The sequence below is a fragment of the Acidobacteriota bacterium genome, assembly GCA_016195325.1.
Taxonomy (GTDB): domain Bacteria; phylum Acidobacteriota; class Polarisedimenticolia; order JACPZX01; family JACPZX01; genus JACPZX01.
Genome location: JACPZX010000101.1, coordinates 1 through 57,671 on the forward strand (window position 1 = coordinate 1; position 57,671 = coordinate 57,671).

The window sequence follows — 57,671 nt, forward strand, 5'->3', positions numbered from 1 at the left end:
CGAATTTCGCCGCGGCGCCGAGGGGCGTCGCCTTCGATTGCTGGCCGCCGGTGTTCGAGTAGACCTCGGTGTCGAGGACGAGGATGTTCACGTTCCGCCCCGACGCCAGGACATGGTCCAGGCCGCCGAACCCGATGTCGTAGGCCCAGCCGTCCCCCCCGACGATCCACACGGTCTTGCGGACGAGGTAGTCGGCGAGCAGCTCGAGCCGGCGCGCGGCCGGAAGGGAGATCGCGGCCAGGCGCCGCCGCAGCTCCACGACGCGCGCGCGCTGCTCCGCAATCTGAGCCTCCCCGTCCATCTCCGCCGTGTCGAGCGCGGCGGCGAGATCCTCGCCGATCCTCGAGGCGAGGGAGCGCAGGAGAGCCTTCGCGTGCGACGCGTGCCCGTCGAGCGCGAGGCGGAATCCCAGGCCGAACTCGGCGTTGTCCTCGAAGAGGGAGTTCGCCCACGCCGGCCCGCGCCCGTCTCGGTTCGTGGTGTACGGCGTCGTGGGGAGGTTGCCGCCGTAGATCGACGAGCAGCCGGTGGCGTTCGCGATGAGAGCGCGATCCCCGAAGAGCTGCGTGAGGAGCTTGATGTAGGGGGTCTCGCCGCAACCCGCGCACGCGCCGGAGTACTCGAAGAGGGGCTCGAGGAACTGCGATCCCTTCACGTCGAGCTTGAGCGAGGCCCGGTCGGCCTCGGGGAGCGCGAGGAAGAATGTGTCGTTCGCGCGCTCCGTCTCCCGCAGCGGCGCGTGGGCCGCCATGTCGATCGCCTTGTGCTTCGGGTTCGACTTGTCCTTCGCGGGGCAGACCATCACGCAGAGCGTGCACCCCGTGCAGTCGTCGGGGGCGACCTGGATCGAGTAGCGGAGCCCGTGGGCCTCGGGGGCGCGGTAGTCGGTGCTCTTGAACGCGGCCGGCGCCTTCGCGAGATGCTCGGAAGGATAGATCTTCGCCCGGATGGCCGCGTGGGGGCAGATGAGAGCGCACTTGTTGCACTGGATGCAGACGGCCTCGTCCCAGACGGGAATCTGTGGCGCGATGGCGCGCTTCTCCCACTTCGACGTCCCCATGGGCCACGTGCCGTCCACCGGGAAGGCGCTCACCGGCAGGAGGTCGCCCTGGTTCGCCATCATCAGCGCCGTGACGCGCTTCACGAAGTCGGGGGCGACCGCAGAGACGATCGGGGGAAGAGGGGCTGCGCCCGCGCGCCGGCCCGAGAGATCCACGGCGTGCAGGCGGGCGAGCGTGGCGTCGACCGCCTCGAAGTTCTTGCGGACGACCTCCTCCCCCTTCTTCGCGTAGCTCTTCCGGATCGCGTCCTTGATCTTCGCGATCGCCTCGTCGCGCGGAAGCACACCCGACACGGCGAAGAAGCAGGTCTGCATGATGGTGTTGATGCGGCCGCCCATCCCCGCCTCGCGGGCGACGACCGAGGCGTCGATGACGTGGAGCTTCAGGTTCCGCTCGAGAATCTTCTCCTGCGCCTCGCGGGGAAGTGTGTCCCAGATCGCGTCCGGACCCCGCGTGGAGTTGATCAGCACGACCGCACCGTCCGCGGCGACGTCGAGGAGATCTATTCGCGAGAGGAAGTCCTCCTGGTGGCACGCGACGAAGCTGGCGCGGCGAATCAGGTAGGACGATCGGATCGGGCGCGGGCCGAACCTCAGGTGCGAGATCGTCACCGCCCCGGACTTCTTGGAGTCGTAGACGAAGTAACCCTGCGCGTGGTTCGGCGTCTCCTCCCCGATGATCTTGATCGAGTTCTTGTTGGCCCCCACGGTGCCGTCGGCGCCGAGGCCGTAGAAGACGGCTCGCACGACGTCGGCCGGCTCGATGTCGAACTCCGGGTCGTACGGGAGCGACGTGTTCGAGACGTCGTCCTGAATGCCGATCGTGAACCGCCGTTTCGGCGTGGCCGACGCGAGATCGTCGCAGATCGCCTTGGCCATCGCCGGCGTGAACTCCTTCGATGAGAGGCCGTATCGGCCCCCCGTCACGGCCGGCTCGGAGGTGAAGCGCGTCGCCCCGTCGGCGAACGCCTCGTGGAGGGCCGCGACGACGTCGAGGAACAGGGGATCGCCGACGGCGCCGGGCTCTTTCGTGCGATCGAGCACGGCGATCCGGCGCGTGGTCACGGGGAGCGCCGCGACGAGGGCCGCCGTCGAAAAGGGACGGAAGAGGCGCACCTTGACCAGCCCCACCTTCTCGCCGCGCGCGGCGAGCCACTCGATCGTCTCGTGGGCCGTCTCGGCCCCCGATCCCATCATCACGAGCACACGCTCCGCCTCGGGGTGCCCGACGTAATCGAAGAGGCGGTAGCACCGGCCCGTCAGGGCGCCGAACCGATCCATCGTTCGCTGAACCACGTCGCCGCACGCGGCGTAATAGGGCGTGCACGCCTCGCGCGCCTGGAAGAAGGTGTCCGGGTTCTGGGCGGCGCCGCGGAGGACGGGATGATCCGGCGTGAGGGCCCTGCGGCGGTGATCGGCGACGCGCTCCTCGTCGATCATGAAGCGCAGGTCGTCGTCGGTGAGCGTCTCGATCTTCGCGACCTCGTGGGAGGTCCGGAAACCGTCGAAGAAGTGGAGGAACGGGATGCGCGCGGCGAGGGTCGCGGCGTGCGCGACGCAGGCGAAGTCGTGCGCCTCCTGCACGGAGCCCGCGGCGAGGAAGGCGAAGCCAGTCTGCCGGCAGGCCATCACGTCGGAGTGGTCGCCGAAGATCGACAGGGCATGGGTCGCGAGGGTGCGGGCCGACACGTGCATGCAGAACGAGGTCAGCTCCCCCGCGATCTTGTACATGTTGGGGATCATCAGGAGGAGACCCTGCGACGCCGTGAAGGTCGTCGTCAGGGCGCCGGCCTGGAGCGCGCCGTGAACCGCGCCGGCCGCGCCTCCCTCCGACTGCATCTCGATAACCTCGGGGACCGCCCCCCAGACGTTCGCGCGGCCGTGCGCCGACCACTCGTCGGCGAGCTCCCCCATGGTCGAGGACGGGGTGATCGGGTAGATCGCGATCACCTCGCTGACGCGGTGGGCGACGGAGGCGGCGGCCTCGTTTCCGTCGAGAGTGGACATCGATCGAGCGGCCATGCCGACCCCCCTGACTGCGGTTCTCCCGTGAGAATGAAATCCAGACATACGGAACAGCAAGGGGGGTGCCATGCGACGCAGGGGTGCGGGAAGGGCCACCCCTTGCCCCATCGCACGTTGGCCGGGCGTCGGGGCGGCGCGGGTGCGTCACTTCGCGCTCTGCGCGCAGTTCCTCACCTCCGGCCAGGCGGTCGATCTAGAATCAGCGCCCCGACTTCGAGGAGGAGAGAGTGACGGACCGCGCGCAGCTTCCCGGCGGGATAGGATTCCGCGCCAGGCTTCGACGCCTCATGCCGAGGGTGGCCCTCGTCTTCTGCCTGCTCGTCGCGGCGAAGGGGGCCCTCGCCCTGCTCGGGGTCGCTCCGGCCTCGAGACTCCGCGGGTTCGTCGACGGCCTGACAATCCTGAGCGGCCTTCTCGCCGCGGGCTACTACGTCCCCAAGGGCGTGCGCTGGCTCTGGCGGAAAACGCTGTGGCGGGTGCGGCGCCGGCTGGTCATCACGTATCTGTTCGTCGGTCTCACGCCGATCGTCCTGATGGCTTCGCTCGGGATCCTCGCGGGGTTCGTCGCCTCCGCGGAGGGGATGGCCGCCGCCGTGCGGCAGCAGCTCCGGTCCCTCGAGACGCAGGCGGCCGCCTCCGCGCGGCGCATCGCCGCCCGGCTCGCGTCCATCGATCCCGCGGACGCCGGCGTGGACGGCGTCGTGGCGCGCGAAGGCGAGGCGCTTCGCGATCTCCTTCCCGGCGCGCGCCTCGAGGCCTGGATCGCCGGCGCCGGCGCCGCGGGGTCGCGCGCGCGCGCGGTCTCCCGACCCGACGAGGCGGACGCACGGCCCCTCGGCGGCGACGACGGCGACGGGGCGCCCCTCCCCGCCTGGATCCCGAATGGAACGTTCGAGGGGCTGGTCTTCGTCCCGCCGGTGGACGAGTCGACCCGGTTCGGCTCGGGGACGATCCGGGCGATCGCGACGCAGGGAGGCGCGCACGGGGCCGTGACCGTGCTCGTGTCGGTGCCGATGAGCCGGTCGCTCGTCACGCGCCTGAGAGATGCCTCGCGCGTCGAGGTGCACCCGTACTTCGACCGGTCCCGCGTCAAGGTCGAGGAGTCGAGCATCGAGATCCCCGAGCCGGAGCGCCCGCCCGCCGCCGCGAGGAAGTCCGCCGCCCGCATCAGCATCGACGGCCAGGACATTCCGGCGAACGCGATCGATCAGCTCGGCGAGCCGCTCCCCGATGTCCCCTACCCTGTCATCGTTCCCGCCACCGACTGGGGCACCGGCAAGAGAGAGGACCGCGTCGCCTTCCTCTTCCCCTGGTCGTGGTCGCAGGCGGCCTCCCAGGTGCTCGGCGGGACGGAGATCGGCCGCATCTGGAAGATCGCGCTCGTCGCCGTCGCGCTGGTCTTCCTCCTCTTCGAGCTGATGGCGCTCCTCGCGGCGGTGCTCATCACGCGGGAGGTGACGGGCACGGTGCACGAGCTCCACCTCGCCACCGTCGCGGTGCGCCGCGGAGACTTCACCCACCGCGCGCGCAAGACGTCCCACGATCAGCTCGGCGAGCTGGCCGACGCATTCAACGACATGGCGGGGCACATCGGCGAGCTGCTCGACGAGCGCGTGGTGCGCGAGAGGCTCGAGCGCGAGGTGGAGATCGCGGCGGAGGTCCAGTCGAAGCTCTTCCCCCGAGCGCTCCCCGCGCTGTCGTCGGCGGAGATCACCGGAGAGTGCCGGGCCGCCCGCGGCGTCGCGGGCGACTACTTCGACTACATCACGGTGGCCCCGGGGCTGATCGCCATCGCCCTCGCCGACGTCTCGGGCAAGGGGATCTCCGCCTCCCTCCTGATGTCCAACCTCCAGGCGTCCCTGAGGGCGCAGGCCGGAATGCTCTCCGAGATCCCGGCGCGGCCCGTCGTCGCCGCCGGCGCCCCGCCCGGATCGCAGAGCGCGGGGGCGGTGGCGCTCCTCGCGTCGCGCCTGAACGCGCAGCTGTGCCGGGCCACCGACATCAACCGCTACGCCACTCTCTTCCTGGCCCTCTACGACGAGGGGTCGCGGGCCCTGCGGTACACGAACGCCGGACACAACGCGGCGATTCTCGTGCAGGAGGACGGATCGGTGACGCGGCTATCGCGGGGGGGGACGATCGTCGGCGCGTTCGAGGGAGCCTCCTACGAGGAGGCGGGCGCGGTGCTCAGCCGCGGCGCGATCGTCGTCGTCTTCTCGGACGGCATCAGCGAGGCAACGAACGCGGCGGGGGACGAGTTCGGAGAGGATCGCATCGCCACCCTCGCCGTCGCCAACCGGCATCGCAGCGCCGAGCAGATTCGGGACGGCCTCTTCTCGGCGGTGGACGCGTGGTCCGAGGGACTGGAGCGCAACGACGACCAGACTCTCGTGGTGCTGAGGGCGACGGCCGCGGCCGGCGGGCGTTGACCTGCGGGTGGGTCGGGGCTCTCCGCCGGGGGGAGGAGGGGGGAAAGCGGAGAGCCCCTCGAAGAATTTTCCCTAGCGAGACGGCTCGACGACGAGATCGCCGCTGCCGGTCTCCACGCTGATGCGGATGCGGCCGTCCCCGCGCCGGTAGCCCACGACCGTCCGATCCTTGAGGATGGGCTCCGCGTCGCGGAAGCGGCTCTGGATGTCGCCGCTCCCCTGGTCGGCGCGGACCTCGAAGCCCGAGTCGGGATCGAGCTCGAGCCTCACGTCGCCGCTGCCGGTGTCGGCCTTCACGCGCGCGAGGCGCGCGCCGCGCGCCTGGAGGTGGATGTTTCCGGAGCCGCTGTCGGCGACCACCTCGGAGACGTCGGCGTCCTCCACCTGAACGTCGCCGGAGCCGGAATCGGTGGCGATGCGGTCGGCCTTCGCGCCGCGGATCGTGATGTCGCCGGAGCCGACGTCGCACGAGAGAGAGCCGCCGTCGAAGGCGGAGATCGTGCAGTCGCCGCTGCCGGTGTCGCATTTCAGATCACCGCCCACGTCCGACACCTTCACGTCCCCCGAGCCCGTGTCCGCCCGGATCGAGCCGCGCACCCTCTCGAGCACGATGTCGCCGCTCGAGGTGTCGAACAGGATCTTCCCCTCCGCCCCGGTCCCCTCGAGCTTGCCGACCAGGTTTCGAAAGGTCGCCTCGACCGCGCGCTTCGGGATCTGGATCTCCACGTCGGCGTACAGGAGCGTCCCGGAGCTGGAGCTCACCTTCGCCTTGTGACCGTCGTACTTCGTCGTGGTGTTCGACCCGCCGAAGAGGCCGGCGAGGAACGACATGCCGTCGTCCGAGCGATGGCCGGGGTAGCGGATCGTGTCGTAGTCCGAGAGGGGGTAGCGCACGCGAAGGGTCGGCGTCCCGTCGTCCCCCGTCACCTGCAGGAACTGGACGCCTGCGGCCGCGGCGGCGTCCTCGGCGTGCACCGTGGCCGTGGCCACGACCCGATCCGACGATCCGACGGTGACCCTCATCACCCCCGCGAGGTTCTCGACGGCGAAGGCGCCGTGGACGTCGGCGGGGAGCTCGATCTTCAGCGTTCGCGTGGTCTCGGCGCCGGCCAGGGTGAGCGATGCGGCGGCGACGACCGCCGCGGTTGCGAGTCTGAAGCCCATGGACACCTCCCTCCGATGAAAAACAGGGGCTCCTACGGGCACCGGGAGCCCCGGGTTGCCCCGCGCCCGAAATAAGTCGCGGATCAGGGGGCCGACACGTTCGAAGTCCCAACGGCGAACCGGAGCGCGACCAGCGCGCGCACGCGCGCCACCCTCGCCGCCTCCTCACGTCCCGCGGCGGCCGCGAGGTCCGCGCGCCGCTCGGCGAGCTCCGTCTCGGTCGCCGACCCGGCGCCGTACAGGGCCTCCGCCTGGTCGAGGGCGGCCTGGGCCTGCTCGCGGACCGTTGCGGTGCGCGACTCGTCGAGGGCGGCGATGCGCAGGCCGGTCACGGCCTGGCGCACCTCGGTCTCGACCCTCCGGCCGAGCGCGGCGAGGGTCAGATCCGCCGCGCGCTGCTCCTCGGTCCGGCGCTCGATGACCGCGGTCCGTTCACCGGAATCGAAGAAGGTCCAGCGGAGCCCCGCCTGCAGGCGCGTATCGACCTTCTTGCCGTCGAACCCCTCGACGGTCGATGCGATGACCGCCCCCGAGACGCCCGCGTCGGGGCGGCGGGAGGCCGCGGACGCGACGACCCGCTCCCGCGACGCGGCGGCCCGGCCGCGCGCGGCGCCGACCTCGGTGCGCGCGCCGAGGGCCGTGGCGACGAGCGCGTCGGGATCCAGTTCTCCGGGCGGACCCGGAAGGCCCGCATCGGGGGCCGGCGGAAGGACGGGCACCCGGGCGAGCTGGAGGAGATGGCGAAGCCGCTCCCGTGCGAGGTCCTCGCTCGCGACAGCCGCGTCCCGGGAGCGCGTCGCCGCCTGGACGGCGAGATCGAGCTGCCGGACTCCGAGCGCGCTTCCCTCCCCCGCCGCGAGCCGCTCGCGGCCGAGGCGCGCCTGGGCCGCCGCCCGGTCCAGATCGGCGGCGGCGACCGAGAGGGCCGCCGTCGCCTGGAGCGCGTCGAGGTAGGCGGTCGCCGTCTCGTAGCGCACCTCCGCCTCGACCGTCGCCCGATCCGATCGGGAGGCGTCGATGTCGCGGGAGAGCGCCTCCTGCTCCCGCGCGTGCGAGGGCTGGTAGAAGTCCCAGCGCGCCTCGAGGCGGGCGTCCCCCTGGATCGTGTCCTGGAGCGTGCGCGGGCGCCCCGTGGGGCCTCCGATCTGGACGTCGAGAGCCGTGTTGTTCGTCAGGACCTCCGTCGCCAGATCGAGGGCCGGCCGCGTCCGCGCCCCCTCGGCGCGCCGACGGGCTTCCAGGCCCGCGCGCCCGGCGTCGCTGAGGCCCAGCCGCTCGTCGACGCGCACGGCGCGATCGAGCGCCTCGGCGTACGTGAGCGCGTCGTCCGCGCGCGGCGCCGGCGCGAAGCCTGCGGCGAGAAGAACCGTGACGGCGAGGATCGTGAGCCCTCTCATGCCAGCCTCTTTCTGAATCTCGCGACCGCGAGAGCGAGGACGACGACGAGGAACGCGAGCTGCGGCCACAGCCGCGGCACCACCGCCTCGGCGGGCAGCCCCTTCAGGAGCATGGCCCGGACCATCCTCAGGTAGTGGGTCGCCGGGATGACGCGGGAGACGAGCTGGATCGGCCGCGGCATGGCCGACAGCGGGAACATGAACCCCGACAGGAGGACCGTCGGCAGGAAGAAGAAGAACGCCATCTGCATCGCCTGGAGCTGGTTCTTCGCGAGCGTCGAGAGGAGGAGCCCCGTGGCCAGGTTGGCCACGATGAACACCGACGAGAACAGATACAGGGCGGCGACGCTGCCGTGGATGGGGACGGCGAAGACGAACCTGGCGATCGCCAGGACGATGGTCAGCTCGAAGTAGGCGATCCCGAGATATGGGAGAAGCTTTCCGAAAAGGAACTCGACCTTGCCGACGGGGGTCGTGATGATCATCTCCATCGTGCCGCGCTCCTGCTCGCGCGTCACGGAGAGCACCGTCATCAGCACGAGCGTCAGCGTGAGGATCACCGCGAGGAGACCGGGCACGATGTACCGCGACGACTCGAGGTCGGGGTTGTACCAGGCGCGGCGCGCGAGGGTCACCCGGGGCGCCTCCCCGGAGAGGCGGAGCGACTGGTCGAGCGCCACGGCGGAGGCGGCGTCCATGGCCGCCGAGACCGACATGGGATCGGACGCGTCGAGGAGGACCTGGACCTCCGCCGGCTCCTCGCGGTGGACCCGCCGCGCGTAGTCGTGCGGGATGACGATCGCCACGCCCACCTCCTCGCGCAGCAGCATCGAGCGCGCGACCGACTCGTCGGGGGCGGTGGCGATCGGATCGAAGTAGGTGGTGTTGCGGAAGCGCGCGACGAGGTCCCTCGACTCGCGCGTGCCGGAGGCGTCCGCGATGGCGGTCGGGAGGTGCCGCACGTCGGTGTCGATCGCGTATCCGAAGAGGAGGATCTGGACGATCGGGATCCCGATGATGAGCGCGAGCGTGACCCGATCGCGACGGAGCTGAATGAACTCCTTCCGGCTGACGTGGAGGAGGCGCGTGAGGCTCATCCCGTCATCTCCCTGCGAAGCTCGTCGGCGCTGTGGTGGATGAAGACGTCCTCCAGCGACGGGGCGTCGGCGTCGAGGCGCGTCACGGGGATCCCCGCCGCTTGAAGCGCCGACGCGATGCGCTCGCGGGCCGGCCCCTCGCGCGCGGCCACGACCCGCAGGACCGGGCCGAACGGAGCCACCTGATGCACCCCCGGAAGCCCGCGCAGCAGGATCATCGCCTCGCGCGGAGCGCGCGTCTCGAGGTTGTAGACCGCGATGTCCTTGACGCCGACGAGCTCCGCCGGCGATCCGCGCGCGATGATCCGCCCGTAGACCATGATCGCGATCTCGTGGCAGCGCTCGGCCTCGTCCATGTAATGCGTCGACACGAGAAAGGTCGTCCCGCCGAGGGCGAGGTCCGCGACGAGATCCCAGAACTGGCGGCGCGAGAGCGGATCGACTCCCGCCGTCGGCTCGTCGAGGATCATCAGCGGCGGAGCGTGCAGGAGCGCCGCCGCGAGCGCGAGGCGCTGTTTCCATCCGCCGGAAAGCGAGCCGGCCAGCTCTCGCCGCTTCCACGCGAGCGAGGTCGCGGCGACGATCTCCTCGATCCGTCCCTTCGACCGGCCCCCGGGGACGCCGTACACGCCGGCGAAGAACGCCAGGTTTTCCTCGACGGTGAGGTCCTCGTAGAGGGAGAACCGCTGCGTCATGTAGCCGATCCGCGCCTTCACCTTCTCGGGCTCGCGCGTCACGTCAACCCCGAGCACGGTCGCCGAGCCCGCGGTGGGAGAGAGGATGCCGCAGAGCATGCGGATCGTCGTCGACTTCCCCGAGCCGTTGGGCCCGAGGAATCCGAAGATCTGCCCGCGCCGCACCGTCAGATCGATCCCGCGCACCGCCTGCACGTGGCCGAAGCTGCGCGCGAGACCGCGCGCCTCGATGACGACGTCGTGATCGCCGGACCCGTCGATCATGGGCCGGCCACCTCGGCCGTGACGCCCGGGTGCAGCTCGGTCCCCGCCGGATCGATCGTGACGCGAACGCGGAAGACGAGCCGCGCCCGCTCCCGCGGGGTGAGGATGGCCCTCGGCGTGAACTCCGCCTCGGCCCCCATCTCGGTGACCGTTCCCTGGAACGCGCGATCGCCGAAGCCGTCGACCTTCGCCGGCAGCTTCGACCCGATGCGCAGGGCGGAGAGATCCTCCGGGGCGACGTAGATGTCGACGTATGGCGACGACGCGTCGCCGAGCTTGACGATCGGGCGCCCCGCGGGCACGACCTCGCCCACCTCGTAGTAGGTGTCGAGGACCACCGCGTCGGCCGGAGCCCGGAGCGTCATGCGATCGATGCGCTGGCGCACGATCTCGAGAGCGCGCGTCGCCGCGTCGAGCTCGCCGCGGGCGGCGTCGCGCTGCTCGCGGCGCTCACCGGCCTCGAGAAGCGAAAGGGCCGCCGACGCGCGCTCCGCGTCGTGGACCGACGTCTCCTCCGAGGCGCGCGCCCGATCCACAGCGGCCTGGCTCCCCGCGCCCGCCGCGAGGAGCTTTTCCGCTCGCGCCCTCTCCATTCTCGCGAGAGCGAGGGCCGTGTCGGCGGACTCTTTCCGTGCCCGCGCCTCTCGGACGTCCTCCGTTCTGGACCCGGCGGCCATCTCCCGCACCTTCGCGCCGCGCGAGCCCACCTCCGCCTCGAGCCGTCTCGCCTCGGCCTCGAGGAGCGAGGTGTCGAGCCGCGCGACGTCGTCGCCGGCGTGGACGCGCATCCCCTCGGCCGCCCGGCGCGCCACGAGCCTCTCGGTCTCCATGGGCGCGAGCCGCGTCTCCTTCATCTCGACGGTCCCCGCGTAGGGCCCCTCCTTGAGGGCGGACACCTCCGCGCCCGGAGACGGGCCGGCGGCCCACGACAGGATGAACAGGAAGAGGAGCGTTCGCTTCATCGATCCCCCTTGCGCTTCGAGGCGCGGCGCGGCGCGCGGTAGAGCCCGTCGCGCAGAAGCCGCCGGGTCTCGCCGACGACGGCGCGCCGCGTCGCCGGATTGAGCACGTCGACCCCGTAGGCCCGCAGGACGGGTCGGAACAGATGCCAGTAGAGGAAGAGCGAGGAGCAGAGAGCCGCCTGGATCCGGGGCGGGCCGCGCCGGACGGTCCCGGAGCGCTGGCCGCGCCTCAGCAGAGCCTCGAGCCTCCGAAGGCGCGGAAGGAGGAGACGCCCCGAGATGTCCCGAAGCCGCGGGCCGTCGCGCGACAGCTCGCGGAGCATCAGTCGCGGCATCACGTCGAACGCGGCGAGCCTCGCGTGCGCCGCGTCGATCAGCGCCTCGAGCGCGACGGGCTCCGCGCCGGCCGCGACGCCTTCGGCCCGCGCCGCAATCGTCGGATCGAACTCCGAGATGACGTCGAACAGGACGGCCGCCTTGAGCGCCTCCTTCGACCCGAAGTAGTAGTAGATCTGGCTGAGGTTCACGCCGGCGCGCGCCGCGATGTCGCGGATCGACACGTTGTCGGAGCCCCTCTCGAGCATCAGGTCCCGCGTCGAGCGCAGGAGGACCTTCCGGGGCGCCGTCGTCGCGGCGGTCCGCACCGTCCTGGTCGCAAGAGCCCGGGCCGCCATGCAGCCTCCTCAATCGAACGATTGATTGATTCTACCGGCGCGCCGAGGCGGGGTCAAGCGGAATCGGGGGCCTGCCGGACTACTCGGCGAGGAGGGACGCCAGGGCCTTTTCGAACGCGAGCGCCTCGTCGCTCCCCTCCCGGGTCTCGCCCGCGTGCCGGAGGCGCAGCCGCCCCAGCCGGTCCACGAGATAGATGGACGGCCAGACCTCGTTGCGGAGCGCGTCCCACATCCTGAAGTCGTTGTCGAGAACGACCGGGTAGGAGACGCCGAGCCGCTTCACCTCGGCGCGGACGTTGGCCGGGACCCTTTCCCGAGCGAACTCGGGCGCGTGCACGCCGACGATCGTCAGCCCGCGATCTCGGAACCGCCGGTCAAGCGACGCCACCCACGGCAGCGATCTCACGCAGTTGATTCACCCGAAGGTCCAGACGTCGAGAAGGACGACCTTTCCCCTGAGGTCCGACATCCGCAGGGGCGACGCGTTGATCCACGCCTCCGGGCTGGATGTCGGGAACTCCGGAGCCGGACGGAACGAGGAGGGATCGGCCGTCGCCGCGGCGAGCGCGAGGGCGGCGACGGACAGGGCCAGCCGATGGGATCCCGATATCAAGTCGCACCTCCGCGGGTTCGCGGCTATTCTACGGTGTCGGGCGCCCGCCCGGCCAGGGAGCCATCACTGGAACAGTTCCTCACCAACTGGGGTCTCATCGCCGTCTTCGCCGCGGCGATCGTCGAGGGGGACGTGTCGCTCGTCCTCGCGGGGTTCGTGGCCCGCATGGGATTCACGACGCTTCCGGCGACGGTCCTCATCGCCGCACTGGGCCTGCTGATCACGGACACCTTCTGGTTCGGCCTGGGTCGGTGGCGGTCCGGGTGGGTCCGCGGGACGAGGCTCTACGCCCGGGCGGAGCCGACGGTCCGCGCGGTCGCCGAGAGGCTCGGGCCGAGACAGATCATCCTCTCCCGCTTCGTGTACGGGACGAGGCTGCCGACGATGTTCTTCTGGGGTGTGCTCGGGCTATCCTTCACGCGGTTCTTCCTGCTGGACGTGTTCGGATGCCTCCTCTGGTCAACCCTCCTCGCCGGGGCCGGATTCGCCCTGAGCGAGAGCGCCTCCGCCCTGGTCGGCGAGGTGAAGAGAGTGGAGATATGGCTGCTGACCGCCTTGATTGCCGGAGTCCTCGTCCTCCTCGTCATGCGCCTCATCGCGCGACGGCGGCGCGTTTCGTCTCCGCAGCCCTCACCCTGACGCTCGGCCTCCCCCTCGCCGGCGCCGCCGGCCGAACCCCCGCGAACGCCGTCGTCAGGACGAGCCGCGGAGAGTTCAATCTCCTCGTCTACGCCCCGCGCGTCGAGACGGCGGCCACGACCGCTCCCGTCCCGGCGGACGACAAACCGCTCGTCCTCCTCGTCTCGGGCGAGGGGGGGTGGCGCAAGTTCGACGTGCTCGTGGCCGGATTCCTGAGCGACGCCGGCTACTGGGTCGGCGGCATCGACGCGATGAAGTACTTCTGGGAGGCGCAGGACGATCGCCAGGCGCTCGCGGCGGACGTCCGCGCGTACGTGGACACCCTCGCCGCCGCGGCGGGGCGAAGGCCCGGAGCCCCGGTCGTCCTCGCCGGCTTTTCGTTTGGCGCCGATCTCGCCCCCTGGGTCGCCGGGGCCGGGGGATGGAACGACCGGGTCCTCGGCATGATTCTCATGGGTCCGGACGCGACCGGGAGCCTCCAGTTCCGCATCCTCGAGATCATGGGGTTCGAGCCGAAGGAGCACATCTTTTCGGTGGCCGACGCGCTCGCGACCGCCCGCGGCGTCCCCGTCCTCTTCCTGCACGGCGAGAAGGACACCGATTCCGCCGCGCCGAGCCTCGTCGCCGGCGCCGGCGAGCCCAAGAGAATCGTCATCGTTCCGGGCGCGGACCACCACTTCTCCGGGAAGGAGGACGCGCTTCACGCCGAGATTCTCGGCGCCCTCGACTGGATTCGCGCGCAGAGGGGCGCGGCGGCGGGAGCGGCGAAGGAGAGATGAGCGGTCCCGCCATCGAGGAGCGCCCGGAGATCCGGGACGCGGCAGATCCCGGGGAGCCCGCGTCCGACGGGACGGGGTCGCAGCGTTTCTTTCTCGCGGCCTTCCTCACCCGCCTGGCCCCGTTCTGGCCGTGGGTCATCCTCGGCGGCCTCTCGTGGCTCGGCTGGCAGGAGCTGCGGGACATCGATCTCGCGACCGTCCGTTCCCTCGTCCGCGACACCGACCCGAACCTGCTCGTCGTCATCCTCGGGGTGACCGCGATCAACCTCGCCCTGTGCGGTCTCTACGACGTCGTCGCCCTGGGCCCGCGGCGCTTCGCGCCGAAGCTCGCGGCCCGATGGAGCGTCGGGGTCGTGAGCTTCGCCTGGAGCAATTTCCTGACGGTCGGCCCCCTCGCCGGCCCCGCCCTGCGTCTCTGGCTCTACCGGCCGATGAACGTCGACGGCGCCCGCGCGCGGTCGGCGCTGGCGATCATCCTCCTGAGCTTTTCCCTGGTGCTCCTGGCCCTCTCCGCCGCGGTCAGCGTCCCCCTCCCCTCCGCATACGACACGCCCATCGCCCGCGCGGCCCTCGCGGTCCCCGCGCTCGGGCTCGCCGCTGGGGCGCTCGCCGGGGCGAGGAAGATCAAGATCGTCCCCGAGGCCATCCGCCGATGGGACGGAAGCCCCCTCGCGATGACGATCGTCGCCGCCGTCGACTGGCTCCTCGCGTGGCTCGTCTTTCACCTGACGATGACGGGGATGCTCCGCGACGTGGACGTGAAGGAATCGCTCTCGGCCTTCTTCCTCGGGCAGCTCATCGGCCTTGTGACGTTCATCCCCGGCGGCCTCGGCTCGGCCGACTTGTACTGGACCGTCTCCCTGACCGCGGCGAGCGGGTCGCGGGATCACGTCGTCGCGGCGCTGATCCTCTACCGCGTCCTCTTCTACGTCATCCCGTGGGCCATCGCGACGCTCGTCCTCGTCGGGCGCCTCGTGCGGACCGGCAAGCGCACCGGGGCCTTCATCCGGACCGCCATGGCCTCGTACACGTTTCTCTGCGGGGCGGTGCTCCTGGCCAGCGCGGCCACCCCGGCGCTGGCCGCCCGCGCGCACCTCCTCACCAAGAGCGTCCCGCTCGCACTCATCGACATCTCGTACGGCCTGTCGATCGTCCTCGGATTCCTGCTCCTCGTGATCTCGCGCGGCCTGGCCCGCGGCTACCGATCCAGCCACAAGCTCGCGCTGGCGCTCTTCCTCGCCGGAAGCTTCACGACGTTCCTGAAAGGGCTGGACTTCGAGGAGGCGCTCTTCTCGCTCTCCGCCGCCGCCTTCCTGCTCATCTTCCAGCAGTCGTTCGTGAAGACGGGACGGCTGCGCCCGCCGGTGGAGTTCATCGTCTCGGTGGGCCTCTTCGCCGTCGTCTTCTTCGGCGCGATCGGGTACGGCTCGCTCTCCGACCTGCCGAACTCGGCGCCGCCGCTCCGGCGCCTCGAGTACCTCCCCTACGAGCACCGGTTCCTCAAGGGGCTCTTCGTCCTCTCCTCGATCGCGGCGATCGTCACGCTTCACTTCACGCTGAGGGCGCGCCCGCACGATCGGATGCCGGCCGATCCGGAGATCGACGAGGCGCTGCGCCGCGCGAGGAGCTACGGGCGCGGCACCAACCCCCTGATGGTCGCCGGGGGGGACAAGGCGATCTTCTCCGCGCCGGCGGCGGGAGGCGACGGCGGCGAGGGGGAGGGATTCATCGCCTACCGCACCTCGGGGAAGTTCGTCGTCGGCTACTCCGACCCCGTCTGCCCGCCGGGGAAGGAGCGCGAGATCCTCTCCGCGTTCCTGGATCACGCGTCGGCCTCCGATCGCGACGCGATCCTCTATCAGATATCCGCCGCGTTCCTTCCCGTGGCCCACGACTTCGGCTTCAGCTTCTTCAAGCTCGGCGAGGAGGCGATCGTCGACCTTCACCGGTTCGATCTGAAAGGAAACAAGGCGAAGACGTGGCGCAGCGCCGTCAACGGCGCCGAGAGGGCGGGGGCGCGGTTCGAGATCCTCGAGGGAGAGGCGCTGCTGAAGGTGATGCCCGAGCTGCGCGAGGTCTCCGACGACTGGCTCGCGCACAAGCACATCGTCGAGAAGCGGTTCTCGGTCGGGCGGTTCGACGCGCAGTACCTCCGCCGGTTCCCGTGCGCGGTCGTCCGGAACGCCGCGGGCCGGATCGAGGCGTTCGCGAACATCCTCGAGGGTCCCGCAGGGGGAGAGATCTCCGTGGACCTGATGCGCTACCGCGCCCAGGAGGAGGCGGGCGCCGACGCGCTGCCCAACGTGATGGACTACCTTTTCATCCGGCTCATCCTCCTCGGCAAGGAGCGCGGCTACTCCCGCTTCAACCTCGGGATGGCGCCTCTCGCCGCCGTGGGCGAGGAGCGGTGGGCCCGGCCGTTCGAGAGGCTGGCCCATTTCTTCTTCCGCCACGGAGAGCACTGGTACAACTACCAGGGGCTGAGGCGCTACAAGGAAAAATTCGATCCGGTGTGGGAGCCCCGCTACATGGCCTACCCCCGCCCGTGGGACTGGCCGCTCGCCACGACCAGCACCGCGGTCCTCATCGCAGGGGGCTGGCGAGCGCTTCTCTTTCCCCGAGGTGACAGCGAATGAAGACGACCTGGGCCGCCCTGGCGGTGCTCGTGGCAACGAGCGCCCAGCCGGCGGCGGCGACGAAATCAACGAAGGCCGTCCCGGCCTCCCACTCGACCACGGAAGAGGCGGCGAAGGCCGGCTCCAAGCAGGCTCAGGCCAACGCGGCCGCGGGGTTCGTCGAGGAGTCCATGACGCTTCCGATCTTCGGAAAGACGACCATCTACCGGCCCGAGCCGCTGACGAGAACGCGCGGCGTCATCCTCTTCATCTCCGGCGACGGCGGGTGGAATCTCGGCGTCGTCGACATGGCGCGCCGCTCCGCGTCCCGGGCGCTCGTGGTCGGGCTTTCGATGCCCGTCTGGCAGAAGGCCATCGAAAAGGATCCGGATCACTGCTGGTTTCCGGCCGGCGAGCTCGAGTCGATCGCCCAGACGGTGGAGAAGACGTACCGGCTGCCCCGCTACCTGAAGCCGCTCCTCGTCGGCTACTCGTCCGGGGCGACCGTCGCGTACGCCGCCCTCGCGCAGGCGCCGGCCGAGACCTTCTCCGGCGCGATCAGCCTCGGCTTCTGCGACGACGTCGACGTCGCCCGCCCGGTCTGCGGCCACACGGGTTGGAAACCCGAGTTCGTCCCCAGGAAGCACCTGAGCGTTCTACCGCCGGATCCCGAGATCGCGGCGCGGCTCAACGGCGCGCCGCGGTGGATCGCGCTGCAGGGGCTGGTGGATCAGGTCTGCGACCCGAACGCGGTCGGCGCGTTCGCGGCCAGGATCCCCGCCGCGAAGCGCGTCGATCTCCCGAAGGTGGGGCACGGCTTCTCGGTGCCGCGGAACTGGGGGTCGTCGTTCGACGCCTCGGTCGACGAGATGCTCGACCCCTCGTCCCCCTGGGATCCCCTGCCGGAGTCGGCGCGCCACGTCGTCGTCAATCACTCCCCCGCCGACATCCAGAGCCGCCTGGACGCGCTCGATCTGCCGCTCGAGGTGCAGTGGCCGACGGGCGGCGCGGAGCCGGCCGAGGCTCTCATCTTCGTCTCGGGCGACGGTGGCTGGGCGGACATCGATCAGCGCGTCGCGACGAGCCTCGCCTCGCGCGGGATCGGCGTCGTGGGATGGAACACGCTTCGGTATTTCTGGTCGGAGCGGACCCCGGAAGCGTTCCAGGCGGATCTGGCCCGCGTCATCGACGCGCTCCCCCCGGAGATCCGCGTCTTCGCGGGCGGGTATTCGTTCGGCGCCGAGATCATGCCGGTGGCCGTCTCACGCCGCCCCAGGGGAGAGACCGGGTCGCTGTCGAGGATCTCGGGTCTCGTGCTCCTCGCACCGGGGCCGTTCGCGAGCTTCGAGGTGAGCCCGCTCGACTGGATCCGAACCTCGGAGGCTCCCACGCGCCACCCCGTGGCCGAGGCGATCGGCGCCACGGACGGGATCCCCGTCCTGTGCCTCACGGGGGCTGAGCAGAGCGAGTCGGGGTGTCCCGAGCACCCGACGGCGCGGGTGCGGAACGTGACCCTCGCCGGAGGGCACCACTTCGGCGGCGACTACGAGGCGCTATCGCTGAAGATCGCCGAGTTCATGCGCACGGGCGGGGCGGCCGCCGCGGAGTTTCCGCCCGCCTCCGGCGGTTGAGCCTGAGGGCTCAGGGCTTGATGGAGACGTAGGTCGTCGCGTCGCCGCGCCGGATCAGCAGGAGAACGGGGTGGCCGCGCTTCGCCCCCGCGAGAGCGCTCCGGTAGTCGTTCAACCCCGAGATGGCGCGCCGGTTGATCTCCTTGATGAGATCCCCTTCCTGGAGCCCCGCCTCTTCGGCCGGGCCTCCGCTCTCGACCTCCGACACGATCACGCCGCTCTCCCCCTCCAGGCCGAGCTGCTCCGCGATCTCCCGGCTGAGGGAGCGCACCGTGAAGCCGAGCGCCGGCTCGTCGGGGGGGTGTCCGCCGGCGGGCGCCTTCCCTCCCGGCGCCGGAAGCTCACCGAGGGTGACGGTGAAGGTGCGCGCCTCCCCGTCGCGATAGGCGCCGAGCCGAACCTTCGTCCCCGGCGCCGTCGCCGCGACCCGGTTCCGGAGATCCGAGTTGTTCTTGACCCCCTGGGCGTCCACGGCCGTGATCGCGTCGCCCCGCTTCAGCCCGGCCTCCGCCGCCGGCGCGCCCGGCTGCACCGCGGAGACGAGCGCACCCTCTTTCCCCGGGAGCCCCAGCCCTTCGGCGAGCTCCGGGGTGAGATCCTGGATCGTCATGCCGACCCAGCCGCGCACGACCTTCCCGTTCTTGATGAGCTGATCCATGACGTTGCGGGCCATGTTGATCGGGATGGCGAAGCCGATCCCCTGGCTCCCGCCGGAGCCCGTCACGATCGCCGAGTTGATCCCGACGAGCTGGCCGCGCGTGTTGACGAGCGCGCCGCCGCTGTTGCCGGGATTGATCGCGGCGTCGGTCTGGATGAAGTCCTCGTAATCGGCGAGGCGGAGGTTCGATCTCCCCTTCGCGCTGACGATCCCCGCGGTCACGGTGTGGCCGAGCCTCTCGCTGAAGGGGTTCCCGACCGCGAGCACCCATTCGCCGACCTCGAGGCGATCCGAGTCGCCGAAGGGCACCGTGAGGAGCGACGACCCATCGATCTTGATCACCGCGATGTCGGTGGGAGGATCGGTCCCGAGGACCCTCGCCCCCACGGTCCGGCCGTCCGCGAGGACCACCTCGACCTTGTCGACGCCCTCGACGACGTGGTTGTTCGTGATGATGTAACCGTCCCCGCTCACGACGACCCCCGAGCCGAGGCCGCGCTGGACGTAACGCTCCTCACGGGGGGCGCGCTGCCTTCCGCCGAAGAACTGCTCGAAGAACTCGTCGCCGCCCGGAGAGGATCGCGGGTCGACGCGCACCGTCTTCTGGCTCCGCACCGTCACGACCGCCGGGACGACTTTCTTCGCGACGCCGCGAAAATCCGGAAGGCTCAGGGCGGGCTCCGGCTCCGACGGCGGGAGATCCGGCCCGGGGGAAGCGGGGGCGGCCGCCGCGGGGTGGTCCGGAGCCGGGGACGGGCCCGGGCGCGCGGCGGCGGCGCGGCCCGCGACGAACGCTCCCGTCGTCGCGACGAGAAGGACGGCGCCGAATGCAGCGCCCCTCGCAAGCGTCTTCATGCGCGGTCCTCCGTTTCCTGCGGCGGCAAGGTCCTCGAGGCGGGATGGCTCCGGAGCCTAACGCGGTGGCGCGCGGCCCGTCAACCGGGCCCGGAGCCTCTGGAGTCCCCCGGGCGTCGGGGCTATAGTGGCGCGCCTTGTGGCGCCATCCATCCCTCCATTCCCGGCTCGCTCCCCGATCCGCCAGGATCCCGCGATGAAGGTTCTCCAGGTCGGCAAGTACTACTTCCCCGTGATGGGGGGGATGGAAAATCACCTGGGCCTCCTGTGCGGGCAGCTCCGGGGGAGCTGCGACCTCGAGATCGTGGTCAGCCACACGAAGCCCCGGACGACCCGGGAGGCGGTCGACGGCCTCCCCGTCACGCGCTGCCTCGAGGTCGGCCACGTCGCCTCGACCTCCCTCTGCCCGACGATGCCGTGGGTCCTGTCGCACCGGCGGTACGACCTGATCCACATCCATTTCCCGCACCCCATGGCGGTCGTGAGCTATCTGCTGAGCCGGAAACCCGTGCGTCACAAAGTGGTCGTCACGTACCACAGTGACATCGTCAAGCAGGTCCGCCTGCTGAAGCTCTACGCGCCGTTCATGGAGTCCGTCCTCGGCCGGGCCTCCGCCATCATCTGCTCGTCGCCCGACTACATCGAGAGCTCGGAGACGTTGCGGAAGTTCCGGTCGAAGTGCCGGGTGATCCCCCTCGGCATCGACCTCGCCCGCTTCGACGTGACCCCCGCGATTGCGGAGGCGGCCGCGAAGATCCGCGCCCGCTTCGGCGGACCCGTCGCGCTCGGCGTGGGCCGCCTCATCTACTACAAGGGGTTCGAGCACGCCGTCGAGGCGATGCGCGCGGTGGACGGGCAGCTCCTGATCATCGGCGTCGGGCCGCTGCGCGAGGCCCTGGAGAGCCGCGCGCTCGCGTGCGGCGTCGCCTCCCGGGTTCACTTCCTCGGGCGCATCTCGGACGAGGAGATCGCGTCGTACTACGCCGCGTGCGACGTCTTCATCCTCCCCTCGGTCGCGCGGAGCGAGGCGTTCGGCCTCGTGCAGCTCGAGGCGATGGCGTCCAGGCGCCCCGTCATCAACACGTCGCTCGATTCGGGAGTCCCGTTCGTCAGCCGGCACGGCGAGACGGGGCTCACGGTCGAGCCGGCGAGCTCCGCCGCGCTCGCCTCGGCGATGCGAACCCTCTTCGCCGACCCCGGGCGGGCGCGCTCGCTCGGCGAGGCCGGGCGCGCCCGCGCGGAAGCCGAGTTCTCCAAGGAGGTGATGGGCCAGAGGACCCGCGCCCTGTACGACGAGATCCTGTTTGACCGACCGCGGGGGCCGTCCTAACCTCGAACCATGCTCCGCCGTCTTCCCGCCGCACTCCTTCTTCTCGTGACCGCGCAGCTCACCGCAGCCGAGAACCCGGCCCCGCCCGCCGCGACGCGCGGCTCTCTCGCCGCCCGCGTCTCGGGCGACGGGCGCGTCTCCATCCTCGACGTCGCCTCCGGCGAGAGTTTCGTTTGGTCGCCGCCGGCTCCGGGCCTGCGGGCCCTCGCGTTTCGCCCCGAGTCGCGACCCGGGGAGGCTCCGGAGATCGTCGTCGCGGCGCCCGCGGCCTCCGGGAGCTCCACGACCATCTTCGCGCTTCGCGCGAGGAGCGGCGAGATCATCGCGCAGGCCACCGTCCCGGTGGACGTCGCCCTCCTCTGCCCAGCGCCGGGAAGCTCCTGGGTGCACGTCGTCGGCCGCCGCGGCGACCGGTGGGCGATCGCCTCTCTCGACCTCGCCGCCCGGACGATCGAAGGACCTCTGATCGTCCCGGGGCCCATCCGCGGGGTGGCCCTCTCGTCCGACGGCTCCCGGGTGTTTCTCGCCGCCGACGACACCGTCCGGGCCTTCGCGACGAGCCCGCTCCGAACGTCGTGGCTCCTGAGGTCGCCGGGGCGGAATCGCGCCGTCGCCGCCATCCCGGCGAGCGCCGGCATGCTGGTGGCCCGGGACCGCCAGCTCGCGATCTTCGACCCCTCGCAGCCCCCCGTGAGAGACCCGCGAACCGGAGCCTTCCCCACCGACGACGCGGCCATGACCCTGACGCTTCCGTTCGAGCCGGGGTCGCTCTCCGTGCAGGATGGCGGCCGTCTCGTCGCCGCGCTCGCCGAGGACGGGCGCGCGCTCGCGGTCGCCGCGATCCCCGCGCTGCGCCTCGTCGAGATCCGCGCGATCGAGCCGGCCGCGATCGCGGCGTTCGGCGACGGGCCGCCGCGCCTTCTTCTCGTGAGCCCGGACGCGTCGAGCGTCGTCTCGCTCCCGATCGATCTCCCCGAGCCGAACGTCACCGGACAGCCCGTGGAGAGCCCGCCGGCGCCCGCGGCCCCGGCCGATCCGTCGCATGAGTCTCCGCCCGCCGCGACACCCTCGCGCGCGTCGGGGCCGGCGGCCCCCGAGGCTCCCTCACCCTCGGCCGCCGATCCGCGGCGGGGCGCCGCTTCCCCCCCCGACGCGCCGCCCCGGGTGGCTGCGCCGGACGCCGGCGCCGCGATGGCGGGACGCCTCTCCGGACGCGTCACCGGCGACGTCGCGCTCGTCGCCGCCGTCGTCCTGTACGGCCCCAACTCGATCTTGCGGGAATTCTCCCGAATCTCTCCGGACCCCGGCGGCTCGTTCGACGCGGAGCTCCCGCCTCCCGGGCGCTACCGCATCGTGATCCAGGGGAAGGCCGGCGCGCAGCTCTCGTACTCGCCGCCCTACTACCAGGTCGTCATCGCGGACGCAGGGATCTCGCACCTCGATTTCAACGTGACGGGAAAGATCCCGGGCTCCATCAAGAACTGAGCGGCCGCGGCATGCGTGGTTCGCATCGCGGCGGAAGCCGATGGCCGCGATCGAGAGCATCGCGCTAGACTGTCCCGCCCCGACCACCGATCCCACGAACCCGCGTCAGGAGACTCCGAGATGAGCCCGACCCCTCTCGATCCGGCCCGACTCAACAAGTACGTCGACGACAACCGATCCTATTTCGAGAACACCCTCGCCTCGATGGTCGAGGTGCCGACCGTCAGCGCCGACCCGGCGCACCGGGGGGACATCGAGCGGGGGGCGGATCTCGCCTGCCAGATCCTCACGGACGCCGGCGCCCGCGCCGAGAAGGTCGCGACGAAGGGGAATCCCGTCGTCATCGGCGAGTTCCCCGCGGACCGCTCCCGTCCGACGGTGACGATCTACAACCACATGGACGTGCAGCCGGCGGATCCCGCGGAGTGGAGGACGCGCGAGCCGTTCAAGTTCCATCGTGAGGACGGCCGCTACGGCGGGCGCGGCACGACCGACGACAAGGGTCCGGGGCTCACCGCGATGATGGCCGCCCGCTACGCGGCGCAGAACGGGATCCCGTTGAACATCCGCTTCGTCTGGGAGTTCGAGGAGGAGATCGGCTCCCCGTCCTTCGAGGGGTTCCTCGCCGGGCGGGGGGCTGCGCTCGAGACCGACTCGGTCCTCGTGAGCGACACCATCTGGATCGCGCGAGGCAAGCCCGCGGTCCCGTACGGCCTCCGCGGGCTGCAGGGGGCGCTCCTCACGCTCGAGACGGGAACGAAAGATGTCCACTCCGGCACGACCGGCGGCGTCGCGCGGAACCCCATCGGCGAGATGGCGGAGGTCCTCAGCCGTTGTTACGACGCGAAGACCGGCAGGGCGAAGATCCCCGGCTTCTACGACGACGTGAAAAGGCCCAGCGCGAAGGAGCTCCGGTCGTTCTGGCGCTCGGGTTTCAAGCTCAAGACATTCAAGGCGGCGCACGAGCTGAAGAGCCTGAGGAAGCTCACCGAGAAGGAGGCGGTCCAGAGGATCTGGTCGATGCCGACCTTCGAGGTGCATGGCATCAAGGGCGGCTACCAGGGGCCCGGGATCAAGACGATCGTCCCGGCCCGCGCCGAGGCGAAGATCAGCATGCGCCTCGTCCCCGGGATGAAGCCGGCGAAGATGGTGGCTCTCCTCCGGAAGTTCGTGAGGAAGATCAACCCCGACGTCGTCGTCACCGGCGAGCATCCGCTCGAGGCGTACCTGGGAGAGTTCACGGGCCCGTTCGCCGACGCGGCCCGCGACGCGCTCAGGTTCGGCTTCGGCGCCACCCCGGCGTTCATCCGCGAGGGAGGATCGATCGGCGCCGTCCTCAGCATGAGGCGACACTGGAACTGCCCGCTGGTGATGATGGGGCTCAGCCTTCCCGAGCACGGCTACCACTGCCCCGACGAGAACTACGACTGGGGACAGGCGTCGGGCGGGATCAAGTCGTTCGTGAAGTACTTCGAGAGGATCGCGGAGATCCGGTGATCGAGGCCGAGTCGTCGATCGAGATCGAGCGACCCGCCGCGGAGGTCTTCTCGTTCATCGACGACTTCACGAGGGCTGCGGAGTGGCTCGAGTCGTGCGTCGAGCTGCGGCAGACGTCCGCGCCGCCCCGAGCCGAGGGGGCGACGCTCCAGTACACCCACAGGCAGGCGGGCGGCGGCCGGATGGAAGGGGTGGTGACCGGCTACGAACCGGAGCGCCGCCTGTCGATGAAGTTCACGGATTCGCAGTTCGACGTCGCCATCGACTTCCGGATCGAGGCGGCGACCGCGGGAACCACCGTCACGCACGCATGCGCGGTCGAGCCGAAGGGAACGCTGGCGAGGATGATGGCCCCGATGATCCGCTCCATGAACGAGCGGCAGGTGGGAAACAACCTGTCGCGGCTCAAGGCTCTCGTCGAAAACAAGGGATGAACGCCAGGCCTTCCCGCGCCGCCCGAGAAACATCGTCGCGCCCGCGGCGTAGGGTAGCGGAGACATGACGACCCGCCGGAAGCTCTTCGCTCTCGCCGCGGCCCTCCTCCCGCTCGCCACGACCGTCCCAGCCGCCCCCGCCGCGGGCGCCAGCGCGGCGGACCCGCTCGCCGCCGAGATCGCGCGGTGGGACGCCTTCGTCGCGTCGAACGCATCGACGGACGAGACGTGGGCCCAGATCAAGGGAGCGGTGGGACCCGTCCTCGCCAAGGCGGACGAGGCGCTTCTCGACGGCCGTCGCCTGCTCGCGCTGAACCGTCTCGCCGCCGCCCACGGGTACCTGCGCGCCTGGCAGTACGAAAACGATCCGGCGGCCCCCTTGAAGCGCGACGCGGAGGCGCTGGAGGCCGAGTGGAACCGCCTCGGCCGGGAGCTCGCCGCGGACATCGCCCCCCCGCCCCCCGCGGCTCTCGTCGGGGTGGCCCCCGCGGCGGTTCGGGCTATCGCCGAGGCGGCGATCCCCCAGGTCCGCTCCTACTACACGGCGAGCCTCGATTACGGCCGCGCCACCAGTCCCGACTACGGCTACCTGTACCTGGGCTCCGCGCTCGCCGAGCGGGACCTCGTCGCCTTCTGCCGGACGCTTCGCGAGCCCGCGCCGGCGAAGCTCCCGGCGATTCGATCGATCCGCCCCGAGATCGACGCGCTCCAGGGAGAGATCCTCGCGCTGTACAAGCCCCCGGCCTCCCTCGATCGCCACCCCGAGTTCATCGCCGCGAGCGCCGCGCTGAAGGAGGCGCGCGAGCTCGATTCCGCGGGCCTGCGATACGGCGCCCTGCTCCGCTACCTCGACGCGTCGCTCCGATCCGCCGCGCTGCGCGACGCCGGCGCCGGCCTCGGGAAGGACGCGATCGAGCCCGGGCTCCGCGAGTTCGAGTCGCGCGCGGCGGCGGGCGGCGTGGACCACACGATCGCCCGGATCTACCTCGAGAGCGCCCGGGGGGACGTCGCTCACGCCACGCCCGAAGTCGGGCCGAAGACCGCGGCCGCGATCATCGCCGATGTCCTCCCCCGTTACTTCGCGGCGCTCGATCCCCCGCGCGTCGAATCGCCGAGGCCACCGCCTGAAGTGACGGTCACCCTCGTCCGCTGGCCTTACACTTGAAACATCTCCGATCCGGCAGGTCTGCTGGCTCAGAACGTCGTTCAGGGATTCGGGGGGCGGGCGCGATTCGTCGAGGAGAACTACGGCGACTCCGATCTCGCGAAGCGGTTCGGCGTGAGGCGCTACCCGGCGATCTTCGTCGACGACGTGCTCGTCGCGACCCCCAAGGACTTCGGCTTCTACGGCAAGGGTGAAGGGGCGGGCGACGGCCGCTACACACCCTTCCAGAGCGCCGAGAGCCACGAGCGATTCCGCAACGACCTCTCGAAGATGATCGATCTGATCCTGAGCGGACGGAAGGCCGAGGCGCGCGCCCGGGCACCGCAGACCACGGAGGCGGCCCTCCCGGCGCTTCCCGAATTCTCGGTCACGGATCTCGACGGCCACGCGCTCGCCCGCGCGGACCTCGCAGGGCGTGCGGTCCTGGTCGAGTTCTGGGCGACCTGGTGCCCGCCGTGCCGCGGCACCCTCGCGTGGCTCGGCGATCTGAAGAAAAAGTACGGCGACCGGCTCGCGATCGTCGCGCTCGCGGTGCAGTCCGACGAGGCCGACGTCCGCAAGCTCGCCGGCGATCTGAAGCTCCCCCTCTCGTGGTCGATGGCCACGCCGGACCTCGCCCGGAGCTTCGGCGACATCACGTCGGTGCCGACGATGTTCCTCTTCGATCGATCGGGCAAGGCCGCCGGCGCCTTCTACGGCGCGCCGCCGACCCTTCACCACGACGCGGAAAGCCGGATCGCTTCGATCGCCGGCTAGTGTTGAAGCATCGGCCTGAAGTCGAGCTGCCGAACCTTCAGCTCCCACGTGACGGGCGTGACCTCGGGCAGGAAGCACCGCACGTCGTCGCAGGCCTGATACGAAAGCTCCCCCTTGACGACCAGCGGGGTCAGCTTCGACCTGTCGTGCCCCAGTGACTTCAGGAGTGCGATGTTCTCGGACACCAGCCGCACGTCGACGTCGATCGTGAACTCCCCTTCGAAGACGGGAACCGTCTCGCGGATCGCCTCGAGCCTGAGGATCTTCGGCGCGGGATACACCGGCGCCGCGGACGAGAAGGCGGCGTCGGACGTGAGGCTCAGCGCGATCGGCCTGTAATGCTCGACGCCGGGCGCGTAGACGTGCATCCGAGGAGGAAGCGTGAGGCGCACGCCGAGCGTGAACCGGCTCCCCGGCGAGACAGCCGGATCGGACTGAAACGTCTCGATGCCGAGGTGCGGCGCGGCGATGGCGCCCCCCTGCTCGACGAGCTCCGGGAAGAGGCCCGCCAGAAAAGCTCCCGCGGTCCGCCGATCGTTGTACCCGGCGTCGAGCGATCGCTCCCGGACGACGCCGCCCCTGTCGATCAGGAAGTACCCGGGGAAGGCCATGCGCCGCTTTCCGTAGTCGGGGCGGTTCGCCGGCGTGTTGTCCGGGTCGACCATGCGAATCTTTCGGAGGAACTCGGAGTTCGGATCCGAAAGGAGCGGGTAGTCGATCCCGTCCCGGGCGGCGAACTGCGCGAGAATCGAGGCGTCGTCGTACGTCAACGCCGCGAGGCCGAGGCCGCGGCTCCTGAACCGGGGCACTGCACGTTGCAGCTGCACGAGCTGCTCTTTGCACCACGGTCACCAGTCGGCGGAGCGCACGAGGAGGAGGACGAGCCCCTTCTCGCCCGTGAGCGATTCCAGGTCGCGCACCCTGCCGCTCTGGTCCTGGAGCTGGAACGCCGGGAAGGGGGCGCCCATCGCGACGCCGCGCTGCTCCATCGGGACGGTGGGCGGGGAGGGCTCCTCGGGCTGATCTTCCGGACGCGCCGCGGCCGCCTTCGCCCCCTTGCGAACGCCGCTCGAGACGATGAACATGCGCCCCGAGTGGTAGCCGTGGACGCCGCTCCACGCGGAGGTGACCAGCAGATCGATCGTCCCGTCGCCGTCCACGTCGCCCACGCCGACGGCGTCGAATCCGAAGGTGTCCCCCGGCGTCCGACCCGTGTACGTCGCCAGGACGCTCCCGTCCTTTCCGGAGTAGAGGCGCGCGCGCCCGGCGGAAGCGGCCACCTCGGCGTACTGCCACGCCCCGACGATCAGATCGGCGTGTCCGTCGCCGTCGACGTCCCCCGCGGTCGCCGAGCCAATTCCGAACCCTTCGCCCGCCGTCTCACCGGACAGCGTCATCAACCGGTGCCCGTCCTTCCCGGAGTGGACGTAGATGCGCCCCGAGGACGGACCCTTCGCGTTGTTCTGCCAGTCCGACGCGTAGATGTCGGCGATGCCGTCGGCGTCGACGTCCCCCGCGACGGAGACGAACATCGCGCCGAGCGCCCCGCCCGTCTCGTCCGAATCGATGACGAAACTCGGCTTCGACGCGAGCGCCTCGTAGACGTACGTCCGGCCCGTCTTCCTCGGCCCCGCGGCGGCCGCGCCGACGAGGATGAACGTGCCGCGGGCGTCAGTCGCGCCGCCGACCGTGCTGCCGAACGAGTCTCCCGGCCCCTCGCCCGTCAGCGTCAGAAGCGTGTGGCCGTCCTTCCCGGAGTAGACGTAGGCGCGCCCGGCGCCGGCCCCCGCGGCGGCGTTGCCCGGCGCCCCGACGATGACGTCGGCGCATCCGTCGTGATCGACATCGCCGACACCCGCGACGTGGCGGCCGAAGATGTCCCCCTTCGCCTCGCCGGTGAGCGTCTGCAGCACGCGGCCGTCGGCCCCGGAGTAGATGTAGGCCTTCCCCGCGCCGGGAGCGCTCGCGATGATGTCGGGGACTCCGTCGTGATTCGTGTCGCCGGCCCCCTCGACGCCCATCCCGAGCTGATCTCCGGGGGCTCCGTCGACCTTCCAGAGGAGCCTGCCGCTCCGCGACGAGTACAGATAGACGCGGCCGGCGGAGGCGCCGCCGATCGCCTTCGTCGGCGCCGACGTGACGACGTCGTGCGCCCCGTCGCGATCCACGTCTCCCGCGTCCCTCGCGATCCAGCCGAACTGATCGTCGGCCGCCTCGCCGTCCCACTCCTTCAGGATCCGGACCGGCTCCACGAACGGATCCGCGAAATACGCGGCGTCGGTGAGCGCGGGCGCGAAGCGGGGATCGTCCTTCAACCCCGCCAGATCCGGATCGCGATCGAGGCCCGTGAGGTCGGCGCGGTGGCCTGCCCGCGCTTTCGCGAGCCACTCGAAGGCGTGGTCCGCGTCCTTCTTCTTCGCGTACGCGACGGCGGTGTTGTAGAGAGCCGCCGGCAGACCGGGGGACAGCTCGAGGGCTTTGCCGTAGGCGGCGATCGCGCCGTCGGAGTCGTTCCCCTTGAGCCGGGCGAAGCCGAGGAGGCGCCACGCCATCAGGTTCCCCGGCTCGCGCCCCGCGAGCCCCTCGAGGATCTTCGAGGCGCCGGCGAAGTCCCCCTGCCGGAGCTTCGCCTGTCCTTCCTGGATCCCGGGGATGGGGGCGGGCGACTCGCCCGGCGCGGCCCATGCCAGGGCCAGAGACGCGAGAATGAGAGTTCCGAGTGCTGCCGCGCGGATCTTCATGGCGTCGGTGTCCCCTTCTTCCGTTTCAGAGTGAACCTCTCCGTCGCGACGAGCTTTCCGCGCCGGTAGATCTCCCATTCCCGTTCCAGACTGTCGGGCCCCGCGAGGACGATGCGCCCGTTGTGCACATGGATGTCCTGCTCGGGGTCCAGATTCTCGGCTCCGGTGAACGTGAACCGCAGTTCCGTCGGGGATGACGCGCCCGCGTCGAGCCGCATGTGCGGCTGATTCCCCTGCGGTCCCATCGGACAGTAGTGCACCAGCACCAGCTCGCCGCCCGTCACGCTGTAGACGGTCATCATCTCGTCGGGGGCCGCCGGGCTCTGCGTCTCGACGAGCGCGCTGCCGTTCACGCCCGCCTTGAACTCGATCGTCATCGGGCGCCCGTCGGACGTCGTTCCCACCCAGGTTCCGGTGAGCGCCTTCAGGCTCGCGAACGCCGACACGGGGGAGACGGCGGCGCCTGTTCCCGAGGTGACGCAAATGAAGATGATGGGGAGAATTGGGACGAGTGCGCGGCGCATGGCGTGACCCTCCAGTCACGCGCATCATGCCCTGCGGCGCGTTAGCTCGCTGTCAGAATCCTCGCATGCCGCGGGTCACGCGCGAGGCGGCGTGTTCCCGAGGGGGTGACGCCGAACTCCCGCCGGTAGGCCGCCGTGAAGTGGCTGTGGCTCGAGAAGCCCGCGTCGAAGGCGATTGAGGTCAGGTCGCTTCGGGGATCGAGAAGTCGCGGCAGGGCGGCGCGCAGCCTCAGGCGGTTGAGATACCGGTGGACCGCGAGGCCGGTCTGCGCCTTGAACACGCGACAGAGGTGCTGCGGCGAGAGAGCGACGCGCGTCGCGAGATCGTCCAGACGGAGGGGGCGCGCGTACTCGGTGGCCATGATCTCCTGGACCGACTCGACGCGCTCGCGGGCCGCGAGAAAGCCCGCCCGGGCTCCGCGAGCGGATTTCGGATGTCGACCCTCCCAGACGACGCGCACCATGTGAAAGAGTGTCTCCTCGATGACAATCTCCTCGGGCGTCCCGCCGCTACAGGCCAGCCGATTCCGGAGGAGAGAGATGAAAAGGTGGGCGCGAGGCAGAACCGGAAGGCAGAGATCGCGGAACCCCACGCGGTCGCCGTCGCCGAAGAGCTCCCTGAGCGCGGGAGGCTCGAGGACGAGAGCCAGGCCGGCGTCGCCCCGGGCGTCACGGTGCCGCGTCTCGTACGACTCCTCCGCGTCGAAGCAGATGGCCGTGTTGGCATCGCCGACGGCGCTCCCGCGGGGGCCGCGGTAGTGAAAACCCCCTTCCAGGACGACCGCGATCTCGAAGTGGCGCTGGCGCTTCTCCTCGCCGGCGGTGCCGTGGGGGCCGCGACAGGACCACGAGTGAAGGCTCACGCTCCGGCCGCGGAAGAGCCACTCCGCGTGAATCCGGGGGCAGAATTCAGACATGACTCACCTTACGCCGGATGTCCGGTCGGGTTCAGAATTGCCGCAACATCTTAGTCCGGCCCCAGGGGCGTGGGACGAACGGGACAGCTCGCCGAGGGCGATCCCCCGCCGTAGAATCACGGAATTCGAGGGAGGGCCAGTCCGTGCCGCGCATCCGCATCCGGGCCGAAGCGATTCTAGACGTGCCGCCCGAGGCGGCGTACCGGGTCATCGCCGACTACCGCGGGGGGCACCCGCGCATCATCCCGCCCCGCGCCTTCCGCGACCTGACCATCGAGCGCGGAGGGATCGGCGCCGGAACGATGATCCGGTTCAAGATGCGGGTCGGCGGTGGCGAGCGGGAGTATCGGGGCGAGGTCTCGGAGCCCGAGGCCGGCCGCGTCCTCGTCGAGACGTACGATTCGGGGGAGGTCACGACCTTCACGGTGGATCCGGCCGCGAACGGGAAGTGTCGCGTGACGATCGTCACGGAGTGGGAGGCGAAGGGGTTCTTCGGGTGGGGGCAGCGCCTCCTCGCGCCGGGCCTCCTGCGACCAATCTACGACGAGGAGCTGCGAAACCTCGAGCGCGTCGCGGCCGAGGTCAGCGCGACGGGCGTGTAGACAGCTCGACGCCGTCGCCGATCACTTTCAGCACTCCTTCGTCCCGGATCAGCTTCCCCTCCACGCGCGCGACGAGCCCGCCGGCGTCCTTCGGGATCGTGAAACGACGCCCCATCTGAAGGTCGATCATCAGCCGCTTGCCTCCCTCCTCGACCTCGAACCAGCACCCCATCTCCTGGCAGACCTGCGCCACGGACCCCTGGACCGCGACCTGCTGGCCCAGGTGGAGCTCCGGAGAGGCGATGAGATCCGGGATCGGAGTCGGCGCCGGGGCGCCGGTGAAAGTCCCGTAGTGATGGGGGCCGCCGCGCGAGCAGGCGGGGGTGGCGACGAGGAAGGTGATCACGCCGAGGGTCAGGAGGACATGATGCTGGCGGAGGGAGAGGGATTCGAACCCCCGAGGCTTGCGCCTAACGGTTTTCAAGACCGCCGCCTTAAACCACTCGGCCATCCCTCCGCGCATCGGCACCATGATATGGACGCGGCGCGCCGCGGGCAACGCCCATCGCCCCGCGCGCGCATCGCTAGCCGTCGAGAGCCAGCGGCTCGGTCATCTGGCCCGCGCCGGCCGGAGGGGGTACGGGGCGGTGCGAGACGAGCGAAAGCGTCGCGACCGCGCCTACCACCATCGAGCCGCCGAGAACCATCCAGAGATCGGGCCACTGCCCGAAGAGGGCGACGCCGAGCGGAACCGACACGACGACCGCGAGGTACGTCGCGACGGTCGCGCGCCCCGCGGGCTCGTGCTGCAGGCCGTACGTGAGAAAGACTTGCCCGGCCGCGGTCATGAGCGCGATCCCCGACAGCAACAGCCACCCTCGGCCGTCCGGCCAGATCCACCCCGCGGCGAACCCGAAGGGCGGTGCGACGAGCATCACCAGGAGCCCGCACGCCGCCGCCACCGACGGGAAGGCGAGCATGACGATCACCGGGTGATCGGAGTGCCGCAGCGCCCGGATCGTCACGTACGCCCCGGCCGAGCAGACGGCGCCCGCGAGGCCGATGAGCGCGCCCGAGGCGGTCAGCCCGAGCCCCGGCCGCACGACCAGCGCGACGCCGGCGAGGGCGATGGCGAGCGCCCAGCGGTCGCGCGCCATCGAGCGCTCCTGGAGCACGAACGGGGCGAGGAGGGAAACGAAGACCGGGCTCGTGTACTGGATCATCACCGAGTCCGGGAGGCTCAGGTGGTTCAGGCTCACGAACCAGCAAGAGATCGCGAGATAGCCCAGGAACCCCCGCACGAAGAGCCAGCCGGGGCTGTGGATCCTGAACGGGACCCGCCGCCATCGGGCGATCGCGAGAATGGGGAGGATCGAGGCGAGGCTCCGGAGGGCGACCAGCTCCTGGTTGGGAAAGGTCGGGCCGGCGAGCTTCACGAGTGCCGCCATCACGCTGAACGCGACGGCCGAGAGGGCCATCGACGCCATCCCCCGGGAGTAGGCAGGCATCCCGTCAGTCGCGTTCGATTCTCTCGACGCCGTCCATGTACGGGCGGAGCGCCTCGGGGACGACCACGCTCCCGTCGCGCTGCTGGTAGTTCTCGAGGACGGCGACGAGCGTGCGGCCGACGGCGAGGCCGGAGCCGTTGAGGGTATGCACCAGCTCGGTCTTCCCCTTCCCTTCGCGCCTCAGGCGGATCTGGGCGCGCCGCGCCTGGAACGACTCGCAGTTGCTGCACGAGGAGATCTCGCGGAAGGAGTTCTCGGACGGGAGCCAGACCTCGATGTCGTACGTCTTCGCGGCGGAGAAGCCCATGTCGCCCGTGCAGAGGGTGACGACACGGTGGTGGAGGCCGAGGCGCTTCAGGATCCCCTCGGCGTTTCCGGTGAGGCGCTCCAGCTCGTCGTACGAGCTCTCGGGGGTCGCAAACGCGACCAGCTCCACCTTGTTGAACTGGTGCTGGCGGATGAGACCGCGGACGTCCTTCCCGTACGAGCCCGCCTCGCTGCGGAAGCACGGCGTCCACGCGGTGTAGCGGATCGGCAGGGCCTTCTCGTCGAGGAACTCCCCCGAGTGGAGGTTCGTCACCGGCACCTCGGCGGTCGGGATGAGACCGAAATCGGTCCCCTCGATCCAGAAGAGCTCGCTCTTGAACTTGGGGAGCTGCCCCGTCCCGGTGAGGGTCTTCGAGTTGACGAGGAAGGGGGGGAGCACCTCGCGGTAGCCGTTCTCGCGCGTGTGGACGTCGAGCATGAAGTTGATGAGGGCTCGCTCGAGGCGGGCGCCTTTCCCCGTCAGGACGGCGAATCGGGATCCCGAGATCTTCGCCGCGCGCTCGAAGTCGAGGATGCCGAGAGCCGTTCCGATCTCCCAGTGGGCCCTCGGCGCGTAGTCGAAGCGCGGCGGCTCACCCCACGTCCGGGCGACGGGGTTGTCTCCGGCGTCCACCCCCACCGGGACGGAATCGTGCGGGAGGTTCGGCAGCGTCAGGATCTGGCTGCCGAACTGCTCGTCGATAATCTTGAGGCGGTCGTCGAACTCCTTGATCTGATCGCCCACCTCGCGCATCTCGGCGATGATGGCGGCGGCGTCCCCTCCCTCGCGCTTCAGCTTCGCGACCTGTTCGCTCGCCTGGTTCTTTCGCTGCTTGAGCGATTCCGATTCCTTCAGGAGACGGCGCCTCTCGCCGTCGAGATCGAGAAACGGGGCGAGGTCGTACGAGCCCGAGCGCGTGCCGAGCTTCCTTCGGACGAGGTCGATGTTCTCGCGGACGAGGGCGGGATCGAGCAAGCGGGCTCTCCGGTGAGAGGAAAGGGGAAGTTTAGTATAATGCGGTGCTTTCCAGCGCCGATCCGCAACCGCACGCACGCCGGAGACCCCGATGTCGAAGAGCGCCAGCACGTCCCCGATCCGAAAGGCGGTCTTTCCGGCCGCCGGCCTCGGAACCCGGTTCCTCCCGGCGACGAAGGCGCAGCCGAAGGAGATGCTGCCGATCGTCGACAAGCCGGTCATCCAGTACGTCATTGAGGAGGCCGTCGACTCCGGAATCACCGACATCATCATCGTGACGGGCCGCGGCAAGAACGCGATCGAGGACCATTTCGACGTCTCGTTCGAGCTCGAGCGCGTTCTCGCCGAGCGCGGCCAGAGCGAGCAGCTGCGGCTCGTCCGCGAGATCTCGGACATGATCCGCGTGTCGTACGTGAGGCAGAAGGAGGCCCTGGGGCTCGGGCACGCGGTGCTCGTGGCCCGCGCCCTGATAGGAGACGAGCCCTTCGCCGTCTTCCTCGGCGACGACGTCATCGACGCGAAGGTCCCATGCATGCGGCAGATGATCGAGGCGTACAAGAAGAAGAACGCGTCGATCATCGCCCTCGAGGCGGTCGATCCCGCACGCACGAAGGACTACGGAGTGATCGCGGGGAAGCCCGCCGGCGGGAGCCTGTACCGGCTGACCGACCTCGTCGAGAAGCCGCCCCCCGAGGAGGCCCCGAGCAACCTCGCCATCATCGGGCGGTACATCCTCACGCCGGAGGTCTTCGATCACCTCGAGAGGGTGCAGCCCGATCGCAAGGGAGAGCGCCAGCTCACGGACGGACTCCGCTCCCTCCTCCGCGAGCAGGCGATCTACGGGTACCGGTTCTCCGGGAAGCGATACGACACGGGGAACAAGCTCGGGTTCCTGAAGGCGACGGTCGAGTTCGCGCTCAAGCGGGAGGATCTCGGGGGGGAATTCCGCGAGTACCTCCGCGGGGTCGATCTCGACGCGGGAAGTTCGACCCGCGTCAGGACCTCTCGATCCGGCCGGCGGAAATCACCCTCTCATAGATAGTCCTGACCTCCGGCCCGAGTCGCGCGCGGGAGTATCGCGTCACCGCGGTCACGCGGCCCCTCTCGCCGAGCCCGCGCCGCAGATCGGGGCGCGCCACGAGACGCAGGATCACGGAGGCCAGGTCCCCGGCGTCTCCGGACATGAAGCCGACGGCGTCCTCCCCTTCCGTGAATATCTCCGGAGCCCCACCTCCCCTCGACACCACAACGGGCCTGCCGCAGGCCATCGCCTCCACGATCGTCCGGCCGAACGGCTCCGGCTGCGTGCTCGCATGGACAACGACGTCGAGATCCCGGTAGACCGAGGCGACGTCGTCCTGAAATCCCACGAACGCCACCCGCCTCGAGAGCCCGAGGGACGAGGCCTGCGCGCGGAGGTCTCCCTCCGCCGCCTGGGATCCTCTCGTCCCGTATATCGGGCCGCCGATCACGTAGAACCGGCAACGCCCGGCGGCATCCGAGCCTGCGACGCGCGCCGCGGCGTCGAGGAAGAGGGAGTGCCCCTTCCAGTGCGCGTACGTCGCGACGAGTCCGATGCGGAGCACATCCCCAGGGGGCGCGGCCGCACCCGCAAGACGGTCGAGCCGCCGACCGTCCGCCGGCCCGGGAGAGAAGGCGTCGACGTCGACGGCGTTGTGGACGACGTCCACGCTCAGCCCCGGCACCGCCGCTTCGAGATCACGGCGGACGGCATCGGAGATCGCGATCGCCCCTGACGAGCGCAGCCGGGCGAGTGCGAGCGCCCGGCGCATCACTCGGCGCGAGCCGATGAAATCGCGGACGTGCCAGAGCAGCGCGGGCCCGCCCCGGGCGCCCAGCGAAGCGATGAGGTGCGCCTTGTTCCCGTTGGTGTGGACGATGTCGGGGCGCGCGTCGCGGACCAGCGCGCGGAAGCGACTGATGAAGCCGGGCAACTCCGTCCCGGCGCGCCCAAGCCCCCCGAGAAAGGCAAGCGGAGTCGCGGAGCCGGATTCAGGAGATGGATTGTCCCCGATGGTCGCGAAGGAGGCCGGCATCTCGAGCGTGTGCGCATCGACGCCGCACTCCCCCAGGGCTTCCGCCAGCGGGCCGGGGGCGAGGAGCGCCGCGGCCATTTCGAGTCGGGGATCGCACGCGCGGAGCGACGCGACGAGATCGAGAAGGCTCCTCTCGGCCCCACCCATCGCGCCCGCAGGGCTCACGAAGAGGACCTTCACGCGCCACCCATCAACGGCGCGAGAACCGCCGCGTACTCCCTCGCGACGACGTCCCAGCTCCGGGCCTCCGCCACGCGGCGGGCCGCCCTCCCGATCGAGACTCGCGCCGCGTCATCGGCGATCAGAGCCGACAGAGCGCGCGCGATCTCCGCGGGGTCCGCCGGATCGTCGAGGAGGAGGCCGGAGACGCCGTTCTCGATCAGCTCCGCGCCCCCCGCGCAGCGCGACACGATGGCCGGGAGCCCCGTGGCCATCGCCTCGAGGATGACCATGCCGAACGGCTCGTACAGGGTCGGGAAGAGGAAGATGTCGGCGGCCCGGTAGCAGGCGGCGACCTCCTTCTGGTACCCCGCGAAGACCAGGCGATCCCCGACGCCGAGGCGCGCGGCGCGCGCGAGATACGGCTCGCGGGCCCCCGATCCGACGGCGATGAGACGCAGGCGCGAGCGCGCGGCGCCGTCGAGTCGGGCGACTGCGTCGATGGCGGTCGCGAGCCCCTTCCGATCGAACGCCCCGACGAAGAGCACGGCGATCTCGCCGCGTCGACGCCGTGCCTCACGACGTGGACGTTCTCGGTCAGCCCGAGGCACTCGTGGAGTTCCGACGCGATCCGGCCGGAGATCGCGACGTAGGTCTTGCCCCGAGCGAAGGTCACTCGCTCCGCGAGCACGTTCGCCTCGAGGAGGAAGTCGTAGTACCCGCGGATCGCGCGCGCGCGCATTCCGCCCGCGGCCGCCGCCCAGTGGGGACGGCGGAGATCCTCGGAGAGCGTGGCGCGGCGACGCTTCCACGCCGCCTGGACGAAGTGAACCTGGACGACGTCGCTCACCAGGGAGCAGGCTCCTGCGGCATGGACGATCGTCTCGCGGCTCCGGGCCGTCGACCGGCGCAGCCAGAGCGGCGGCAGCGTGGCGGCGTGAAAATACCAGTTCTTGATCAGCTCGGGGCGCGGCACGTTGGGCAGCACGCGGTGAATCGTGACGTCTCCCCACGCTCCCTCGAGCCCCGCGTCGTCCACGGTGAAGGCGTACAGCTCGACCGGCCAGATGTGGCTCAGCCGCCGGGCGACCTCGAGGGTGCAGCGCTCCTGACCCGCCCAGGTGTTGAGATCCTGGATGACGAAGGAAAGGCTCCGGCGCGACCGGTCGGTCGTCAGGACTTGCTCTTCCCCTTCTTCCTGTCGCCGGCGTCGTTTCCCTTCGAGCCGCCGCCCGCGCCCTTGGTCGAATCCGACTTCGACTCCGTCTTCACCTCCGACGTCGTCTCCGTCTTGGAGTCGGACTTGGACTCGGATTTGGAGTCGCCCTTCGGCTCGCTCTTCGTCGGCTCGCCTCCCCCCTTCTTCCCGCCGTAGTCGGTGACGTACCAGCCCGAGCCCTTGAACGCGATCGCCGGGGCCGACATCAGTTTCTCGACCTTCCCTCCGCACTTGATGCATTTCGTCAGAGGGGGATCGGAGAACTTCCGGATCAGCTCGAAGCGATGGTGGCACTTGAGGCACTCGTATTCGTAGAGGGGCAAGCGCGGGCTCCTTGGATTCAGGTTGCAGCGTCAGGCAGGCGAAACCCTACGGACCCGGGGTCCCCCTGTCAAGGCGCGCGCCCCCGCCGGAGGCCGGACCGGAAAGGATCCGCGTCGCGGCTTCGCGCCCCGAGGCCACACCATCGGGGATCCCGACGCCGCGGAGACCGCTTCCGGTCACGATCAGCCCCGGCAGCTTGCGAAGCTCCGAGTCGATGGCCGCCACGATCCCCTGGTGCCCGACGTCGTACTGGGGGTTGGCCTTCGACCATCTCGCGACGCGCACCATCGTCGGCTCCGCCCCGAGCCCGATGAGCGCGGCGATCTCCTCGCGCACCATCGCCACCATGTCGGCGTCCGCGATCTCCGCGCGCGATTCGTCCACCGCGCCGCCGACGAACGCGCGGACGAGGACGCTCCCGTCCGGGGCGCGGCCGAGGAACTTGTTCGACACGAAGGTGCAGCCGAAGATGCGTCGCCTCTCGGTGAACGGGATGAGGAAGCCGGTGCTCCCGGGGAGAGGCCCCGCCTCCGAGGCGCGGTACCCGAGGAAGACGGTCGCCGACGAGGCGTACCGAATCATCCGGAGCCCCCCGGCGACGGCGGGCGCCAGCGGCTCGAGGAGCGCCGCCGCCTGGGGCGCCGGGACCGCGACGACGCACGCGTCGACGTCGATCGGCTCGCGGCCCCTGAAGTGAACGCGGTATCCGCCCGCCGCGAGATCCACCCGCGTGGCTGTCGCCCCGCGCTCGATGCGCGTCGTGCGGAGCGAGGCCTCCAGAGCCTCCACGATCCTGCGGATGCCTCCTCGAAACGAAACGAACGGCGGACCCGGCCGCCCCGGCCGCGGCGGTGACGGCACGCCCTGCGCCTTCGGCGCCCTCCGCAGCGCGGCGGCGAGGCTGCCGTGCCGGCGCTCCATCTCGACGAGTCGGGGAAAGGTGCTCAGGATGCTGAGTCGCTCCGGGTCCCCCGCGTGAATCCCGGCGAAGAGCGGGCCGGCGATCTTCTCGGACGCCTCGGCCCCGAAGCGGCGCCTGATGAAGGCCGCGACCGACTCGTCGGGATCGCCGGCGCCCGGGGCGATGAACGGCTCGGCGAACATCCGGAGCTTGCCGCGAAAGGAGATGAGCCCGCTCATCAGGAAGGGGACGACCTGCGTCGGCGAGAGCATCTCGAGGCCTGCGGGGAGAGGCCGGAGCTTCCCCCGCGAGTAGATCAGAGTCGGCAGATCCTGCCGGCTCGCCTCGAGGATCTCGTCCCCGAGGCCCAGCTCTCGCGCGAGCTCGACGGCGGCGGGCTTCCCCTTGAAGAGAGAGTCGGGGCCCGTGTCGAGGAGGAATCCGTCCACGCGCTCGCTGCGGATGACGCCGCCGACCTCCGGCGCCGCCTCGAAGAGCCGGCAGTCTACCCCTACGCCGCGCTCCCGCGAGATCTTCTCGAGGTGATAGGCGGTCGAGAGGCCGGCGATGCCGGCCCCAAGGACGGCGATTCTCGGCGGCCCGGTCACGCGCGCGAGGCCCGCCCCGCGGGCGTGGCGGCCAGCCGCTCGCGCACGACGGACGCCAGCGCGGCGATGAACGCCGGGCGGGCGTTCAGGGATTCGGCCCGCCGGAATCGCACGCCGAGCCGCTCCGCCTCGCCGCGGCAGAGGATATCGAGGTCGTAGAGGATCTCGAGATGGTCGGAGACGAATCCGACCGGCTGGACGACGACGTCGAGCCGCCCCTCCGCGGCGAGCCGCCTCATTGTCACCAGGATGTCCGGGCCAAGCCACGGCTCGCCGGTCGGGCTCGCGCTCTGGAAGGCGAACTCCCAGTCCGGCACGCCGACCTTCGCGGCCACGAGGCGCGCCGTCTCGAGGAGCTGATCGCGGTACGGCTCCCCCGCCAGGACGATGCGCTCCGGGAGCGAGTGGGCGGTGAAGAGGACGCGGATCGGCCCCCGGCCTGCCCCGCGCGCGGCATCCATGGCCGCCGAGAGCGTTTCGGCGAGGGCTGCGACGAAGAGTGGGTGCGCGTGGTACTCGTCCACGAGCCGGAGCTCCGGGGGCGAGGCGAGCGTCGCGACGGCCTCCGTCAGCTTGAGATGGTACGCGCCGACGCTCAGGCTGGAGAAGTGAGGCGCGAGCGCGAGGCCGACCAGGCGCTTCACCCCCGACGCGGCGACCTCCGCGACGCGCTCGCGGATGAACGGGGGCGCGTGGCGCATGCCGACGAAGACGGGAATGCGCTCGCCGCCGGCGCCGAGCGCCGCCTCGAGGGCACGGGCCTGGGCGTTCGTGATCTCGAGGAGCGAGGCGCCGCCCCCGATCATCCGGTAGCGGCCCTTCAGCTCCTCGATCCTGTCGTCGGGCGGCCTCCGCCCTCCCCGGATGTCGGTGAAAAATCCGGCGACGTCGTCGAGGGACACGGGAGCGCCGTAGGCCATGAGCATGACGCCGGCGGCCCCCGTCCGGGCGGAATCGACTCGACGTTCCATCTCAGCCGCGCGCATTGAGCGCCGCGGAGCGCTCGTGCACGAAATCGGTGAGGCGGCGCACCGTATCGACCGGAGTCCCCGGGAGGATTCCGTGCCCGAGGTTGAAGATGTGGCCGGGCCGGCCCCCCGCCGCATCGAGAATCGAGGCGGCGCGCCGCGAGACGACGTCGAAGTCGGCGAAGAGAGCGACCGGATCGAGATTTCCCTGGATGGCGCGCCCCGGCCCGATGAGGCGCCAGGCCTCCGCGAGATCGATACGCCAGTCGGCTCCGACGACGTCGCCGCCCGCCGCCGCCATCATCTCGAGGAGCGTGGCCGTATCGGTGCCGAAGTGAATCGTCGGGACGCCGATTCCGGAGAGCCCCGAGAAGAGGGAGCGGACGTGAGGCAGGACCTGCTCCCGGTAGTCCGCGGGGGAAAGGCACCCGACCCACGAGTCGAAGATCTGCACCACCTGCGCTCCCGCTTCGACCTGGGCCCTCAGGTAGGTGACGAGGGTCCTCGTCACGTGATCCATGAGCCGTCGCCAGAGATCGGGCCGGGAGAACATGAACGTCTTGGTCTGCCGGTAGTCGCGGCTCCCCTTCCCCTCGATCATGTACGCGGCGAGCGTGAAGGGGGCGCCGGCGAAGCCGATGAGAGGGACTTTTCCGTCGAGCTCGCGGCGGACGAGGGCCAGCGCTTCGAGAAGGTAGGGAACGTCGCGCCGTGGCTCGAACTCCCGGAGCGCCCGCACCTGCTCCTCGCTCCGGATGGGCGAGGCGATGACCGGGCCGACGTTCTCGCGGAGGTCGTAGTCGACGCCGATCCCCTCGAGGGGCAGCATGAGATCGCCGAAGATGATCGCGGCGTCCACGTCCATCTGCGTCACCGGGAGCATCGTGACCTCCGCGGCCAGATGAGGCGTCTTGCAGATCTCGAGGATGGAGTGCTTCTCCCGGAGCGCGCGGTACTCGGGCTGGTACCTCCCGGCCTGGCGCATGAACCAGACGGGCGTGCAGTCGACGGGCTCTCGCCGGCAGGCTCTCAGGAAACGGTGGGTCTGATCCCCGCTCATCGGTGGGCTCGCTCCTCGTGCGTGGGATGGCGATTCTAGCATCGGCCGGCGACGGCGGAGCGCGCCCCCGATCCGCAGTGCGGTACTCTGGCTCCATGCGCCCCTTCCTCCCTCCCGACACCGGAGGGATTCTCGAACGCATCGCGGCGCGCAACGCGAAACGCCTCCGCCGCCTCTCGGCCGCCCTTCGAGACGTCGCGGGCGCGGCGCCTCGCCGCCAGGCGCTGGACGCGCTCGACGCCGTCCTCGCCTCGACGCGCGGAGATGGGCGGCGCGAATTCCTCCTCGACCCCGAGCTGCGCGCGTGGCTCGCGGCGACGGAGGAGGCGATAGCCCTGGCCCGGCCGGAGACGGGCACGGGCGATCTCGCCCTCTTCGAGCGGGTCTCGCGCGGCCCGCATCTCCGTGATCTGGTGCCGCGCGGAGGGCTCGACCGGGGGTTCCGGGGACGCGTCCGGCGGCTCGGGGAGCTGGGCCTCGCCCGCGCCTTCGCGGAGATCCCGGTCCTCCTCGCCTTCCGCACTCCGGAGGGGTCGACCTTCGGCCCCTTCCTGCTCGACGCGTCAGCGAGCGGTGAGGCGGCCCGCGCCGAGGGTGAGGTTCACTTCAGCCACCCGGCGCCGCTGACGATCTCGCGCCACGGGGCGCTGGAGATCGCCCTCGTCCCCGGCGGCGTCCGCCTCGGGCCCGGCCGGGGAAGGCCTCGGGTGTTCCCGCGGGCGTCGATCGGCGACTCCGGCATCCTCCTCGCGCGGCGCGTCGCCTCCACGCGCCGGGGACTCCGGGCCGGGTCTCATGCGCCCGGGATCGCGCGGGATCTGCGGGCCGCGCTCTCGCTCCTCCGATCCGCATGGCCGGGGGCGCACGCGGAGGTCCTCGCCCACACGAAGATCGTCGTGCCGCTGCGAGAGAGAAACACGGTCAGCTTCTCCCTCCCCGATCGTCCGGGAGTGTCGTACATCAACGTCGAGGGGAAGTCGCTCGTCGATCTCGCGGACGATCTTCTGCACGAGACGGCGCACCACCGGCTCCATGCCCTCGAGGAGATCGAAGGGCCGCTCGATTGCGACGACGGCGAGCCGCGCTACGTCTCCCCGTGGCGCCGCGGTGTCCGTCCGCTTCACGGAATCCTCCACGCGACCTACACCTTCGCGTGGCGGGCGGAGCTCCTCCGGAGGCTTCTCCGGCTCGCAGCGGCGCGCGCCGGCCGGACCGGAGCGGCGATCCCGCTGGATCGGCGCTGGCTCCGCCGTGAGCTGATATGGGAGATCACGTCGCTGCGCCAGTCCCTCGCCGACCTCGAGGACGCCGGCACGCGCGGGCTCCTCACCGCGGCCGGTCTCCGCGTGCGCGACGCGGTGGCGCGCCGGGTCGCGGGCATGGAGCGCGACTCATCCGCGCGCCCCCTCACGGCGCCACATCGCCGCATGGGCTCGACCCCTGGCGGGAGTCGGTAAGAAGACGAAGTTGTACTTAGGCCCGTCGTACCTCTCGATCCCGTCGGGCAGCGGAACCAGGCGGTTCCGGGCAACGACGGACACCGAATCCCCCGTGGCTTCGAACCTGCGGGCGATGGCCATGCGATTCGATGGAGTCACCTCCACGATCACCCTGGGCCGATCCGACTCGATGACGCCCCGGCCCGGCTCGAGAACCGCCGCCTCGTATCCCTCGACGTCGATCTTGACGAGAGAGACGCGACCGAGATCGAATTCGTCCACGCGACGGACGTTGACGTCCGTGACCGCCATCGGAATCTATCCCGGCACACGGTTCATCTCGAGGCTCGCCCAGCCCGACAGATCGACCCCGTGTTGGAGCGGCGTGTGGAGCCGAGCTCTACGGGCCCGCGACGAGAGCGCGCAGCAGTGGATCGCGACGTTTCCGAGGGCGCTCCCTGCGAGATCGCGGACGAGCGCCGCGTTCGGCTCGAAGTCGACGACCCGCCCGAACGATTTCGACGTCACGTAACTGTAGTGTCCCCGGTGCGCTCCGACATCGACACCAGTCCCCTCCGAGTCGGCCAGCGCGCCGAGAATCCGCAACTCGTCCTCGGTGCGCCCGAAGACCTGATCCAGCCAGATCTCGCGCCCCAGCCGGTACCGATCCGGCCCGCTGCCCAGGATGAGCTTCCGCCCCAGCCGGCGAATCCGTCGGGTGAACTGGTTTCGCGCTCTGGCCACGCGGTGAACTCCGTCGCGGGACGGGGTCGCGAAGGATGGGTGACGCTCTGAACGCGTCCGGATCCGGCGATGCCAGGTGGGGGGCCGCGCCGCTCGCCCATACATAGGCGAGGGTGAGGGGTCGGCGCCACCCGGGCGTTCCACGCGAAGGACAGCCGGGCGCCGGATCGGCTATCGCCAGACTCCAATCAGCCGAGGGCCGAATCCTCCCCCGCAGCGGCGAGCTCGAGCGTGACGAGCGAGCGCGCCAGGGAGAACCTCTCCTCGTAGAAGGCCTTCCCCCGCCGTCCGCGATCTTCCCATGTCTCCGGCCGGGAGAGGAGGCGCTCGGCGGCCGCGACGATTGACGCCGGGCGGGGATCGGCGGCGACGGAGAGGACATCCGACCCGACCCAGATCGGCTCGCTGAGCGGGCCGAGGTTCGTCACGATCGGGACGCCGAGGGCGAGACTCGCCATCAGCGTCCCGCGACGCGTCGTGACGCCGTCGGCGTAGGGCTGGATCATCACGTCGCACGCCCGGACGTGGGACGCGACCTCGTCCACGGGAAGGCTTCCCGTGATCGCGATTCGATCCGCGAGATCGGGCGCCCGCCCCGCGAGCTCCGAGGCGAAACGCTCGCCCCCGCGACCGATCAGGAGGCAGCGCCTTGCCGCGTCGCGCCTGAGGACGAGCGGGAGGATCTCGAAGAGCGGAGGGGTGACGAGCGGGTGAAACGTGCCGAAGTGCCCGACGAGCAGGCCCGGCCGTCCGCCGGTCGCGCGCTCCCGGGCCAACATCACCCACACACGGTTTTCGCGGCGCCTGGAGAGCCAGAGGCAGAACCGGAGGTTCATCGCGCGCGACCCGAACGCGTTCGCGACGTACTGCACGAAGAGGCGCCGGGGCGGAGGCAGGGCGTCGAGCCCTTCGCCGAGGTACACGAGTCCGGCCGGGCCGAACCGGTCCGGGAGGCGGTGAACCGTGACGCCCGCAGGGTCGGGGCCGCCCGACTTCGCCGGCGGGGCCCAGACGTGGACCTCGTGCCCGCGGCCGGCGAGCGCCTCCGCGTGGCGCGCGCAGTAGTCGCTGACGCCCCCAACCTGCGGGGGGTACTCGCCGGTAATGAAGTGCCACGATGCCCTGCGGCGCGTCGAGCCCGAACCTTCCTTCGCGGCGGCCATGGCGGGGCAAGCTAACACAGCTTCCGAGGACGATCGGGCACCGGATTCCTTTATATTGGTCGGCGGCGCGCACGGGACTCGCGCCGTCGGGCGATGGGGTGGGAGAGGGATGGACAAGCTTCGAATAAGCGGCGGCAGGATTCTTCGCGGCGCCGTCCGCGTCTCGGGCGCCAAGAACGCCGCGCTGCCGGCGCTCGCCGCCTGCCTCCTCACGGAAGACGCCGTCAGCCTGAGCAATGTCCCGAAGGTGCAGGACGTCGCGACGATGACGCGGCTCCTCGAGCATCTCGGTGCGGAGGTGCTGAGGGCGCCCGGGTCCGCCTGCCGCGTGCGGGTCGGCTCGCTGAATCGGGCGGAGGCCCCCTACGACTTGGTCCGGAAGATGCGGGCGTCCGTTCTCGTCCTCGGTCCCCTCGTCGCCCGCTTCGGCGCCGCCCGCGTCTCCCTCCCCGGCGGGTGCGCGATCGGCGAGAGACCAATCGAGATGCACATCGAGGCGCTCCGGAAGCTCGGCGCGACCGTGACGCTCGATCACGGCTATGTGAACGCCCGCGCCGGGCGATTGAAGGGCGCCGAGATCACCTTCGCCCAGAAGACGGTGACCGGGACCGAGAACGCGATGATGGCGTGTGTCCTCGCCGACGGCCGGAGCGTCCTGAGACACTGCGCCGAGGAGCCGGAGGTCGTCGACCTCGCGAACCTGCTTCGCGCGATGGGAGCTCTCATCGAGGGGGCGGGGACCGACGTCGTCACCGTCGAGGGGGTCGCCGGGCTCCACGGCGCGTCGCACGCGATCATCCCCGATCGGATCGAGGCGGGGACGTTCGCGATCGCAGGCGCCCTCTCGGGGGACGAGATACGGGTCGAAGGGTGCCGCCCGGAGCAGCTCACCGCGCTATTGAACCGGCTCGAGGAGTCGGGAGCCAGAGTCGCGACGTCCGAGGGCACGATCCGGATCGCGGGGGGAGGCGTCCTGTCCGGTCGGGACGTCGTGACGAGCCCCTACCCCGGTTTCGCGACGGACCTTCAGGCCCAGTACATGGCGCTTATGACGCAGGCTTCGGGCGCCTCGGTGATCACCGAGGCGATCTTCGAGAACCGCTTTATGCACGTGAGCGAGCTGCGCCGGATGGGCGCCGACGTCACGCACGACGGGAGGACCGCCATCGTGCGCGGGCCGAGGCGCCTGACCGGCGCCCAGGTCATGGCCACCGACCTGCGCGCCTCGGCATGCCTCGTCCTGGCCGCGCTGGTCGCCGACGGCGTCACCGAGGTGAACCGCATCTATCACCTCGACCGCGGATACGAGAGAATCGAGGACAAGCTCCGATCCCTCGGAGCCGACATCGAGAGGGTGCCGTCATGACCGATTGCCTCTTCTGCCGAGTCGCCGCGAAGCAGATCCCGGCGAAAATCGTCTTCGAGGACGCGCTCTGTCTTGTCTTCGAGGACATCCATCCCCAGGCGCCGCACCATCTTCTCGTCATCCCGCGCGCGCACTTCGCGACGCTCGACGACGTCCCGGAGTCCGAGACGCGCCTGCTGGGGCACCTGGTGACCGTCGCCGCCCGGGTGGCGCGCGAGTGCGGCATCGCCGAGTCGGGATACCGCCTCGTAGTCAACTGCCGGGAGTCGGCCGGCCAGTCGGTCTTCCACCTCCACGCGCACCTTCTCGGCGGCAGAAATTTCGGCTGGCCGCCGGGTTGAGCGGGCTCGGTGCGCCGCTCTGCGCCTCCGGTCGCCCGCGTCCTTCCCCATGAACCTGGCGGACTCCGGCTCTCGGCTGGCGCCGCCGCGGAGGGAATAATTGACGGCCGGAGGTACAATTCTTGAACCGTCGGCGATGCGGCACCCGGGTCCGGTGGAGTTCCAACACGGGAACTGTCCGGGGAGACGGCGCCGCGAGGACTCCCGAAGCCGAGTGGCACCTCGGTTGCTTGAGAAATCTTCGAACTCCCCGGCGGGGCATGGGTGAGCGCCCCTGACGAGGACCGCGGATCCGACAGCCCCGCGCGCCGGTCAGCCCCGCCGGTGGAGGTAATCATCCCCCCGCGAGGGGGATCAACTGGATGCGAGCACCCGCTCGTACATCTCGAGGTACTGCGGCACGAGCGAGGCCCAGTCGAAAATCTCGCGCGCCCGGGTGCGATTTCGCTCGCCGCGAGCCCTCCGAAGCTCGGGCGAGCGCGCGGCCGCGAGGTGCGGCAGCAGCGCGCCAGGCTCGCGCAGAGGGCTGATCTGCTCGTCGTCGCCAATGATGTACCGGAAAGAAGGGATGTCTCGAACGAGCACCGCGAGTCCAGCGGCCATCGCCTCGATGACGGCGATCCCGAACGCCTCGTGTTGTGACGCGAACAGGGCGAGGTCGGAGGCCGCGAGATAATCGGTCACCCTCTCCGGTTCGACCGTTCGGAGAAATACGCGGCCCGGCGCGATGCGGGCGGCCATCGCCTCGAGCTCGGGCGTCTCGTCGGTGCGGTGTCCCAGCCAGACGAGCGACCAGTCCGCAACGTCGGGATGGCCGAGCTCCTCGATCAGATAATCGCCGCCCTTGAATGACCGGATGTGCGCCGCGAGCGTGATGGCCAGCGGCCCCTTCGGCAATCCGAGCATCGCGCGCGCCTGCTCGCTGGACAGCCGAGGCTCGAAGCGCGAGGTGAAGACGCCGAGTGGAACGATGAACATGCGGGATGGATCCATGAGACCCGACTTCGGAGACGGTAGCTGCCACGGACCCAGGAGGTGCACGAAATCCTGGAGCGCATAGTGCTCGGCGGGCTGATTGGACCCGTTGCTGAAAAGAAGGCGGCCCCCGCCGAGGAGATTCCCGTTGAGGCGCCTGAGCACGTTGATGGTCACGCCATCGCTGACGTGAATGACGTGGGGACGGAATCTCCAGAGAGCCGGGAGCACGGCCCCGGCGAAGACGACCTGCTCGACGTAGTACGCGCGGTCTTCCGACAGGCCGATCCGGGCCAGAGACTCCCGGGACGGGCATGGAATCGTGGCGCCGGGAATCCCCGGCGGACATCTCCCGGCGAAGACTCTGACGTCGGCATGATTCGCGAGCGCTTCCGCCAGATCCGTCGAGAATCGCTCGTACCCTCTTCGCACGCGTCCGACCCCGGGGCACGGCACGGCGATGCGGAGCCCGGAGCCTGACCTCACGGGCGCTCCACGCCCGAACGCCCGGGGACTCTCGAACCCGCGGCGGGAACGAAGACCTCGTCGTACTGGACCGGGGCAGCCTTCTCCATCTCGGCGCCCACGAGGGGAGTGAACCCGTGCCTGCCGAAGAACGCGTAGAGCTCCTCGGGGCTCCGGCCGGCCTGTTCCAGGTATCGACGCGTGATCTCCACGATGAACGTGGCCCGCTTCATGAGGCCCATGACGGGCTCGAATGCGTCGAGCACAGACATCTCGTCCCCTTCCACGTCGATCTTGACGCAGGCGACTCGGGCCAGGTCGTCGGCCGTCATGGCCTCGGCGACGGGGACGAAGCTGACCGTCATCGGAGAGGCGTACGTCCGAATCCTGAGCCGGGAGTTCATCCCGGGATTGTCCTTGTAGGCGACGTAAAGCGTCGATTCGCTCCGGGCGGGGCCGATCCCCTTCTCGATGGGAGTCACGTTCGAGACGTGGTTCATCTCGATGTTCTCGAGGAGCGTCTTGAACTCCCGCGGCGACGGCTCGAACGCGAAGACCCGGCCGCGTCCACCCAGCGCCCTGGCCGCGACCAGGGTCATGTATCCGATGTTCGCGCCGACGTCGATGAAATGGCCGCCCCCGCCGAGCGAGCGGAGGATGTTTTCCACAACCAGAGGATCGTGTCCCTCCCTCGTGATGAGCTTCCGATCCAGGACGGCCAGCGGAGAGAGTCTGAGCGCGACGCCGTCCACTTCGTAAACGGCCTTGCCCACGAGCTTCTCGAGGAGAATCCCGAGTCGATACTTTCCCCGATGGAACGGAAAGTGCGCGTCGTAGAACAGGTACGCTCGATGAACGAGCTTCCTGACCTCGTTCAGGGGGGAGTGGGAGGCCATGTCCTAGTCGCTCCGCGTCGGCAATGCGAATGGCGGTGGGGGCGTCACGACGATGGCAACACCCGGGCCGCTGCGCATGTGGGGTTGGATGTCCTCGGAAGTTCCGACCCGACCCGGCTTCACGGTCGCGCTCTCAGACCTCGAACCGTCTCTGCCATGGTCGGCAGCAGCTGGGAGGAAAACCAGGAATCCGTCAGCGCGAGGAGTCCCGCGTAGATACCGACTCCGATTGCGATTTCCACGCCGAGGAGCCAGATAGACGAGGGCCCGGCAAGAAGCCTCCGGCTGAAGTAAACCGTGGTCGCCATGCCGACGGAAGCCAGAATCGGGGGCGCCAAACCTCTCAGAACGTTGCCCCCGGAACAAGCGACGAGCCGCATACCGCGCGCCAGAAGGAACGTCGCGGCGGCCATGCCGGCGAGACAGACCGACAGCGAGGCTCCGACGACGCCCAGAAGCACGGTGGCCGGGTAGATGGCCAGAAGGATCGCGCCGAGAAAGACGTACGTCGCCTGAGCCACGATGTCGGGTCGGCCGATTCCCCCGACGATCATGCCCAGCAGCGAGTAGACCGCAATCCACGGCCCGGCGAGGCAGAAGACTCGGAGCGGTGCCAGCATGCCGCTCCACTTCGCGTCGAACGCGACCTGGACGAGATCGGACGAGACCGCGAGGATTCCGGCAGAGATGGGAGCGGCAATCACCATCATGTAGGAGAGCGCCCGGAGAAACCCCTTGCGCAGTCTCGCGGAATCCTCCTGCACGCTCGAGAAGACAGGGAAGGCCACCCGAAACACGGGCGTGAAGAAACTTGTCGCCGGGATGCTCGCGACCCGCCACGCGAACGAGTAGAGACCAAGCGGTTCGGCCCCCAGAAGGCGGCCGACAATCGCCTTGTCGGCCTGGGAGCCGACGTAATTCGTGGCGGCCCCGCGGAAGATGTGCTTGCCAAAACCTCTGAACTCCGAGATCTGCTCCCACCTCCATCGAAGGGCCGGCATGTAGGGACGCACTGCGTACGAAGCGATGAGCATCGCGGTCCTGCCGATCAGGTAGCCCCATGCGATGGCCCACACACTCCGGATGGCGAGGGCGATGATGACTGACGATACTGTATCGACGAGAATGCCTATGAGGCTGGGCAGCGCGAATCGACCGAAGCTCAGCTCTCGTTCCAGCAGCGACAGCGCGGGGTTCTGCAGGCATTGAATCAGGAAGCTGAATGCGACGACTCGGATTACGGGGACAGCCGATCCGGTGGCAAAAAAAACGCCCGCCAACGGGGAGACGATCCACGTAGCGGCGAAGAGCGTTATGCCGCGCGCCACGGTCACGCAGAAGACGGAGTCGAGATAGGGCGTCGCGTCGCCGCGCTTCTGGACGAGCGCCTGATAGAAGCCCGTCTGAGAAAGCGCCTCGCCGGCCTGGACGACGAGAAGGGCCATCCCCATGACGCCGAAATCGGTGGGGGTCAATATGTTCGCCAGAACGAGCGCCCGGACAAAGATGATGAGGCTCTCGAGAGCGCCCGCGACCCCCAGGATCGCGCCCCCTTTGAGCGCAACTGCTCGAAGGGAGGCTCGTTCCTTTGTCGGTGCGATCACGAAAAACGTCTCTCCGCGAGGGGGCCCGATTCCAGCGATTCACTGACAACCGCGATGCCTCCGGTCGAGAAAGACGCGCCGACGAAGGCGGAGGAGGAGGTGCGCAGCGTCGCGGAGTCTAGCACGGAGATACCAGGGTCTGGGTCCTCGGGATCCAGGGTCAGGGTGTGAGTCTTCACGTCGCCGGATCGGGAGCCCGACATCTGGTCGGAGTTGGCGCTTCTGCGCGAGGTCGTCCACGCGGACGGCTTTCTTCCATCGTTGCGGGAGCGGGTGGAAAACGCCGCGACGCGCCGACCGAAGGCACCCCATGTCAACCGGGCTGTCTCGTTGGCTCCAGATCGCCCGGCCGACGCGGATCCACGGGGATAGCGGGCCGGAACCAGGCCGCCCCGTGCCGCTCGCGATTCGGGCCGCCCACACGGACCCGACCTGCCGTCCACGCCGTCGGGAGCCCGGACGTCAGACGCGTCCAGGGGGATGGGACGCGAGCATGTTCCAGCCGCGAGCTCGGCAGACCGCGAGCGCGTTCTCTGGATCCAGCGTGGCGAGGTAGCTGGGGGCCTCGTAGGACGAGCAGATTCGACGGGCTTCCGTCGGCTCCAGTCGAGGTCCGAAGATGCGCCATCCAATCTGGAATAGCGCGTACCGGTGATTCCGCAGCAGGGAACTGACGGGGCTCTCCGGGCCTTGATGATCCTCGAAAACGATGTGACGGATGGCTCCGCGGCGGAGCGTTTCGCCTCCCCCCTTTATGACCGCCAGTTCGTGTCCTTCGACGTCGAGCTTCATGACGGACGCCGTGCGCCGGCCCATGATGCCATCGAGGGTCTCCGTCTCCACAGCAATCCCCGCTTCGGGTGATCCGCCGCCCTCCTCGAGCCGCGCGATGCCGTCGTTCTTGTCGAATCCGTGTGGAATCGTCAGTCGCGCCTCCCCCGCGCGCACGCTCAGCGCCTTGTTCCGAAGCTCCACCCTGGCGAACGGCACCGACTTGCGGACGTGCTCAATGTTCGTTTCAAGCGTCCCGAAGAGGGCCGGATGGGGCTCGAACGAAAGGAGCTCGCCCTTCTCGGCCGCCGCGAGTCCCATCACCACCGACATGTACCCGATGTTCGCTCCGACGTCCAGAACGAAATCTCCCGGCGAGATCAGACGCGTCAGGATCTCGGACACCGCGATGTCGAACACCCCCGTGGTCCACACGCTCCTGCCGACCACTTTCGCGGTGTCCAACGTGATCCGGACGCCCCAGGGGAGGTGAACCGACTGAACTCCTTGCGCGGGGTGCGCCGCGGTTCGCCAGGCACGAATGAGGATCTGGCGGGGACGGCACACGTACCAGGGTTTCCACAACGACATCATGCCAGCCTCGCCGGTTCACGCCGATGGAAGCGGCCCTCGGAATCTCTCGCCGCGCCGGCGATTGTGCGGATCGGCCAGGCGCTCCTGCCGTCGCCCGAGGTGCGCAATCTCTTGGCGCGTCAACGTCATGGTACAACGCCCCGCCGACCTGGAGCGAGTCCCGACCATCGAGCGGCCGGCACGTCCGTCCCGGCGGAGAGCGAGAGCTCCCGCGCGCCATGCCGCGGCTCTCGCCCCCGGATCGCATGCTAGAATCCTCGCCGTTCCGCCAGGGCCATCAGGTTCTCGCGCGCTTTGAGGCTCTCCTGGTCGGCATCGCTCGGAGTTGAGCGCGTCGAACGTCGGGCAGACCGTGGCGCTACGTCCGTACCGGCGATTCGGGACGGCCGGCCGGGGCTGCGGCCTGGCCCTCGAACCGCCGCCCTGTCCCGCCGGCTGCGACCGGCAGATCGCAAGAGTGGGGAGCGTCTCCTCTCGATTCTTCCGCTGGCTGTCGCGGCCAACCGAATCACAGCGTGAGCGGCGTCGGGAGTTCGGGACGACCTGCTCGGTCGGGCGCCTTGTCACGTTGACGACGCGGGCGAACTCGATCTGGAGGGCGGAACGATGTTGCGGGTCCTGAATGTGCACAGCGGAAACCTCTTCGGGGGCCTCGAGACGTTTCTCATCGCGCTGGCGCGCTTTCGCGGGCTGTGCCCGGAGATGGAGCCGGAGTTCGCACTCGCATTCGAGGGCCGCCTCGCGACCGAGCTGCGCCGGGAAGGCGTCGCCGTGCACGCGCTTGGGGAAGTCCGCGGCCGGAACCCGCGGTCGGTTCTGCGGGCGCGTGCCGAGCTGCGCCGGTTGATTGAGACGGGGCGATTCAACGTCGCCATGACCCACTCCACATGGACCCAGTCGCTCCTCGCCAAGGAGATTCGCCGCGCGCGATTGCCGTACGCGTTTTACCTTCACGAGATCACGAAGGGGCGCGCATGGGTCGACATCATGGCGCGCTGGACGCCGCCCGACATCGTCATTTGCGACAGCCGGTACACGGCGGTCACGACGTCCAACGTGCTTTATCCCGGCGCCCCGTGGGAAGTGCTGTACTGCGCTTCGGCCCCCGTGCCGCCCGCCGAACCCGGAGTGCGCGAGCGCGTGCGCCGGGAGTTGGGCTCACCGATAGGCGGAACAGTCATCATCCAGGTGAGCCGCATGGAGGAGTGGAAGGGGCATCGATTGCATCTCGAGGCGCTTGGCCTCCTGCGCGACCTGGACGGCTGGGAGTGCTGGATGGTCGGCGGCGCCCAGAGACCCATGGAGATTAGGTATTTGGAGAGCCTGAGGCGGCAAGCGAGCACCCTCGGCATCGCGGAACGGCTGCGGTTTCTCGGACAAAGGTCGGATGTGCCCGCGCTTCTCCGGTCCGCGGACATTCATTGCCAGCCGAACACGGGTCCGGAGCCATTCGGCCTCACTTTCATAGAAGCGCTCTCAGCCGGCCTGCCGGTCGTCACCACGGCGATGGGCGGTCCGCTCGAAATCGTCGATCCGAGCTGCGGTCTCCTGGTGCCTCCCGCCCCTTCGGCGCTCGCGGAGGGACTGAGGCGAGTCATCACGGATCGCAAGTTGCGAGAAGCGCTCGGGGCGGGCGGGCCCCCGCGGGCCCGACTTCTCTGCGATCCGGCGCAGCAGCTTCACAAGCTCAGGACGATTCTCGGACGGGTCGGCGAGTCCCGTCGGTAGTCGCTCGCGGTCCTGCGGCTTCCGGTCTCGAGGCGACAACGATGACGTTGTCGCTGAAGGCCCGCCCGCGACTTCCCCGCTGCGCTCGGACGAACCACGGCCAGCGCCTGGAGGTCAGCGGAATCCGCCCGCTGCCGGTATACATCGCCTCCACGTGTTCGAGCCCGTTCTCCCTGGCCATCCGAACGAGATCAATCTCCAGCAGCGCGCTGACGTGGGACGGATACAAACCGGGTCGCTCCTGAAAGAACATGAACTCGTTCCGAACGAGCAATGAGATCTTTGACGCAAGACTCAACTGGTTGGGAGTTGTCACCACGACGAGCCCACCGGGCCTGACGATACGGACGATTTCGCGGAACAGGGCGCGGGGATTCTCAAGGTGCTCGATGGTCTCGATCGAGCAAACCACATCCGCGCATCCCTCGCGCAGCCCGGTCCGTCCCGACTCGAGATCACCCAGCACGCGACGGGCGGAAGCTCCCGCGGGAAAACCCTGGTATCCGATCAAGTCCACGCCCACATACCGGGAGAAGTGGGGACCGAGAACGCTGTAGAGCGAGCCCGCACCGCACCCGAGGTCGACCAGCACGCCGCGGTGGCGCGCTCGCCTGATAACTTGCTCGCGGGTCACCTGGTACAGCGCCTGGTCGTTGCTCATGCCCCGGCTCTCGGCGGCTCTAGTTCGAGTTCCGTCGGCGTTCGTCACCCGCAGGATCCCGAGCGCGCCGTGGCCGAGAGCGCGGCGGCCTCAGGCGGTGAACAAGAACCGAGCCGGGCCACTACCGGATGGATGGCAGCCGGGATGGACTCAGAGAGGACGTGGTGGGCCGGCCCGCCATACCCGTGAAGAAATGCTGGAATTCGAGGACCGGTGTCGCGTGACGACGGCATGGGTTGCGCCCCGTCCATCGTGGAGCGAGTTTTCTCCGACCTAGCGCGACGAGACGAGTTTGATTCGTCGACGCTTGCGAGCGAGGCACCACGATCCGTCGGCATGCCGCTTCTTAGAGGTTGGCCGTGCGGGGCTCCGAGCCCGGACTCAGGTCTTCCCGCCCATACGGCTGTTCAAGGATTTCACCGAGTCACGGAGCCAGGCCATCGCCCCCTCCGGGACTTTCTCCGGCGTCTCGGGCTCCTGATAGTACCGGTAGTAGGAGTAGTAATTGGCGTAGTACGCCCCGGGGGTCTCCATCACCTTGTTGAGAATCACGCCGAGGATCCTCGCCTTGGCCAGCTGCAGTGCGTCGCGCACGTGGCGGACTTCCTTGCTCGTCACGCCGCCCGCCTCGGTGACGATGATTGCGGCGTCGAGCTCTCCTGCGAGGAGCATCGCGTCCGCGACGAGAAGAGTCGGAGGCGTGTCGAAGATGACGATGTCAGTCCGCGCTTCGAGATCCGCGATGACCTCCTTCATCGCCGCGGACTGGATCAGCTCCGCCGGGTTGGGCGGAATCGGGCCCGAGGGGAGGATGAAGAGACCCGGATGCGGCGTCGCCTGGAGCGCGTCGTCGAGCGAGCACTCACCCGCCAGGACGCTGGTCAACCCGGTGACGTGGCGCGTCTTGAAGATCCTCTGAAGCGTGGGATTGCGGAGATCGGTGTCCACGACCACGACCTTCTTTCCCGCCGCGGCGATGGCGCACGCCAGGTTGACAAGAGTCGTCGACTTTCCCTCCCCCTTCCTCGCGCTGGTGACTAGGATGGAGTGGAGGGGGCCTTCGACGGCCGCGAACTTGATGTTCGAGTAGATCCTCGTGTACGCCTCGGCCACCTGGTGCTGGGCCTTCCCCTCCGCGAAGACCACTTGGCGAGGCTCCCGCATCCGAACGATCGCTCCGAGGAAACCGAGACCGAGCGTGCGGGTCACCTCGTCGGCCGTCCTCACCGTGGTGTCGGCGAATTCGACGATGAACCCGAGGCCGAGGGCGAACATGACACTGACGATGCCCGCGAGAACGAGGGACGTCGACTTGCTCGTCGCCGCGTGAGGCACCTTCGCGAGATCGACGACCGACGCGTTCCCCTGGACCATCTCCTTCTGGAGGTTGATGCTGTCCAGCTTGTCGCGCATTGAGTTGTACCGCTGCTTGGCTTCGGCGGCGCGGGCCTCGAGCGCCTCGAGCTCATTCTGTTTCTGCGGGAAGTCGACCAGCCGCGCTCTCACGGCGGCGATTTGCTTGTCCCACGATTCGAGCGCGATCTTGTGGTCGAGCAAGACGGCGTCCGTCTTGAACAGATCGTCTCGCAGGGCGAGGTATCTCTCGGGAGTGAGCGACGAGCCGTTCGCGTCGAGGGTCGCGCGCATCTTGGTCTCGACGCTCTGGATCTGCGCCTGGAGGTTCTGAACCGCCGGATGGCTGTCCGTGTAGCGCAGGCGGGCGTCGCTGAGCATCGTCTGGAGTTTCCGGAGGTCCTCCACCTGAGGATCGTCGAGGGGGATACCCTCGGACGGCTCCTTGGGGAGCTTCGCCAGCTTCAGAATCTCGTTCCGGTGCGATTCCAGGACTTCGACCTGGGTCTTGATCGTGGCGCGCTCCTTCTCGAAAGCCCCGATCGTGTTCTTGAGGCTCGTGATCTCGTCGTTGATGTTGACGAAACCCATGCTCTCCTTGAAACGCGTGATCGACGCCTCGTTGTCGTGCAGATCGCGCGCCGCCTGCTCCATCGCGCTCTGGAGGTACTGCGCGGCCGATACCAACTCCGCTCGAATGCTGTCCTTCGTGTCAGCGACGAATGTCTCCGCGGCGGTGTTTGCGAAGGAGACGGCCCGGACCTTGTCGAAGTGCGTGGCGTGGATGAGGATGAGGTCGGGCTCCTTGAACTCGGCGTGAATCGATCCGCCGACCTCTTCGGGCTGCGTCGCGATCGACTGGGCCACGAGCGCGTTGGCGACTTTCTCGGCAAACGGGAGCCCGTTGATGATCTCCACGTACGACTCGCCGTGCAGCGACAGGTCGGGACGGTCGGTGCCCGGCGCGAACGCGAGCATCGGCTGCCGGTAGTAGAGCTGCGACTTGACTGCGACGAGGCTGTTCACCTTGTAGGCGGTCTTGGACATGAAGATCCACACGGCGGAGATCGAGAAGACGATGGTCAGGACGGAGAGGATGATCCACTTGCGCCGCCACAGAACTTCCGTGTAGTGCTGAAGTCCCACATCTTCCTGCGCCATGAGAAGCCCGTCTCCGATCCCCCCGGCACGCGGCGAGAATCACCGGGAGCGAAGAGAGACACCCCACCGGTGGGCCGCGACGTGTGACGACGAAGGCTGAAGTCAGTTGTTTCTACAATATACAGTCCTGTCCGCAGGCGTTCAACCTTGGCCCGTTGGAGTCGAGGCGGTCAGCGGGTCCCGATTTCGGGGGAGGTGACGATCTCCTGGCCCTGGCGTCCCCCCCGCCGGACCCAGCGGAAGAATTCGATTCTCCGTCCCTCCGCCCACCTCTCGGCCTGCTCCCCGAAGAACCCCAGAACACCGTCCCTGAGGAGAGAAAGCTCTTTCTCGTCCAGTGGTTGCGTTTTCAGGACGAGGAGCAGGCTCCGATCTTCCTGCAGGAACGCGCCGACAGCGTGCACCCTAAACCTCCGGCCGAGGATCTCGCGGATTTCCTTCGCGGCGGTCGCGAACGACCCGCTGGAACTCAGCCCATCGAGAAACCTGCCGATTTCGCAGATCTGGACCTGATATTCGTCGGGTGAAACGCTCCGGCCCCCGTTGCTGGACTGCCATAGGATCGAGGAGGACACCATCTCGGGCTGCGGTGTCGCGCGGCGGGGCGACGCCGCCGTTGCGGTCGACACCTCGGAGAGCCGTTGTTCCATCTGCTCCTCGACGTACTTGAGCGTCCAGACGCCGAGCATCCCGCCCATGGCCAGCATCGCCGCGAAGAGGAACCCGATCTGGTACGGGAGCTGGACCATGAGATACGCGGACATCCCGAGGAACGAGCAGATGAAATAGAGAATCAGCACGACATGGCGGTGGTGCAGGCCGACCCTGACGAGGCGGTGGTGGATGTGGTCGCGATCCGCCTTGAAGGGACTGACCTTCCGGCTTGTCCGGCGAAGCACCGCCCAGAGGGTGTCGAGAACGGGCACGCCAAGGACGACGATCGGGAGCACCAGAATCGTCGCGGTACTCGCCTTGAGAGAAGCGACCAGACCGAACCCGGCAAGAAGGAACCCGAGGAACATGCTCCCCGTGTCTCCCAGGAAGATCTTCGCGGGGTAGATGTTGAACGGAAGGAACCCAAGCGTCGCTCCCGCGAGAACGAGCGAGAGGATGCCCACCATGGTGTGATCCGTCGCCGCCGCAACGCCGCAGAGCGCCAGGGAAGCGATTGAGCCGGTCCCCGCGGCGAGCCCGTCGAGGCCGTCGATCAGGTTCATCGCGTTCGTGACGCCTACGATCCACAGCACGGTGAGGGGGATTCCGATCCACCCGAGCTCCACGGAATCGCCGAGGGGATTCGTGAACAGCCTGACCTGAATGCCTCCGGCGACGACCACCAGCGCCACGAGGAACCGGAACATGAACTTGGTTCGCAC

50 protein-coding genes and 1 tRNA gene (1 of these 51 running past the window's edge) are annotated in these 57,671 nt (G+C 69.6%); 17 read left to right on the forward strand and 34 right to left on the reverse strand.

Going from position 1 to position 57,671, the window contains the following annotated elements:
• The coding region (gene nifJ, locus HY049_17295; protein MBI3450655.1) for a pyruvate:ferredoxin (flavodoxin) oxidoreductase at positions 1–3,082 on the reverse strand (3,082 nt) is incomplete at its 3' end.
• Between the two features lie 230 nt (positions 3,083–3,312).
• Between nifJ and HY049_17300 the strand changes: the two genes are divergently transcribed.
• Complete coding sequence (locus tag HY049_17300) at positions 3,313–5,514, forward strand: SpoIIE family protein phosphatase (GenBank protein ID MBI3450656.1); 2,202 nt, start codon at positions 3,313–3,315, stop codon at positions 5,512–5,514.
• Positions 5,515–5,586: 72 nt separating this feature from the next.
• Here HY049_17300 and HY049_17305 read toward each other — a convergent pair whose 3' ends face one another.
• The 8 genes from HY049_17305 to HY049_17340 form a co-directional block, all read right to left on the reverse strand.
• Positions 5,587–6,678 (reverse strand): DUF4097 family beta strand repeat protein, encoded by a 1,092-nt coding sequence (locus HY049_17305; protein ID MBI3450657.1) that lies wholly within the window; start codon positions 6,676–6,678, stop codon positions 5,587–5,589.
• An 83-nt stretch (positions 6,679–6,761) separates the two neighbouring features.
• The gene (locus HY049_17310) at positions 6,762–8,075 is read right to left on the reverse strand and encodes a TolC family protein (protein MBI3450658.1); all 1,314 of its coding nucleotides are present in this window, start codon (positions 8,073–8,075) and stop codon (positions 6,762–6,764) included.
• Entirely contained in the window at positions 8,072–9,172 is a 1,101-nt protein-coding gene (locus tag HY049_17315; GenBank protein ID MBI3450659.1) for an ABC transporter permease, read from the reverse strand. The genes HY049_17310 and HY049_17315 overlap by 4 nt, the downstream gene beginning before the upstream one ends.
• Complete coding sequence (locus HY049_17320; protein ID MBI3450660.1) at positions 9,169–10,131, reverse strand: ABC transporter ATP-binding protein; 963 nt, start codon at positions 10,129–10,131, stop codon at positions 9,169–9,171. The genes HY049_17315 and HY049_17320 overlap by 4 nt, the downstream gene beginning before the upstream one ends.
• Positions 10,128–11,093, reverse strand: coding sequence for an HlyD family efflux transporter periplasmic adaptor subunit (locus HY049_17325; protein ID MBI3450661.1), 966 nt, complete (start codon positions 11,091–11,093; stop codon positions 10,128–10,130). The genes HY049_17320 and HY049_17325 overlap by 4 nt, the downstream gene beginning before the upstream one ends.
• Complete coding sequence (locus tag HY049_17330) at positions 11,090–11,767, reverse strand: TetR/AcrR family transcriptional regulator (protein MBI3450662.1); 678 nt, start codon at positions 11,765–11,767, stop codon at positions 11,090–11,092. The genes HY049_17325 and HY049_17330 overlap by 4 nt, the downstream gene beginning before the upstream one ends.
• A 79-nt stretch (positions 11,768–11,846) precedes the next feature.
• Complete coding sequence (locus HY049_17335) at positions 11,847–12,173, reverse strand: hypothetical protein (protein ID MBI3450663.1); 327 nt, start codon at positions 12,171–12,173, stop codon at positions 11,847–11,849.
• A 9-nt stretch (positions 12,174–12,182) separates the two neighbouring features.
• On the reverse strand, positions 12,183–12,380 hold the full coding sequence (locus tag HY049_17340; GenBank protein MBI3450664.1) for a hypothetical protein: 198 nt from the start codon (positions 12,378–12,380) through the stop codon (positions 12,183–12,185).
• Positions 12,381–12,413: 33 nt separating this feature from the next.
• Between HY049_17340 and HY049_17345 the strand changes: the two genes are divergently transcribed.
• Genes HY049_17345 through HY049_17360 form a run of 4 tightly spaced genes read left to right on the forward strand, consistent with a single transcriptional unit; the run spans position 12,414 to position 18,044 of the window.
• Positions 12,414–13,019 carry a DedA family protein gene (locus HY049_17345; protein MBI3450665.1) on the forward strand — a complete coding sequence of 202 codons (606 nt, stop codon included), beginning with the start codon at positions 12,414–12,416 and terminating at the stop codon, positions 13,017–13,019.
• Complete coding sequence (locus tag HY049_17350; GenBank protein MBI3450666.1) at positions 12,920–13,798, forward strand: hypothetical protein; 879 nt, start codon at positions 12,920–12,922, stop codon at positions 13,796–13,798. Before HY049_17345 ends, HY049_17350 begins: the two co-directional genes overlap by 100 nt.
• Positions 13,795–16,434, forward strand: a complete 2,640-nt coding sequence (mprF, locus tag HY049_17355) for a bifunctional lysylphosphatidylglycerol flippase/synthetase MprF (protein MBI3450667.1) — start codon at positions 13,795–13,797, stop codon at positions 16,432–16,434. Before HY049_17350 ends, mprF begins: the two co-directional genes overlap by 4 nt.
• Positions 16,431–18,044: a virulence factor family protein gene (locus HY049_17360; GenBank protein ID MBI3450668.1), complete on the forward strand. Its 1,614-nt coding sequence runs from the start codon at positions 16,431–16,433 to the stop codon at positions 18,042–18,044. Before mprF ends, HY049_17360 begins: the two co-directional genes overlap by 4 nt.
• A gap of 10 nt (positions 18,045–18,054) precedes the next feature.
• On the opposite strand, the gene HY049_17365 is transcribed toward HY049_17360, so the two are convergent.
• A complete protein-coding gene (locus HY049_17365) occupies positions 18,055–19,557 on the reverse strand; it encodes a DegQ family serine endoprotease (protein ID MBI3450669.1) in 1,503 nt (500 codons plus the stop codon).
• 196 nt (positions 19,558–19,753) lie between these two features.
• Between HY049_17365 and HY049_17370 the strand changes: the two genes are divergently transcribed.
• The 6 genes from HY049_17370 to HY049_17395 all read left to right on the forward strand — a co-directional run bounded on the left by HY049_17370 (position 19,754) and on the right by HY049_17395 (position 26,224).
• A complete protein-coding gene (locus tag HY049_17370) occupies positions 19,754–20,887 on the forward strand; it encodes a glycosyltransferase (GenBank protein ID MBI3450670.1) in 1,134 nt (377 codons plus the stop codon).
• 9 nt (positions 20,888–20,896) lie between these two features.
• Positions 20,897–22,372 (forward strand): hypothetical protein, encoded by a 1,476-nt coding sequence (locus HY049_17375; protein MBI3450671.1) that lies wholly within the window; start codon positions 20,897–20,899, stop codon positions 22,370–22,372.
• Positions 22,373–22,492: 120 nt separating this feature from the next.
• Positions 22,493–23,869, forward strand: coding sequence for a M20/M25/M40 family metallo-hydrolase (locus HY049_17380; protein ID MBI3450672.1), 1,377 nt, complete (start codon positions 22,493–22,495; stop codon positions 23,867–23,869).
• Positions 23,866–24,303 (forward strand): SRPBCC family protein, encoded by a 438-nt coding sequence (locus tag HY049_17385; GenBank protein ID MBI3450673.1) that lies wholly within the window; start codon positions 23,866–23,868, stop codon positions 24,301–24,303. The genes HY049_17380 and HY049_17385 overlap by 4 nt, the downstream gene beginning before the upstream one ends.
• 64 nt (positions 24,304–24,367) lie before the next feature.
• Entirely contained in the window at positions 24,368–25,468 is a 1,101-nt protein-coding gene (locus tag HY049_17390) for a hypothetical protein (protein MBI3450674.1), read from the forward strand.
• A 114-nt stretch (positions 25,469–25,582) separates the two neighbouring features.
• Positions 25,583–26,224: a TlpA family protein disulfide reductase gene (locus tag HY049_17395; GenBank protein ID MBI3450675.1), complete on the forward strand. Its 642-nt coding sequence runs from the start codon at positions 25,583–25,585 to the stop codon at positions 26,222–26,224.
• Here HY049_17395 and HY049_17400 read toward each other — a convergent pair.
• The 4 genes from HY049_17400 to HY049_17415 are packed head-to-tail and all read right to left on the reverse strand — an operon-like array spanning position 26,221 to position 30,406.
• The gene (locus HY049_17400; GenBank protein MBI3450676.1) at positions 26,221–27,051 is read right to left on the reverse strand and encodes a redoxin domain-containing protein; all 831 of its coding nucleotides are present in this window, start codon (positions 27,049–27,051) and stop codon (positions 26,221–26,223) included. The genes HY049_17395 and HY049_17400 overlap by 4 nt on opposite strands.
• 21 nt (positions 27,052–27,072) lie before the next feature.
• The gene (locus tag HY049_17405) at positions 27,073–28,965 is read right to left on the reverse strand and encodes an FG-GAP repeat protein (protein MBI3450677.1); all 1,893 of its coding nucleotides are present in this window, start codon (positions 28,963–28,965) and stop codon (positions 27,073–27,075) included.
• Complete coding sequence (locus HY049_17410) at positions 28,962–29,489, reverse strand: hypothetical protein (GenBank protein ID MBI3450678.1); 528 nt, start codon at positions 29,487–29,489, stop codon at positions 28,962–28,964. Before HY049_17410 ends, HY049_17405 begins: the two co-directional genes overlap by 4 nt.
• Before the next feature lie 41 nt (positions 29,490–29,530).
• Positions 29,531–30,406 carry a helix-turn-helix transcriptional regulator gene (locus tag HY049_17415; GenBank protein MBI3450679.1) on the reverse strand — a complete coding sequence of 292 codons (876 nt, stop codon included), beginning with the start codon at positions 30,404–30,406 and terminating at the stop codon, positions 29,531–29,533.
• A gap of 143 nt (positions 30,407–30,549) precedes the next feature.
• On the opposite strand from HY049_17415, the gene HY049_17420 reads away from it, so the two are divergent.
• Positions 30,550–31,008 (forward strand): SRPBCC family protein, encoded by a 459-nt coding sequence (locus tag HY049_17420; GenBank protein ID MBI3450680.1) that lies wholly within the window; start codon positions 30,550–30,552, stop codon positions 31,006–31,008.
• On the opposite strand, the gene HY049_17425 is transcribed toward HY049_17420, so the two are convergent.
• The 4 genes from HY049_17425 to serS form a co-directional block, all read right to left on the reverse strand.
• Positions 30,989–31,354, reverse strand: coding sequence for a DUF4920 domain-containing protein (locus tag HY049_17425; protein MBI3450681.1), 366 nt, complete (start codon positions 31,352–31,354; stop codon positions 30,989–30,991). The two genes, HY049_17420 and HY049_17425, sit on opposite strands and share 20 nt — an antisense overlap.
• A 25-nt stretch (positions 31,355–31,379) precedes the next feature.
• A tRNA-Ser gene (locus HY049_17430) sits at positions 31,380–31,465 on the reverse strand.
• A gap of 67 nt (positions 31,466–31,532) precedes the next feature.
• Complete coding sequence (locus HY049_17435) at positions 31,533–32,456, reverse strand: DMT family transporter (protein ID MBI3450682.1); 924 nt, start codon at positions 32,454–32,456, stop codon at positions 31,533–31,535.
• A gap of 4 nt (positions 32,457–32,460) precedes the next feature.
• Positions 32,461–33,738: a serine--tRNA ligase gene (serS, locus tag HY049_17440; protein ID MBI3450683.1), complete on the reverse strand. Its 1,278-nt coding sequence runs from the start codon at positions 33,736–33,738 to the stop codon at positions 32,461–32,463.
• A 91-nt stretch (positions 33,739–33,829) separates the two neighbouring features.
• On the opposite strand from serS, the gene galU reads away from it, so the two are divergent.
• The gene (gene galU / locus HY049_17445) at positions 33,830–34,780 is read left to right on the forward strand and encodes a UTP--glucose-1-phosphate uridylyltransferase GalU (protein ID MBI3450684.1); all 951 of its coding nucleotides are present in this window, start codon (positions 33,830–33,832) and stop codon (positions 34,778–34,780) included.
• On the opposite strand, the gene HY049_17450 is transcribed toward galU, so the two are convergent.
• The 6 genes from HY049_17450 to hemE form a co-directional block, all read right to left on the reverse strand.
• A complete protein-coding gene (locus HY049_17450) occupies positions 34,734–35,975 on the reverse strand; it encodes a glycosyltransferase (GenBank protein ID MBI3450685.1) in 1,242 nt (413 codons plus the stop codon). The genes galU and HY049_17450 overlap by 47 nt on opposite strands.
• On the reverse strand, positions 35,972–36,565 hold the full coding sequence (locus tag HY049_17455; protein ID MBI3450686.1) for a glycosyltransferase family 4 protein: 594 nt from the start codon (positions 36,563–36,565) through the stop codon (positions 35,972–35,974). Before HY049_17455 ends, HY049_17450 begins: the two co-directional genes overlap by 4 nt.
• Positions 36,566–37,127: 562 nt before the next feature.
• A complete protein-coding gene (locus HY049_17460) occupies positions 37,128–37,496 on the reverse strand; it encodes a zinc ribbon domain-containing protein (protein MBI3450687.1) in 369 nt (122 codons plus the stop codon).
• A 46-nt stretch (positions 37,497–37,542) separates the two neighbouring features.
• The gene (gene hemG / locus HY049_17465; GenBank protein ID MBI3450688.1) at positions 37,543–39,006 is read right to left on the reverse strand and encodes a protoporphyrinogen oxidase; all 1,464 of its coding nucleotides are present in this window, start codon (positions 39,004–39,006) and stop codon (positions 37,543–37,545) included.
• On the reverse strand, positions 39,003–39,977 hold the full coding sequence (gene hemH / locus HY049_17470) for a ferrochelatase (GenBank protein ID MBI3450689.1): 975 nt from the start codon (positions 39,975–39,977) through the stop codon (positions 39,003–39,005). Before hemH ends, hemG begins: the two co-directional genes overlap by 4 nt.
• A 1-nt stretch (position 39,978) precedes the next feature.
• Positions 39,979–41,076 carry a uroporphyrinogen decarboxylase gene (gene hemE, locus HY049_17475; GenBank protein ID MBI3450690.1) on the reverse strand — a complete coding sequence of 366 codons (1,098 nt, stop codon included), beginning with the start codon at positions 41,074–41,076 and terminating at the stop codon, positions 39,979–39,981.
• Positions 41,077–41,129: 53 nt separating this feature from the next.
• On the opposite strand from hemE, the gene HY049_17480 reads away from it, so the two are divergent.
• Complete coding sequence (locus tag HY049_17480; protein MBI3450691.1) at positions 41,130–42,491, forward strand: hypothetical protein; 1,362 nt, start codon at positions 41,130–41,132, stop codon at positions 42,489–42,491.
• Here the strand turns inward: HY049_17480 and HY049_17485 are convergent.
• From HY049_17485 to HY049_17495, 3 genes are all read right to left on the reverse strand, one after another.
• Positions 42,426–42,785: an FkbM family methyltransferase gene (locus HY049_17485; protein ID MBI3450692.1), complete on the reverse strand. Its 360-nt coding sequence runs from the start codon at positions 42,783–42,785 to the stop codon at positions 42,426–42,428. The two genes, HY049_17480 and HY049_17485, sit on opposite strands and share 66 nt — an antisense overlap.
• 6 nt (positions 42,786–42,791) lie before the next feature.
• Entirely contained in the window at positions 42,792–43,217 is a 426-nt protein-coding gene (locus HY049_17490) for a hypothetical protein (GenBank protein ID MBI3450693.1), read from the reverse strand.
• Positions 43,218–43,405: 188 nt separating this feature from the next.
• On the reverse strand, positions 43,406–44,380 hold the full coding sequence (locus HY049_17495; protein MBI3450694.1) for a glycosyltransferase family 4 protein: 975 nt from the start codon (positions 44,378–44,380) through the stop codon (positions 43,406–43,408).
• A 109-nt stretch (positions 44,381–44,489) separates the two neighbouring features.
• Here HY049_17495 and murA point away from each other — a divergent pair, with 109 nt between their 5' ends.
• Both murA and HY049_17505 read left to right on the forward strand, forming a co-directional pair.
• On the forward strand, positions 44,490–45,746 hold the full coding sequence (gene murA / locus HY049_17500; GenBank protein MBI3450695.1) for a UDP-N-acetylglucosamine 1-carboxyvinyltransferase: 1,257 nt from the start codon (positions 44,490–44,492) through the stop codon (positions 45,744–45,746).
• Positions 45,743–46,087, forward strand: a complete 345-nt coding sequence (locus HY049_17505) for a histidine triad nucleotide-binding protein (protein MBI3450696.1) — start codon at positions 45,743–45,745, stop codon at positions 46,085–46,087. The genes murA and HY049_17505 overlap by 4 nt, the downstream gene beginning before the upstream one ends.
• Positions 46,088–46,441: 354 nt before the next feature.
• Here the strand turns inward: HY049_17505 and HY049_17510 are convergent, their stop codons facing one another.
• The 4 genes from HY049_17510 to HY049_17525 form a co-directional block, all read right to left on the reverse strand.
• Entirely contained in the window at positions 46,442–47,080 is a 639-nt protein-coding gene (locus HY049_17510; protein ID MBI3450697.1) for a glycosyltransferase family 4 protein, read from the reverse strand.
• 464 nt (positions 47,081–47,544) lie between these two features.
• Positions 47,545–48,423: an FkbM family methyltransferase gene (locus HY049_17515; GenBank protein MBI3450698.1), complete on the reverse strand. Its 879-nt coding sequence runs from the start codon at positions 48,421–48,423 to the stop codon at positions 47,545–47,547.
• Between the two features lie 119 nt (positions 48,424–48,542).
• Complete coding sequence (locus tag HY049_17520; protein MBI3450699.1) at positions 48,543–50,027, reverse strand: lipopolysaccharide biosynthesis protein; 1,485 nt, start codon at positions 50,025–50,027, stop codon at positions 48,543–48,545.
• A 462-nt stretch (positions 50,028–50,489) separates the two neighbouring features.
• Positions 50,490–51,263: an FkbM family methyltransferase gene (locus HY049_17525; GenBank protein MBI3450700.1), complete on the reverse strand. Its 774-nt coding sequence runs from the start codon at positions 51,261–51,263 to the stop codon at positions 50,490–50,492.
• Positions 51,264–52,016: 753 nt separating this feature from the next.
• Here HY049_17525 and HY049_17530 point away from each other — a divergent pair.
• Positions 52,017–53,120, forward strand: a complete 1,104-nt coding sequence (locus tag HY049_17530) for a glycosyltransferase (protein ID MBI3450701.1) — start codon at positions 52,017–52,019, stop codon at positions 53,118–53,120.
• Here the strand turns inward: HY049_17530 and HY049_17535 are convergent.
• The 3 genes from HY049_17535 to HY049_17545 all read right to left on the reverse strand — a co-directional run.
• Positions 53,080–53,781 (reverse strand): methyltransferase domain-containing protein, encoded by a 702-nt coding sequence (locus HY049_17535; protein ID MBI3450702.1) that lies wholly within the window; start codon positions 53,779–53,781, stop codon positions 53,080–53,082. The genes HY049_17530 and HY049_17535 overlap by 41 nt on opposite strands.
• Before the next feature lie 381 nt (positions 53,782–54,162).
• Complete coding sequence (locus HY049_17540) at positions 54,163–56,295, reverse strand: polysaccharide biosynthesis tyrosine autokinase (protein ID MBI3450703.1); 2,133 nt, start codon at positions 56,293–56,295, stop codon at positions 54,163–54,165.
• Positions 56,296–56,465: 170 nt separating this feature from the next.
• On the reverse strand, positions 56,466–57,671 hold the 3' portion of the coding sequence (locus HY049_17545; GenBank protein MBI3450704.1) for an undecaprenyl/decaprenyl-phosphate alpha-N-acetylglucosaminyl 1-phosphate transferase. 303 nt of this gene lie beyond the right edge of the window; 1,206 of the gene's 1,509 nt are visible here — the last part of the coding sequence; its start codon lies beyond the right edge, outside the window — the gene reads right to left on this strand; it ends in the stop codon at positions 56,466–56,468.

Excerpts from the sequence above, each read along its gene's own strand:
- HY049_17305 (MBI3450657.1), bottom strand. The coding sequence starts at position 6,678 with ATGGGCTTCAGACTCGCAACCGCGGCGGTCGTCGCCGCCGCATCGCTC.
- HY049_17310 (MBI3450658.1), bottom strand. The coding sequence starts at position 8,075 with ATGAGAGGGCTCACGATCCTCGCCGTCACGGTTCTTCTCGCCGCAGGC.
- HY049_17315 (MBI3450659.1), bottom strand. The coding sequence starts at position 9,172 with ATGAGCCTCACGCGCCTCCTCCACGTCAGCCGGAAGGAGTTCATTCAG.
- HY049_17320 (MBI3450660.1), bottom strand. The coding sequence starts at position 10,131 with ATGATCGACGGGTCCGGCGATCACGACGTCGTCATCGAGGCGCGCGGT.
- HY049_17325 (MBI3450661.1), bottom strand. The coding sequence starts at position 11,093 with ATGAAGCGAACGCTCCTCTTCCTGTTCATCCTGTCGTGGGCCGCCGGC.
- HY049_17330 (MBI3450662.1), bottom strand. The coding sequence starts at position 11,767 with ATGGCGGCCCGGGCTCTTGCGACCAGGACGGTGCGGACCGCCGCGACG.
- HY049_17350 (MBI3450666.1), top strand. The coding sequence starts at position 12,920 with ATGGCTGCTGACCGCCTTGATTGCCGGAGTCCTCGTCCTCCTCGTCAT.
- mprF (MBI3450667.1), top strand. The coding sequence starts at position 13,795 with ATGAGCGGTCCCGCCATCGAGGAGCGCCCGGAGATCCGGGACGCGGCA.
- HY049_17360 (MBI3450668.1), top strand. The coding sequence starts at position 16,431 with ATGAAGACGACCTGGGCCGCCCTGGCGGTGCTCGTGGCAACGAGCGCC.
- HY049_17365 (MBI3450669.1), bottom strand. The coding sequence starts at position 19,557 with ATGAAGACGCTTGCGAGGGGCGCTGCATTCGGCGCCGTCCTTCTCGTC.
- HY049_17370 (MBI3450670.1), top strand. The coding sequence starts at position 19,754 with ATGAAGGTTCTCCAGGTCGGCAAGTACTACTTCCCCGTGATGGGGGGG.
- HY049_17375 (MBI3450671.1), top strand. The coding sequence starts at position 20,897 with ATGCTCCGCCGTCTTCCCGCCGCACTCCTTCTTCTCGTGACCGCGCAG.
- HY049_17380 (MBI3450672.1), top strand. The coding sequence starts at position 22,493 with ATGAGCCCGACCCCTCTCGATCCGGCCCGACTCAACAAGTACGTCGAC.
- HY049_17390 (MBI3450674.1), top strand. The coding sequence starts at position 24,368 with ATGACGACCCGCCGGAAGCTCTTCGCTCTCGCCGCGGCCCTCCTCCCG.
- HY049_17405 (MBI3450677.1), bottom strand. The coding sequence starts at position 28,965 with ATGAAGATCCGCGCGGCAGCACTCGGAACTCTCATTCTCGCGTCTCTG.
- HY049_17410 (MBI3450678.1), bottom strand. The coding sequence starts at position 29,489 with ATGCGCCGCGCACTCGTCCCAATTCTCCCCATCATCTTCATTTGCGTC.
- HY049_17415 (MBI3450679.1), bottom strand. The coding sequence starts at position 30,406 with ATGTCTGAATTCTGCCCCCGGATTCACGCGGAGTGGCTCTTCCGCGGC.
- HY049_17435 (MBI3450682.1), bottom strand. The coding sequence starts at position 32,456 with ATGCCTGCCTACTCCCGGGGGATGGCGTCGATGGCCCTCTCGGCCGTC.
- galU (MBI3450684.1), top strand. The coding sequence starts at position 33,830 with ATGTCGAAGAGCGCCAGCACGTCCCCGATCCGAAAGGCGGTCTTTCCG.
- hemH (MBI3450689.1), bottom strand. The coding sequence starts at position 39,977 with ATGGAACGTCGAGTCGATTCCGCCCGGACGGGGGCCGCCGGCGTCATG.
- hemE (MBI3450690.1), bottom strand. The coding sequence starts at position 41,076 with ATGCTAGAATCGCCATCCCACGCACGAGGAGCGAGCCCACCGATGAGC.
- HY049_17480 (MBI3450691.1), top strand. The coding sequence starts at position 41,130 with ATGCGCCCCTTCCTCCCTCCCGACACCGGAGGGATTCTCGAACGCATC.
- HY049_17485 (MBI3450692.1), bottom strand. The coding sequence starts at position 42,785 with ATGGCGGTCACGGACGTCAACGTCCGTCGCGTGGACGAATTCGATCTC.
- HY049_17495 (MBI3450694.1), bottom strand. The coding sequence starts at position 44,380 with ATGGCCGCCGCGAAGGAAGGTTCGGGCTCGACGCGCCGCAGGGCATCG.
- murA (MBI3450695.1), top strand. The coding sequence starts at position 44,490 with ATGGACAAGCTTCGAATAAGCGGCGGCAGGATTCTTCGCGGCGCCGTC.
- HY049_17505 (MBI3450696.1), top strand. The coding sequence starts at position 45,743 with ATGACCGATTGCCTCTTCTGCCGAGTCGCCGCGAAGCAGATCCCGGCG.
- HY049_17510 (MBI3450697.1), bottom strand. The coding sequence starts at position 47,080 with ATGGATCCATCCCGCATGTTCATCGTTCCACTCGGCGTCTTCACCTCG.
- HY049_17515 (MBI3450698.1), bottom strand. The coding sequence starts at position 48,423 with ATGGCCTCCCACTCCCCCCTGAACGAGGTCAGGAAGCTCGTTCATCGA.
- HY049_17535 (MBI3450702.1), bottom strand. The coding sequence starts at position 53,781 with ATGAGCAACGACCAGGCGCTGTACCAGGTGACCCGCGAGCAAGTTATC.
- HY049_17540 (MBI3450703.1), bottom strand. The coding sequence starts at position 56,295 with ATGGCGCAGGAAGATGTGGGACTTCAGCACTACACGGAAGTTCTGTGG.